Origin of the sequence: Bifidobacterium moraviense (assembly GCF_012932365.1) — a bacterium.
Lineage (GTDB): Bacteria > Actinomycetota > Actinomycetes > Actinomycetales > Bifidobacteriaceae > Bifidobacterium > Bifidobacterium moraviense.
Genome location: NZ_JAAIIH010000019.1, coordinates 1 through 42,278 on the forward strand (window position 1 = coordinate 1; position 42,278 = coordinate 42,278).

Here is a 42,278-nt window from a genome sequence, read left to right on the forward strand (position 1 = left end):
CGGGCTGCTCGGGCGTCTGCTTGGCGGCGGGCGCCGCGGAAGTGGCGGGCGCGGACTTGGAACCGCGCACGGTGACGCCCTCGGGGGCCTGACCGCCGGAGCGAGCCGCCTGAATGGTGGCCAGAAGGGCCGGCTTGCGCATCGTCGACGTACCGCGCAGACCCATCTGCTTGGCAAGCTCCTTGAGCTCGGGCAGCTTCAACTCTTCAAGATTCTGGCTGGTTGCCACTGTGGTATTGCCTTTCCTCGGCCTTGAGCCATGGCACATGCATGGCATGGGGCTTAAGCAAGATTACGGAAATGATTTCCGCCTGTGAATGCCGGCCGCTCTCACCAGCGAACCGAACTAGCCACACTGTACAACCTCATGCCGACCAACGCAAAACGCCTCATCGCATCGCGATGTCGCACCCCCGAAACGCCGCGATCCCCGCACCCAACGGGTACGGGGATCGCGATCGGCGCGGACGCCTCACGGCTCAGCGCAGCAGGCGCTTCACCGCCGACCATCCAGCTGCGAAATAGTCGTCAACGCGTGCGACTTCAAGGCGCACCGAGGGAAGGCGTACAACAGTACGCCGACCGAGAAGCCGTGCTACTGCACGGCCTTCGCGCCTTTGGCGGCCGCTCACCTCGCCTACGGACAGTCCACAGGACTGTCCGCTTCACGGCTCAGCGCCGGGGACGCTCCATCAGCGGCTATTTCGCGTGCCAAGGAGTCGACGATGCGTGCGACTTCAAGGCGCAGGAGACGAAGGCGTACGAAGGTACGTCGAGTCTCCTGCAACGCAGAAGGCGCTCCATCGTCGGCTACTTGGCCTCGTGGTAGGACTTGTCGGTGTTCACATTCCACACGTTCTTCTTCGAGGTCTTGCCCGTCTTGATGTTGGAGACGGCCTCGATGGCGGTGGCCATGGAGTGGTCCATGTTGTTGTAGCGGTGCTGGCCGTTGCGGCCGACGCAGTAGAGGTTGCCGAAGGAGTCGAGGTATTCGATGAGCTCGTCGATCTGGGAGTAGGTGTCGAAGTAGGCGGGGTAGGCCTTCTTGACGCGCTCGCGGTGGGCGTCGAGGACGTCCTGGGGGCCGTTGATGACGCGCATGCGGGTGAGCTCGTCGATGGCGAGCTTGGTGGCCTGCTCGTCGGTGAGGTTCCAGAAGTCGTCGCCTTCGTCGCAGAAGTACTCGAGACCGATCCAGACGGTGTCGTCGACGTCCTTGACGAGGTAGGGGCTCCAGTTGTTGAAGACCTGGATGCGGCCGACCTTGTAGCCGGGATCCTGGACGTAGATCCAGCAGTCGGGGACGATGGGCGGGTTGCCGAGGGTGGGGATGGAGGTGGTGTTCTTGAGCTTGAGGTGCTTGACGAGGAGGCCGACGGTGACGAAGTCGCGGTACGGGAGGCCGTTGGCGATGGTGGTCATGTCCTTGGGGGCCGGGGTAGCGGAGGCGTCGACGGCGTTGACGAGGTCCTTGACGGGCATGGAGGAGATGAACTGGTCGCCGGAGAGGGTGACGCGGTTGCCGTCCTTGTCGAGGTAGACGACGGAGGAGATGTGGCCGTCGGCCTGATCGATTTCGACGACCTTGGCGTTGGTGATGACGTTGACGCCGGCGTCGACGCAGTTGCGTTCGACGGTCTCCCAGAGCTGGCCGGGGCCGTACTTGGGGTACCAGAACTCCTCGATGAGGGAGGTCTCGACCTCCTTGTTGGAGCGCTTCTTGGGCAGGAGCTTGGCGAAGGCGTTCTTGAGGACGCCCATGATGGACAGGCCCTTGACGCGCTGGGAGCCCCAGTCGGCGGAGATCTCGGAGGGGTGACGGCCCCAGAGCTTCTCGGTGTAGCCCTCGAAGAACATGGAGTAGAGCTTGCGGCCGAAGCGGTTGATGTAGAAGTTCTCGAGGTTGGTCTCGGGAAGCTTGTGGATCATGGACTTGAGGTAGCTGAAGCCGGCCACCATGGTGAGCTTGAAGCCCATGGCCTTGAGGGTGTTGGGGCTGAGGCTGATCGGGTAGTCGAAGAAGCGGTGGTTCCAGAAGATGCGGGAGACGCGGTGGCGCTTGAGCATGACCTGGTCGGTCTTCTCCGGGTCGGGGCCGCCGGGCTCGAGGTCGTGGTGGCGGCCGAGCTTCTTGTCGTCGTAGGACGGGGCGCCCTGCAGGGGCAGGGTGTTCTTCCACCAATCCATGATGCGGTCGTCCTTCGAGAAGAACCGGTGGCCGCCGATGTCCATGCGGTTGCCGTTGTACTTCACGGTGCGGGAGATGCCGCCGAAGACCTCGGTCTCCTCGAGCACGGTGACGTCGTACTTTGCGGCGCCGCCGTCCTTGATGAGCTCCCACGCGGCGGTGAGGCCGGCAGGGCCGCCGCCGATGATCACGATGGACTGCTTGTCAGTCATGAATCCTCCTGATAATCACATTCCGGGCCATGGTATACGAACCGGTTCGACCATGGACGAACGTATGCCCCGATGCACACGAATACCTCAAGTATGCACCGGCGGCGGACCTGCCGCGCGCCGCGGGACGCGCGGCATGCGGCGGGATGGAGACTCGGATGCGCCGGATCGTCAGCGCATGGAGTCGGGGATGTCGATGTCGGTGTGCTGGACCTCCTCGACGTTGACGTCCTTGAAGGTGACGATGCGCACGTTCTTGACGAATCGGCTGGAACGGTACACGTCCCACACCCAGGCGTCGGTGAGCTGGACATCGAAGTAGACGTCCTGCCCGGCGGAACGCACGTTGAAGTCGACCTTGTTGGCCAGATAGAAGCGACGCTCGGTCTCCACCACGTAGGTGAAGAGCTTGATCACGTCGCGGTACTCGCGGTACAGGGCGAGTTCGGCGTCGGTTTCGTAGTTGTCGAGATCCTCGGCGCTCACTGTTCCTCCTCGTTGTCGCGCTTGCGGCCACGACCAAGGGTACGCCACCACGCCTGCTTGGACGACTTGGAATGGTTGTCGGAGCCGTAGGCCCACGACTGCGGGCGTCCGTCCGCGTTGCCGTCGGCGAAGCGGGCCTCGTCGTCGCGCTTCGCGCTCTCGGAGCGTGCGTCGCGCCCGTCGCGCGCACGGTCCGCGTCGCCGCGGATCGCCGCGGCGAGTTCGGAGGCCGCCGAGGCGCCGCCGTCCGCCCGCCCGTCCGCGGAATCGGAGCCGAGCGCGCCCTGCTGGATGGCCAGGGAGTGCTCGCGCGCGGCGAGCGCCTCCTTGACGCCGGGATTGTCGGTGATGAGGTGCAGGCCGAACGCGTCGAGCGAGGCGACCGGGTCGTACTCGTCGGCGAGGGTGCCCATGACGATCTGGTCCATGTACTTGTTGTTCTGGTCGTCCCACAGGGCGTCGCGCGAGGTGCCCTCCGGCACGAAGCCGAGGGAGCGGTAGACGGAGCGGGAGCGCGTGTTCTTCTCCGGCACGGCCACCCAGATGCGGTGCAGGCCCAGGCCCGCGGGGTGCGGCGCGAAGCCGTAGGTGAGGACGCGCGGCATGGCGTCGCGCGAGTAGCCGCGGCCGCGGTAGTCGTGGCCGAGCACCACCTGGATGCGGGCGGACTTGCCCCAGCCGTCGATGTCGATGAGGAAGACCATGCCGATCATGTTGCCGGTGGTCTGGGCGTCGCGTTCGCCGTCGCCGTCGTGGTCGGCGTTGGTCAGGACGGCCCACGCCATGGTGCGGCGGGCCTCGGGATCGCCCACGCCGGACTGCGCCGGCGTCTGGCCCTGCTCCCATGCCACGGAACGGTGGACCCACGCGTGCACCACGGCGCGTTCGGCGGCGGCGTCCTTGCCGGTGATGCCGGATGCGTTGTAGTAGGCGTCGAGTTCGTCCATGCGAGGCAGGTCCTCGAGCGTCGCGGGACGCAGCGTGACCATCTCTCCGCGGATTCCGGGTACGACGATGCTCGCCGGCAGCTCCCTTGAGTCGGCGATGTTGGGAATGATTTCACCGGCTTGTGACATTGGTTTCAACCCCCGATGTACTTCTGGCGTATGTGCTCATCATTATCAAGCCGTATGGCATCCTAGCGCAAGGGGCTGAATATCGGCTGGGAACGGGGTGTGCGCCGGCGCGGCCTTGCCGTGCGCGGCGGTCGGGGCTGCTGGGCCGCGGCGGCTCGAACGCTGCCGCAGCGGCTCGAACGCTGCCGCAGCGGCCAAGGCTCCCGATGCACGGCGGCAAGGAGACGTCCTGCGCTTCGGCTTGGGGCCTTGCTTGGAGGGTATCTGCGGAGTCAGGGGCAGATTTTCGGTTCTGTTGACAGATATCTGCAGAGTCAGGGTGCTCCGAAGGAGCATACCCGGATACCGGGCGTTGAAAAACCGCGGAATTCCGGTGCGCGATCCCCAGATACCACGAACGGAGGCACCCTGACTCTGCAGATATCTGCCCGCACGATGCCGAATCTGCCCCTGACTCCGCAGATACCGCATTGCCTTCGCGTATAGCGTGGCATCGTGCGGCGTCCCGCATCGCCGAACGGCATGCGAAGGGCGGCGCCCCGTCGCCGAGAGACGCCGCCCTGTCGTCATGGTCCCGCATCCCGCGCGGGATTGCTCGTCCGAGCCCGCGAACGGTCCACGGGACCGTCCGCGCAACGGCTCAGCGCGTTCAGCCCTTGATCTTGCCCATCACGATCTTGGTGACGGCCTTCGCGTCGGCCTGACCGCGCGTCGCCTTCATCACCGCGCCGATGATGACGCCCATCGGCTTCATGTTGCCGCTCTTGAGCTTCTCGACCACGTCGGGGTTGGCCTCGAACGCCGCGTCCACGGCCACCTCGATGGCGCCGGAGTCCTCGACGATCTTGTAGCCGTGCTTGGCCACGACCTCGTCCGGCGTGCCCTCACCGGCGAGCACGCCGGCGATGGTCTGCTTGGCGAGCTTGTCGTTGAGCTTGCCGTCGGCCACGAGCTTCTCCACCTCAGCCACGTCGGCCGGGGTGACGGGCAGCTCCTCGAGGGAGACGCCCTTGGCGTTGGCCTCGCGGGAGAGCTCGCCGAGCCACCACTTGCGCGCGCCCGCGGCGGTGGCGCCGGCCTTGACGGTCTCCTCGATCAGGTCGAGGGCGTCGGCGTTGAGGATGTCGCGCATCTGCAGGTCGGTGAGGTTCCACTCGGCCTTGAGGCGGTTGCGGCGCTCGCGCGGCATCTCCGGCATCTGGGCCTTGATCTCCTCGACGTGCTCCTTGGTGATGTGGAGCATGACGAGATCCGGGTCCGGGAAGTAGCGGTAGTCGTCGGCGTCGGACTTGACGCGGCCGCCGGCGGTGGTCTGCGAGGCCTCGTCCCAGTGGCGGGTCTCCTGCAGGATCTCGCCGCCGTCCGCCAGGATCGCCGCCTGACGGCGGATCTCGTACTGCAGCGTCTTCTCGATGCCGCGGAACGAGTTCACGTTCTTGGTCTCGGAACGGGTGCCGTACGGGTCGTTCGGGCTGCGGCGCAACGACAGGTTCACGTCGGCGCGCATGTTGCCCTGCTCCATGCGGGCGTGGGAGATGCCCAGCGCGCGCACGATGTCGCGGATGGCGCGCATGTAGGCGCCGGCGATCTCCGGAGCGCGGTCGCCCGCGCCCTCGATCGGCTTGGTGACGATCTCGATCAGCGGCACGCCGGCGCGGTTGTAGTCGACCAGCGAATGGTCGGCGCCTTCGATGCGGCCGTCGGCGCCGCCCACGTGGGTGTTCTTGCCGGCGTCGTCCTCGATGTGCGCGCGCTCGATCGGCACGCGGAACACGGTGCCGTCCTCAAGCTCCACGTCCAGATAGCCGTTGCCGTTGGTGGGCTTGTCGTACTGGGAGATCTGGTAGTCGCGCGGCATGTCCGGGTAGAAGTAGTTCTTGCGGGCGAACTGGCTCCACTCGTTGATCTCGCAGTGCAGGGCGAGGCCCAGCTTGATCGCGTAGTCCACGGCGGTCTTGTTGATCACCGGCAGGGAGCCGGGCAGACCCAGGCTCACCGGGGTGAGCTGGGTGTTCGGTTCGCCGCCGAACTCGATGTGGGCCGGGCAGAACAGCTTGGTGTTCGTGCACAGCTCCACGTGGGTTTCCAGACCGAAGACCGGGTCGAACTGCTTGCAGGCCTCGGCGTACTTCATCAGTTTTTCAGCCATGATGGTTTCGTTTCCTTGACTCTTCTAACGCTTCTTGCGCTTCTTGCCGGTCACTCGCCCAGCCACGGGGTCTTGAGGTCGTTCCAGATCGGACCGCCCCACTGCTCCTCCAGCGCGGCCTCGAGCGCGGCCGCCGGCTTGTACATGACCTCGTCGCGCTGCTGCGGGGCGAAGAACTGGAAGCCCACGGGCAGGCCGTCGTCGGACAGGCCGGCCGGAATGGACATGGCGGGCACGCCGGCCATGTTCGCCGGGATGGTGGCCACGTCGTTGAGGTACATGGTCAGCGGGTCGTTCATCTTCTCGCCGAACTTGAAGGCGGTGGTCGGCGACGTCGGGGAGACGAGCACGTCCACCTGGTCGAACGCGGCCTTGAAGTCGTTGATGATGAGCGTGCGCACCTTCTGCGCGGAGCCGTACCAGGCGTCGTAGTAGCCGGCGGACAGCGCGTAGGTGCCGAGGATGATGCGGCGCTTGACCTCGTCGCCGAATCCGGCCTCGCGCGTGTAGGCCATCATGTTGGCGGCGGTCTGCGGCACGCCCTCCGGCGGCATGACGCGCAGGCCGTAGCGCATGCCATCGTAGCGGGCCAGGTTGGAGCTCACCTCGGACGGCATGATGATGTAGTAGGCGCCCAGCGCGTACGGGAAGTGCGGGCAGGAGACCTCGGTGACCTCGGCGCCCATGGCCTTGAGCAGTTCGACCGCCTCGTTGAAGCGGGCCTGCACGCCGGGCTGGAAGCCTTCGCCGCCGAGCTCCTTGACGAGACCGACCTTGAGGCCCGTAAGATCGCGCCTGAGGCCTTCGCGCGCGGCGGCGGCCATGGGGCGGGGGCCTTCGGGGATGGACGTCGAATCGCGCTCGTCGTGGCCGCCGATGATCTCCTGCAGCAGCGCGGAGTCGAGCACGGTGCGGGAGACCGGGCCGATCTGGTCGAGCGAGGAGGCCATGGCGATGGCGCCGAAGCGGGAGACGCCGCCGTAGGTGGGCTTGACGCCCACGGTGCCGGTGAGCGAGCCGGGCTGGCGGATCGAGCCGCCGGTGTCGGTGCCGAGGGCGAGCGGAGCCTCGAACGCGGCGACCGCGGAGGCCGAACCGCCGCCGGAGCCGCCGGGCACGCGCTCGGTGTCCCACGGGTTGTGCGTGGTCTGGTAGGCGGAATGCTCGGTGGAGGAGCCCTGCGCGAACTCGTCGAGGTTCGTCTTGCCGAGGATCGGCATGCCGGCGGCCTTGAGCTTCTCGATGACGGTGGCGTCGTACGGCGGCACCCAGCCCTCGAGGATCTTCGAGGCGGCGGTGGTCTCGATGCCCTTGGTGACGATCATGTCCTTGATGGCGATCGGCACGCCGGCCAGTTCGGGCAGCGCGGCCTTCTCGTCGGCGGACTTGGCGTCGAACGCGTCGGCCTGCTCGAGCGCGACGTCGCCCGAGACCTTGAGGAACGCCTTGATGGACGGCTCGGCGGCCTCGATGACGGCCAGATGCGCCTCGACCAGCTCGCGGCTGGTGACCTCGCCGGCCTTGACCTTGGCGGCCTGCTCGGCGGCGGACAGCTTGACGAGCGCCGCGGTTTCGGTGGAAATGCTCATTGCCTTCTCACTCCTCGCTTCCCAGGATTCGCGGTGCCACGAACATGCCGGCCTCGGTCTTCGGGGCACCGGACAGCGCCTCCTCCTGCGTGAGCGGCGTGACGGCCACGTCCGGACGCAGATACGCCTCCAGCGGCACGGGGTTGGCGGTGGGCGGCACGTCGTCGGACGCGACTTCCTGCACCTTGTTGATGGAGTCTGCGATGACGTTCAGCTCGCCCTGCAGACGGGTGATTTCCTCATCGGTGAGCGCGATTCGGGCAAGATCGCCCAAATGCACGATTTCTTCGCGTGAAAAAGTAGGCATGGCCTTCACTATAGGTGCCGTATGTGACACGCAGGGGTCCTGCGCGCGAGGGCCGACCGGCATGCGGATGCGCGGGCGCGGGCGGGCGGCGAGACGCATGCGTCGGCACGGCGGCGGGAGCACGCGCATACGATTGGCCGCACATGGTGCCGCACGGCACCGCGTTCCAAGGAGGAGCCATGACCGGTAGCGTCGCAGCCGCATCGTCGCGATTCGTCAGCGCATGGGATCGGACGCTCGACGCATCGCCCGCATACGCGTTCCGTCCGTTCCGTCCCTTCGCCCCCGCCGCCGACCGCGACGCGTGGGCATCGCTCCCCCGCGATCTGGCGGCGCTGTACGCGCGGCGCGCAGCCGAGCATCGGGACCGCCCATGGCCGCGGCCGCTGGCGCACGACTGGGCGCGGTTCTTCCGCGACGGCGACCGCAGGACCTACGAGACGCAGTACGGCGAGATGCGCCGGCGCGTGGCCGACGACCTCATGGCGTTCGGCGTGGCCGGTCCGGACGGCGAGCGCGGCAGGACGCTGCTGGAGGACATCATCGACGGCGTGACGCTGATCTGCGACCAGTCGGCGTGGCAGGTGCCGGCGCACAACGCGTACGTGCGCGATGCGCCGCAGCTGCCGTGGCCGGATCCGGACCGTCCCGTGCTCGACCTGTTCGCCTGCGAAACCGGGCAGCTGCTCGCCTCGGCGCTGTACCTGCTGGGCGGGGCGCTGCCCGAGCCGATCCGCCGGCGCATCGGGCGCGAGCTGGCGCGGCGCATCGTCACGCCGTACCTGACCGACCGGTTCTGGTGGATGGGCGAGGGCGACGGCCCCACGAACAACTGGACCACGTGGTGCACGCAGAACGTGCTCGCCACGGCGTTCCTCGCGCCGTTCGACGACGCGACGCGCCGCCGCGTGGTGACGCGCGCCGCCGCGAGCCTGGACGCGTTCGTGGACGAGTACGGCGACGACGGCTGTTGCACCGAGGGCGCCGGCTACTACCATTCCGCGGCCCTGTGCCTGTTCGGCGCGATGCGCATCCTCGCCGAGGCGGCGCCCGAGACGTTCGCGCCGCTGTGGGGCGACGCGAAGATCGCGAACATCGCCACGTACATCGCGCGCGTGCGCATCGGCGAGAACCTGTACCTCAACTTCTCGGACTGCTCGATCCACGCCGGGCTCATGGGCATCCGCGAATACCTGTTCGCCCGCATGGTGGGCGACGGCGAGATGGCGCGCACGGCGGCGACCGAATGGGCGCACGCGCTGGAGCTCGAGTCCGGCGCCTCCGCCGGCGGAAGCGGCACCGGACTCGACCCGATGGCCCGCATCGGCGCGCTGAACCCGATGCTCGAGGCGGGCGCGGCGCGGGACATGCTGCGTCTCGCCGAGGACGGCGACGGCCAGGACGATCGCGCCGGTTGTGCCGGGCACGGCGAATCCGCCGGGTGTGCCGGATCTGCCGGGCGCGCCGCAGCCGAGCCTCCCGAGACGTACTTCCCCAGCACCGGCATCGCGGTGCTGCGCGGCGGCGGCTTCGCCGTGGGCGTCAAGGCGGGCCGCAACGGGTTCAGCCACAGCCACAACGACACCGGCAGCGTGATCGTGTGGCGCGACGGCGCGCCCGTGCTCATCGACCCCGGCGTGGAGACGTACACGCGGCAGACGTTCTCGCCGCGGCGCTACGATCTGTGGACCATGCAGTCGTCCTGGCACAATCTGCCCGACTTCGACGGCGTGATGCAGGAGGCGACGCCGTCGTGCGAGGCGCGCGACGTGCGCGTGGCGTTCGGGACGGACCGCAGCGTCGTCGAGGCCGATCTGACGCATGCGTGGCCGGCCGCGGCGGGGCTGGGGTCGTATCGACGCGACGTGACGCTGGACAAGGCGGCGCGCACGCTGACGATCCGTGATGATGCGGACGGCACGTTCGGACTCGCGACCATGCATCTGATGACGGCGGTCGAGCCCGTGCGTCTCCGCGGGAAGGACGCCGATGCGCCGTCCGGGGAGCACGGGACGTCCGCGGAGGCCGTTGCATCCGCAGGGGCCGTGACGTTCCGGGTCGGAGAGGCGCTGCTCGCCATCGACCGGTCGGCGGAGACGGATGGGTGCGCGCTCGGCGATGTCGTCGTCGAGCCGAAGCCGCTGGACGACGCCAAGCTGCGCGGCGAGTGGAAGACCGACCGTCTGTGGCGCATCAACGTGCCGTTCCGGGGCGCGCTGCGCGTCACCGTGCGCTGAGCGGCGGCTGGATATCCCCCATTTCGTGTCCATCCGCCGCGTATCTGCAGAGTCAGGGGCAGATTTCGCGTTTTGCGGGCAGATATCTGCAGAGTCAGGGGCATTCCGTCGGATATGCGCGGTCGGGCGACGTCAGACGATCATTGGAATTCCGCCGTTTCCGCTGAACCGAATGCCTCGTCTGATGCCGCGTGTTCGCTCAGAGGCACCCTGACTCCGCAGATATCTGCCGGTGGATTCCCGAATCTACCCCTGACTCTGCAGATAGCGTGCCCTGACGGCCGACGAACGGGAAGCGTCCGCGCGGATTCGGCATCCTTCCCGTCCGAGTCCCGTCTTTTCCGATGCCCATTGCCGCGCATCGGTGCCGCCGCACCGACTTCCACCTGCGATCGTGGTACGCCGACGCGCGGCGACATGCATCGGCACGACGGTACGCGTCACTTCACGTCGGCGCGACGGAGCACCAGCAGGCCGATCGCGTACATCGCCGCGGCCCATGCCGCGAAGATCAAGCCGGCCTGCCACCACGTCGGGTCGAAGTACTTGTCCTCCGTGGAGACGACGCCGAGCACCGCCGCCGTCATCGGCGACTCGCCGCCCGCGTCGGGGCCGGACAGAAACGCGCTCATCACCGAGCTGGGCAGGCAGTTGCCGATGCTGGTGACCGCCGAGCGCAGCTTCTCGTTGAGCGAGGCGACGCCCAGCACGGACGGCAGGATGGACCACAGACCGATCAGCGCGAACACGCCGCCCACGGTGGACCGGCAGATCGCGCCGAGGCCCAGCGCCATGACGGCCATGACCATGCCTGCCGCGGGTGCGCCGAGCAGACAGATCATCGGCAGCGCGCGGTACGCATCGTCCAGCGGCGTGATCTCGATGCCGCCGAGCACGACCCGGGCCGCCACCCACGCGAGCGCGACGCCCACGAGCGTGGTCGCGAACGCCATCAGCGCCGCGACGACGCCCTTCGCCGCCAGATACATGCCGCGGCGCGGATTGGCCACGAATCCCGACTGGATGGTGAGGTTCGTGTACTCGCTCGTGATGGCCATGACGCCGAAGATGCCGATCACCACCGCGGCCGTGGGCACCATGACGGTCGTGGACAGCCACACGCTGGACTCCTCGATGGGCCGCGGCGTGTCCAGCGTGGTCATCGCGCCGGTGGCCGGATCGTAGCTGATGGAGGCCATCGCCTTGTACGAGGCCGCGGAGATGGCGCCGCCGGCCACGATGAGCAGCGCGGCGATGACGAGCAGCCAGTACGTGGACTTGATCGACAGCAGCTTGGTGAGCTCGGAACGCACGCTGCCGAGGAAGCCGAGCCGCAGGCGTCCGGCGGACATGCGGCGTCCGGTCGTGTAGCCGTTGCTGACATTGCTGCCGTTGCCGGGGTTGTTGGGGTTGTTGCCGTTGCTGACGGCGGTGGACGGAGCCGGGGCCGATGCGGGAGCGCTCATCGGGTGACCTCCTTCGGGGATGCTGCGGGTCGGGCGGGAGACGCGGGCGGGACTGGCGGCATTGCGGACACGGGTGCCGGTCCGGGAGCCGGAGTGGGTGCCGGAGTGGAAGCCGGAGCGCCGTATTGGACGGGTTTCTGCCCGGGCACCTCGCGGTTCGCGTATTGGACCTCGCCGTGAGTGAGGGTCATGTACGCCTCCTCGAGCGAGGCACGCTCCTCGACGAATTCGTAGGTGACGAGCCGCGTCTGCGCGAACACGCGGGCAGCGGTCTCAAGGTCGGCGCCGGAGATGCGGAACACTTCGCCGATGGCCGGATCGGACGTCCTGCGCTCGACCGGCTCGACGGTGACGTCGGGCGCGGAGGCGAAGATGGCCCTGAGCCTGTCCGGTTCCGGCGTGGCCACGCGCAGCGCGTGCGCGGAATGCTCGGCCACGAAGTCCGCGACCGTGGTGGTCTCGAGGATCCGGCCCTGTCCGATGATGACGAGGTTGTCCGCGGTGAGGGCGACTTCGCTCATGAGATGGGAGCTGAGCAGCACGGCGCGTCCCTGTCCGGCGTAGAACCGGCACAGTTCGCGCACCCATTTGACGCCTTCGGGGTCGAGGCCGTTGACGGGTTCGTCGAGGATGAGGTTGCGCGGGTCGCCGAGCAGCGCGGCCGCGATGGAGAGACGCTGGCTCATGCCGAGGCTGAATGCGCCGGCGCGGCGTCGTTTGACGGAGGCGATGCCGGTGAGGTCCATGACCTCGTCCACGCGGGAGACCGGGATGCCGTTGGTCTGCGCCAGAGCCTTGAGGTGTGCGTAGGCGGAACGGCCCTTGTGCGCCGACTTGGCGTCGAGCACCGCACCGACCGCGGCCATGGGCGCCTTGGCGGAGCGGAAGGGGCTGCCGTCGATGAGCGCGCGTCCGGAGTCGGGGGCGATGAGTCCGAGCGCCGCCCGCATGGTGGTGGATTTGCCGGCGCCGTTGGGGCCGAGGAAGCCGGTGACCTTGCCGTCCTCTGCCGTGAAGCTGACGTCGTTGAGGACCGGCTTGCCGCCGAATCGTTTGCTGATGTGTTCGATGGTGATCATGCGTGCTCTCCCCTTGTCTGCCCGCATTGCTCGCTGTTCTGGTTCCGGTGGTTGGATTGGTTGGGTCTGGTCGGATTGGTCGGATTCGGTCGGCCGGTCTGGTTTGGACCGGTTCCGGTCGGCCGGCAATCGGTCGGCCGGATACGGCATGTTTGCGCGTATCGTCCCCGTTGCCTGCTCCGCCGGTGTGCGGACGATGCGCTGCGCCGCTCATCGTGGGCAAAGTTGAGTTCAGTCTAGCAGCGCGGGCGACGCGACGATAGGGTCCCGGCGGATTATTGATCTCATGCGGCCGTCGATGCCGATGACGGCTCTCGCGATCCCGATACGCCAGAGGGAGCCTTCGGGCTTCGACCGTTGCCGAGCCTCCTCTGCCGGGGCCGCAGGCTGCGCGTTCCCATCCTCGTCGGGGCATGATGCTGCCGCCGGTGTCGAGTATCCTCGCCCTGCCTGCCGTGTTCTGCTTGCCGCGACGCATGCCGCGACGCATGCTTCGGCGCGCGACCATGTGTGCCGGTGCGCGGCGCATGCCGACGCGTCGTGCACGGCCATTAGTGTCATGCCGGCTCGGTTCGGTCGGGCGCGGGCTGGGCGCAATGTCCGTGCTGGGCTATCCAGCTGTGCATGGCCACGGCCGCGGCGGCGCCGGCGTTGATGGAGCGCACCGATCCGAATTGGGAAATGTACACCACGTCGTCCGCCAGTTCGAGCGCCTTCTCGCTCAGTCCGGGTCCTTCCGCGCCGAAGAGCATGAGGCAGCGTGCGGGGAAGCGGTAGGTTTCGATGGGGACCGCGCCGGGGATGATGTCGAGCGCGATGACGCGTGCGCCCCGCAGTTCCCTGATGCGCGCGTCGGCGGCGTCCACGGCCGCGAGCGCGCGGGCGGCGGATTGGGAGTCCCCGGTCTCCGACGCCCAATGGGCGTGGATGGCGGCGGACTGCGCGTCCGCACGTGCGGCGGCGATCTCGCCGGCGATGCGGTACCGCCACGCCTCCACGAGTTCGGCGATGGACGGATGATGCTCGACGTGCTGGTACAGCTCGGTCATGAGCGCGCCCTTGCGATTCCATTTGTGCGGTCCGACGATGTGGACGCGGCGCGCGGTGAAGGCGTTGGCCGTGCGCACCATGGAACCGATGTTGAAGTCGTGCGTCCAGTTCTCCACCGCGACTTCGAAGTCGTGCCGTCCTCTGGCATCGAGGTCCTCCCTGATGGCCTCGACGGTCCAGTACCGATAGCGGTCGAGCACGTTGCGCCGGTCGCCGCCGTCGAGCAGCGCCGTGTCGTAGCGTCCGTCGTAGCCGGGCGAGTCCGGATCGTCGGGGCGCGGTTCGCCGGGATGGACCTCGCTCCACGGGCCGAGCCCGACCTCGCGGAACGTCGGTTCGCCCGAGGCCTTGGAAGCGACGGTGATGGGATTGGGTTCGCGCATGTTCGATGTCACCTCAATGTCGTCCTGCCGCATATTCCACGGCCGCGTATTCCATGAGCCGTGAGCCATGGCCCGGCCGCCGGCAGTCGGTCAGTCGGTCAGTCGGTCGTGGGCCGTTCGATGATCATCGGGCGTTGCCCGCCGCCTGCCGCCGTCCGGACGTCCGGACCGTCAGTCGTCGTTCGGCGCCCGGAGCTCGGCCTCGTCGTAGGCGCGGATGAACGGCAGTTCGCTTTCCTCCCCCGTGACGGGATGGATGACGTTGAGCGTACGGAACGGGCCGCCGATGAGCGCGGCGACGCCCAGCACCTCGGCTCCCTCCTTCTTGACGATGCCGAAGTCGAGGCTGAGTTCGTTGCCGTTGCGCAGCGTGACCAGCGACGATGTCTGCACGTAGGACTTTTCGCTCAGCCACGAGTCGATGAGAATGACGCGCTTGCCCTTGATGGAGGGCCCCTTGACGGACGGATACACGAAGTCCATGACGAATCCGTCGAGATCCTGTCCGCGGGATCCCGCCGCGGTGATCATGGAGGTGACCAGCGGCACGGCCGCCGCGGTGAGCGCGCCCACGGCGTCGAAGTCATCGAGCGTGTAGCCCTCCTCCTCGACGGTGTCGAGCAGCACATGGCCGACCAGCTCCGCACCACGGTGATGGAACGTCACGTCAGACAGTTCGCTGAACGGCTTGGTCGCGATGGAATCCTCGAGCAGTCGGCGCAGCTGCGCCTTCGGCTCCTGCATCTCGAGGGGCAGTTCGCCGCGCAGCCCCGCGGGACCGGTGGGACGAAAACCAGTGGAAGCGTCTTCTGTCATAGCCATGCCTTTCAGCCTATCCGCAGCCGGGTACGGATCGGTTACGATTCGGTCGACGACCCGGCGTCGTCGAACTGGGTCTCGGGAGCATTGAGCTCACGGATGTTGGCCTTGTCCGGGTCGATGAGTTCCACGTCGCCGATCACGCGGGACCGGTCGAGCTTCTGCAGCTTGCGCGCCGAGACCAGCACGCGGGACTCCAACGATGCGGCGAACTGATTGTATGCGCCCACGGTCTTGGTGATGGCGTTGCCCAGCTTGGTGGCCTTGTCGCCGAGCACCGCGAACCGTTCGTAGAGCTCCCGGGACAGATCGAACAGCGTCTTGGCGTCATCCGTCAGGCTCTGCTGCTGCCACGCGTAGGCCACCGACTTGAGCACCGCCCACAGTGTGACCGGCGACGTCAGCGCCACCTTGCGCGCGAAGGCGTCGTCCATGAGCGTGGGATCGGCCTCGAGCGCGGCCTGCAGCAGCGACTCGTTGGGGATGAACGCCACCACGAAATCCGGCGCCGTGGGGAACGCGTTCCAATATGCCTTGTCCGACAACGTCTTGACGTGCTCGCGCAGATCATGCGCATGGGCCCTCAGCAGATCGGACTTGCGTTCCAGCTCCTCCGGCGACGCCGTGTCCGGGATCTCGCACGCCTTCTGGTAGCTGGCGTACGGCACCTTGGCGTCGATCGGAATCGTCTTGTTGCCCGGCAGATGCACCACCATGTCCGGGCGCTGGATGCGTCCGTCGGCATCGGTGACGACGACCTGGGTGTCGAAATCGACATGGTCGAGCAGCCCCGCGGACTCCACGATGTTCTTCAGCTGCGCCTCGCCCCAGGCGCCGCGCACCTTGTTGTTCCGCAACGCGGCGGACAGCGAGCTGGTCTCCCGGTCAAGACGCGCCTGCTGCTCGCCGAGCCCCTTGAGCTGTTCGCCCAGGGCACCCATCTCGTGCCTGCGGCCCTCCTCGATCTGCGTGACCTTGAGCTGCAGGGCGTCGAGGTTCTTCTGCACCGGCGCCAACGCGCTGAGCACCTTGCTCTGTTCCCTGAGCGCGGCCTCACGCTCCAGCTCACGCTGGGCGGCCTGCTCCTGCGCCCGCTCGCGCTCGCGCTGCAGCCGGTTCTGCTCGGCCTGCTGCAGCTGGGCCAGCTGAGACTGCACGTATCCCAGCTGCCGCTCCAGCCCCTCGCTGCGCGTTCTGGCGGCAACGGACTGCGAGTTCGCCCGCTCCAGCTCGGTGCGCATGGCATCGAGACGGGACCGTCCGTCCTCCACCTCGCGCATCGACTGCGCGCGCACCGATTCGGCGCCTCGGCCCCTGCCGAGCACGTACCCGACGGCGAAGCCGATGGCGCCCCCGATCAGCAACGTCGCGACCAGCGCGACCACATCAACAATATCGAACATGTGTTCTATCTGAACATTCCCTGCGGACCGAACATGGCAAGGGCACCTCCACGAAACCGCGCGACGCTTACAAAATCAAGGCAACACGCCGATGGTCCATGCTCGAACATATGTTCTATGTCAAGACTTCGATCAACGGCGAAGAAGATTTCGTAAGCCCGCGGAAAAACCGGCCGGGAGCGGTGGACAGCACGCGGCCCGACACGTAGAGTTCACGACGTACCCCCGGAAGAGAGGAAAGCAATGGGATTCGATCTGTTCATGCTGGCCGTGTCCGTGGTCACGGCCGGACTGCTCACCTGGGGCATCGTCCGATTCTTCTTCGGCGAGCGCAAGGCGGCGGCAGGAACCGTGTCCGGCGGCGTTCAGCGCGCCACCATCGTCGTCCACGGCGGCTATGCCCCCGATCTCATCGAGCTCAGGGCCGGCATCCCCATCACGCTGACCTTCGATCGCCGCGAAACCGGCGAATGCACCTCCCATGTGGTGTTCGCCGATCTCGGGCTGGACGCCGCCCTGTCCGGCAACGCCACCACCACGGTGGATCTGCCTGCGCTGCCGGCTGGCGACTATCCCTTCGCCTGCGGCATGAACATGGTGCACGGCATGCTGCGCATCGTCGGCGACGGGTCCGCCGCGGATTCCGGCGAGACGTCGGCCGCGGCCCGGAGCGCCGTCGCGGGAACGGCGGCCAACGCCGGAGTCGACGCCGTGGAGAACGAGCGCCGCGACGCCGAGGAGCGGCGCCGGGAGATCCGGGACACCACGCGTCTGACGATCATCGCCGCCGTGCTCACCATTCCGGTCTTCGCCGTGGCCATGCTGTCCATGCACGGCGACTCCATGCTGCCGGGCTGGCTCACCAATCCGTGGCTTCAGGCGATCCTCATCACGCCCGTCATGTTCTACTGCGGCAATCCCATACACCGCGTCGGCTGGGCGGCGCTGCGCCATCACAGTCCGGACATGAACTCATTGGTGGCGCTCGGCACCACGGCCGCATACGTCTACAGCCTGGTGGCGTGCATCGCGTCCAGTCTCATGCCGTCCGGGTCCGAGGAACCGTACTTCGAATCCGTGGGCGTCGTGATCACTCTGGTCCTGGTCGGACGCCTTCTGGAGGCCAAGGCCCGCGAAGGCACCGGCAAGGCGGTGCAGTCACTGATCAAGCTGGCGCCGCGTTCCGCTCGACGCATCGAACAGTCCGATCTGGATGGCGGCGAGCAGCATTGGAAGCTGCTCAGCGTGGGCAGCGACGTCGATACGGCGTCGCTGAAGGTCGGCGATCTGCTCGTCATCCATCCCGGCGAGCGCATTCCCGCGGACGGCGTGATCGTGGCCGGCACGGCCGAAGTCGACGAGTCGATGATCACCGGCGAATCCCGACCTGCCGCGAAGACCGCCGGATCCACGGTCACCGGCGCGACGACGACCCTCCGCGGCGCGTTCGTCATGCGCACCACGCAGATCGGCGGCGACACCGTGCTGTCGCAGATCATCGCACTGGTCTCTCGCGCGCAGGCCACCAAGACGCCCGTTCAGCGGCTTGCCGACCGCATCGCCCGCATCTTCGTGCCCGCGGTCATGATCATCGCCGTGTGGACGTTCGCCATCTGGATCGTCGTGGGGCCGCAGCCTCGTCTGGCGCATGCCCTCATCGCGGCCGTCAGCGTGCTCATCATCGCGTGCCCGTGCGCGCTCGGACTGGCCACGCCGTTGTCCGTGACCGCGGCGACCGGGCTGGGAGCCACCAACGGCATACTCGTCACCTCGGCCCAGGCTCTGGAACAGGCCCGCAAGATCCGCACGATCGTGTTCGACAAGACCGGCACGATCACGCGCGGCATCACCGACGACGGATCGTCGCTCGACAAGGCGACGTACGCGAACGACATCGTCAAGGACGGATCGGCGGAGGCCATGGCCGCGCTGCGCAAGGCCGGCATCCGCACGGTCATGCTCAGCGGAGACAAGGCCGAGACCGCGGAGCGCATCGCCAGGGAGGTCGGCATCGACACCGTCATCGCACAGGTCCGTCCGGACGGCAAGGCCGATTGGATCACCCGTCTGCAGCGGGAACGCGACGAGGCCGGCCGCGGCGACGAACTGATCGCCATGGTGGGCGACGGCATCAACGACGCTCCGGCTCTGGCGAAGGCGGACGTGGGATTCGCCATCGGCACCGGGACCGACGTGGCCATGCAGTCGGCCGACGTGACGCTGATGAGCGGCGATCTGCGCGGCGTGCTGCGCACCATCAACCTGTCGAACGCCACCATGACCAACATCCGGGAGAACCTCGCCTGGGCGTTCGGCTACAACATCATCGGCATCCCCATCGCCGCGGGCATCCTCTACCCGTTCACCGGATGGCTGCTGAGCCCCATGATCGCCGGACTCGCCATGGCCCTCAGCTCCGTATGCCTCGTGATCAACGCCAACCGTCTCCGCCATGCGCGGATCCGCGAGGACGAGGTCGGCAACGGTTCCACGGCCAGCAAGGGTTCCGCGACGTCCGCTTCGTCCGATCGGACGGACAAAGCCGTCGCCACGAACGACCGCCGCGTGCAGGTCATCATCGACGACCACACCGCCATGACCGTCAGGAACGCCGGCACAACGAGTTCCGCCGCATCGGCATCCGCAGACCATCGTCAGGAGGAACCGGCAGCGGACGGACGGCCACACGGACGCGATCACGAACACTACAATCACCACGACAACATCCATCGCAGCAAGGAGAACACCATGGACATGCACCACATGCATATGACGCAGCCCGTCGAAGGCGAGACCGCGACCGATCCGGTCTGCGGCATGACCGTCAGCGTGAACGCCGACGCCATCACGCGCGAGCACGACGGCAAGACCTACTACTTCTGCGGCGAGCACTGCGCCGCCAACTTCGACAAGGCGCCGCAGATCTTCCTTTCCTGAACCGCGGCGACCGATCGGTACGTGCCATACACACAGGCATGTCACGCGTGCCAGCATGCTCGCGCGCGTGACATGCAGGCACGCACGAAATGCACTCCGTACCCAAAACACAAGCGCGCCCCCGCATGCAAGACGCTGCGTTGACCCACGTGCAGACGCATGCAGGTCAACGCAGCACACAGACGCAGACGCACGCGCAGAACAGCACACGCAAACGTATGCACGCGTATGTCATCGCTTGCAGGCAAAACACACGCGCAGACGCGAAAAAGGGGCGCGGCGCTTGGATTTCCCCAAGTGCCGCGCCCCTGTCATACCCGCACGGTCCCGCACGGTCACATCACGCAGTCACCATGCAGCCACGCCGCACTGGCGTCACGCTCAGCGATCGGAACCGTCCGGCTTCTTCGCGTCGCCGTCGCCCGCGGCGGAAGCGTCCGCAGGCTTGTCGCCGTCGGCCTCCACGTGGTCGACCGACACGTCCGCGTCGTCCGGCACGATCTTGTCGGATGCCCAGGCGGACAGCTCCAGATGCTCGCCGCCGGTCTGGTCCACCAGCACCGTATCGCCGTCGTGCACTTTGCCGGCCAGCAGCATGCGGGCCAGCTGGTCACCGACCTCGGTCTGCACCAGACGACGCAGCGGACGAGCGCCATACGCCGGATCGTAACCCGTGTTGGCCAGCCACTCGCGCGCCGAATCCGTCACATCGAGGCTGATGCGACGCTCCGTCAGACGCGCGGCCACGCCCTTGACCTGAATGTCCACGATGCTGCCCAGCTCCTCGCGGGTCAGCGGATGGAACATCACGATGTCATCCAAGCGGTTCAGGAACTCCGGCTTGAAGTTCATGTGCACCGCGTCCATCACGGCCTTCTTCTTGGCATCCGCGTCCATGTCCTCGTTCACGAGGAACTGCGAACCCAGATTGGACGTCATGATCAGAATCGTGTTCTTGAAGTCCACGGTCCTGCCCTGACCATCGGTCAGACGGCCATCATCCAGCACCTGCAGCAGCACGTCGAAGATCTCGGGATTCGCCTTCTCGACCTCATCGAACAGCACCACCGAATACGGACGACGACGCACCGCCTCGGTCAGCTGACCGCCCTGCTCATAGCCCACATAGCCAGGAGCCGCGCCAATCAGACGAGACACCGACGCCTTCTCCATGTACTCCGACATATCAATGCGCACCATGGCACGCTCGTCGTCGAACAGGAAGTCCGCAAGCGCCTTCGCCAGCTCGGTCTTGCCCACGCCCGTCGGGCCAAGGAACAGGAACGAGCCAGTAGGACGATTCGGATCCGAAATGCCGGCACGCGAACGACGCACCGCATCGCTCACCGCAGCCACAGCCTCCTTCTGACCGATCACGCGCTTGCCCAGATACTCCTCCATGTGCAGCAGCTTCTCGTTCTCGCCCTGCATCAGGCGGCCCACGGGGATGCCCGTCCAGTCGGAGACGATCTCCGCCACGGAATCGGCGTCCACGCGATCGGGCACCATCGGCTCCGGCTTGTTCTCGCCAGCATCCTCCGACTCGGCATCGGCCGACTCAGCCGCCGCCAGCTCCTTCTGAATGGACGGAATGTCGCCGTACAGAATCTTCGACGCCTTCGCCAGATCGCCCTCGCGCGTGGCCTTGTCCGCCTGAACACGCAGATCGTCCAGCTTGGCGCGCAGATCGCCGACCTTGTTGTGGCCGGCCTGCTCGGCATCCCACTTCGCCTTCAGACCGCTCAGCTTCTCGCGCGTGTCCGCAAGCTCCGCCTGCAGCTTCTCCAGACGCTCCTTCGACGCAGGATCCTCAGCCTTCTTCAGCTGCATCTCCTCCATCTCAAGACGCGTCACCTTGCGCTGCAACTCATCGATCTCTTCCGGCTGCGAATCCAGCTCCATGCGCAGATGCGCAGCAGCCTCGTCAACCAGATCAATCGCCTTATCCGGCAGCTGACGGCCCGAAATATAGCGGTTCGACAGCGTCGCAGCAGCCACCAGCGCATCGTCGCCGATCGTCACCTTATGGTGCGCCTCGTAACGCTGCTTCAGACCGCGCAGAATCGCAATCGTATCCTCCACGCTCGGCTCGCCCACGAACACCTGCTGGAAACGACGCTCCAGCGCCGGATCCTTCTCGATGTTCTCGCGGTACTCATCCAGCGTGGTCGCGCCGATCAGACGCAGCTCACCGCGCGCCAGCATCGGCTTGAGCATGTTGCCGGCATCCATCGAACCCTCGGCGGCGCCGGCGCCCACGATCGTATGAATCTCGTCGATGAACGTGATGATCTGACCGTTCGCGCTCTTGATCTCGTTGAGCACGGCCTTCAGACGCTCCTCGAACTCGCCACGGTACTTCGAACCGGCCACCATGGAGCCCAGATCAAGCGAAATCAGCTTCTTGCCCTGCAGCGTCGTCGGCACGTCGCCGGCCACGATGCGCTGAGCCAGCCCCTCGACGACGGCGGTCTTGCCGACGCCGGGCTCGCCGATCAGCACCGGGTTGTTCTTCGTACGACGGCTCAGGATCTGAATGACGCGGCGAATCTCCGAATCACGGCCGATCACCGGATCAAGCTTGCCTTCCTTCGCCTGCGCAGTCAGATCAGTCGAATACTTCTCCAGCGCCTTGTAGCTGCCCTCGGCATCCGGGCTCGTCACCTTCGCGCCGCCGCGCACGCCGGGCACCGCCTTGCGCAGCGCATCAGCCGTCACGCCGTTCTGCTTGAAGATATCCGCGCTCTGGTTCGGCGCCGACGCCACGATGCCGATGAGCAGATGCTCGGTGGACACATACTCGTCGCCCATCGCCTGCATTTCCTTCTCAGCCTGAGCCAGCGCAGCCGTCAGCTGACGGCTCGCCTGCGGCTGGGACGTGGTGGAGCCCGACGCGCTCGGCAGCCCGACCAGCGCATTGCGCACCGCGGCGCCGATGCGCTGCGGATCGCCGCCTGCAGCCTGAATCAGACCACGCACCACGCCCTGCTCCTGACGCAGCAGCGCGTCAACAAGATGCAGCGTCTCCACCTGGGCGTTGCCCGCGGCGGACGCGCTCTGAATGGCGTCCCCAATGGCCTCCTGCGCCATCGTCGTGAACTTCTGTTCCATATCGTCCTCCTACGTAACGCGCCGCAGCCTTCGCGCCGGCGGCTCAACCGCAGCCGCCGCGCTCCGGACCATGGCGCAATGTCATTGTCTGATATGGTCAACCGACCTGACGCCCATTCTATTCCCAAAAGTTGAGTCCAATGCACTCAAGTTTCGCGTCATGCGTTGTTCGCGCACAACTCGCCGATCCGATCGCGGATCGACGCCGCGGCGCGAGCCGCATCCACGTTCAGCGCCACGTGCGCGGTCTTGCGCGGATCGCGCAGACGGGTCGGGTCGCCGATCGTGCGCCCGCGGAAGCCATGGCCGTTGCCGGTGGACGTCTCCGTCATCATGTTGACGTCGAAGCAGGTCACGAGGGCCGGGTCGAGCGCCACGGCGGCGGCCAGCGGATCGTGCAGCGGACTACCCGCGAGGAACAGCGGGTCGGACGCCTCGTTGGCGCCGATGTAGAAGCGCGCCATGTCGGCAAGGAACGCGCCGGCGCCCGGCCGGTCACCGTCCTCCCGCGGTCCGTCGGCCGCACGCCACGACTCGGCGTCGGCGCGCGTGAGCAGGCACTGGTGCGTCACGTCAAGGCCGATCATCGTCACGTCCGCGCCAGAGCGGAACACGCGATTCGCGGCCTCCGGATCCTGGAAGATGTTGGTCTCGCAGATCAGGTCGTAGCAGTTGCCCTCCTGCGTGAGCGCGCCGCCCATCATGACGAGCCGCATACGTTCGGCGATGTCTGGCGCGGCGGCGAGCGCCGCATCCACGTCCGTGAGCGGGCCGGTGGCGAGCACGGTGACGTCGCGGCCGTGCGCACGCACCTCGTCGATGATGAGCCGCACGCCGGCGGGCAGGCCGTCCGGGCGCGACGCCTCCGGGCAGTCGGCGCGCCACTGCGAAGGGCGGTTCGCGTATGAGGCGTCCGAAGCGGCGAGATTCATGGTCTCGGCCCGCGTCTGTCCACCGAAAGGCTGCGCGGCATCGTCTCCGTCTCCGTCAGCGAGCCGAACGGGCAGATCGTGCCGTTCGCCGCCCAGCGACAGCACGGCGGGACGCGATGCCGCACGCATGCGGTCGGCGACCGTGATCGTCGGAGCATCGTCCGATCCGGACTCGTCGTTCGGGCCGACCAGACCGGCCGTGCCGCCATCGGACGGCCGGTCTCCGTAGCGCGTCGGATCCACGTTGCCCAGTCCGTTGTCGCCGTGGAAGCGCGCGCATCCCTCGTCCACCGCGAAGCCGTCGGCCCACGAGGGGCACACGCAGCCACGGGGCGTCGGCACGCCGGACGTGCCGCCCGGCACCGCCGCGTCGAACAGCCGCAGGACCGCGCGGTTGTTGGCCATGGCCGTGGAGGCGAGCACGTTGCCGTACGTGCCCACCACGCCGGCGAGCTCGCACTCCCCCGCGCGCACGGCGGCCAGCACGTAGGCCAGTGCCAGCGTGTCGTCGATGCCGGTGTCCACGTCCATCACGATTCGCGTCATCATTCCCGTCCTTCCATGTCACGTGCAGTCATGCCACGTGCCGTCATGCTACGTGCAGTCATGCCGAGTGCCGTCCCGAGTGCCGTCCACCGACGGCCCGAGTCGTACGGTTCCGCGTCGGGCACCCCGCGATTGCGCCCAGCATACCGGGCTGAGGCGATGCGGCGGGCCGCTCGGCGAGGTATCTGCGGAGTCAGGGGTAGATTTTCGCCCGTGCGGGCAGATATCTGCAGAGTCAGGGGCCTCCGCGAAGGCGGCGTCGAATCCGGTCTGCAACGAAACCTTGAAATTCCGCGGTTCCAAGCGGTGAGGAAGACGGCCCGAGGAGGCGTTCCCGCATCGAGGCACCCTGACTCCGCAGATATCTGCCTGCGGAACGGGAAATCCACCCCTGACTCTGCAGATATCCCCGTGATACCCGCGATTTTCCCGGTGCGGCCGGCCACGCACACCGGCGAACGACCACGCACGCGCGCACAAGCACGCACAACCACACGCGCGCGGAACAAGCGACGAAAATGCGGCGCGCGAATCGATCCGCGCGCCGCATCGAGCCTTCCCCTCAGCGCCCCGGCCGCGGCCACCCCGTCCGCAAACCGTCAGCGCCCCGCTTGCCGACTACTTGGCGAGGAACTCGTTGGTCGAGACGTCAGCCACCTTCGGCGCCTGCTTGACCACGTTGTCGTTCGCGTCGGTGAACGCGTCGCCCTCGGCGATGAAGTCGAGGTACTGCTGCACGCCGTCGACGTCGTTGGTGCCCAGCACGAACGAGCCGTCCTTGATCTTGGCCGGGTCGCCCCAGTACTGGCCTTCGGTGATGACCTGCATGCTGCGCTTGACGAAGTCGATCTTCAGCGTGCTGTCGCCGGCGTCGTCGACGAGGATCTGCGCGGCCTCGTCCGGGTTGGAGTACGCGTACTCGTAGCCCTTCTGCGCGGCCTGCGTGAAGGCGCGAACGGTGTCGGGATCCTCCTTGATCATCTTCTCGGAGGTGATGATGCCGATGCCGTCGGCGTTGCCGGGCACGCCGTAGTCAGGCTCGGTGAAGCAGTTGAGAGCCGGGCCGTACATCTCGGCCTGCACGCCTTCCCACGTGGCGTAGAAGCCGCCGAAGTCGGCCTGGCCGGACGTGAGGGTCTGGAACGTGTTGGTGCCGACGGTCACCTTGTCGAACTCGCCCTTGCCGCCGTCGAACTGGATCATGCGGCGGATCACGGCGTCGGATTCGTTGGAGCCGAACGTGGCGAAGGTCTTGCCGTCGAAGTCCTTCGGGGACTTGATGGACGTGTTGGAGGCGAGCGCGCACCACACGGCGGACGGCTTCTGCTGCACCTGCAGGGTCTGGATGATGCCGGCGCCCTTGAGGCTGTAGCTTGCGGCGTTGGTCAGGTTGGACAGCGCGAAGTCGGCCTGGCCGGTGGACACGGCGTGCTCGGCGCCCGCCTGGCCGACGGCGACGATGTCGACGTCGAGGCCGGCGTCCTTGAAGTAGCCCTTGTTCTTGGCCACGTACACGCCGATGTGGTTGGTGTCGGGCACCCACGCGAGCATGAACGTGACCTTCTTGAGCGCCGTGGAGGTAGTGGAGGCGCCGTTGGACGCGGATGCGCCGGCGTCGTTGGTGGCGTTGCCGCAGGCTGCCAGCGACAGCGCCATGGCGGCGGCGCCGGCAGCGGCGACGACGGAACGCACGATATGCGAAATCTTCATTGCGAATTCCCTAGTTCTCTCGATGCGCGGCGGCGTTGGCTGCCGCTTGCCGTTCTCTGGGAGCGTTGGAATGCGTTCGATCCGGCAGAGAACGGCGCGTAGGGACGGATCGCGGCGTCGATGTCCCCTCTCGCCCGCTCGAACCACGACGGGAGGTTTGCCACACATCGACGCGTAGGCAGTCCTGATTATAGCGGCCGGACGCGCCAACAGCCGGGCGCTGCCGGGCGCCGCTGCCAAGCTGCCTAGCGCCGCCGCCGAGCGCTGCCGCCGGCCTCCCCTGCTCCTATACTCGCCATCGGCTCCCGGCATGCCCGCCCCGGGCCGTGCCCGCGCCGGCCGAAGGTCCGGGGACATCGAGGGTCTAGGGATATCGAAGGTCAGGGGATCATGCTGTTTCAATCCGGCTCGCTGCTGCTGGTGATCGTCGCCGCGTATGCGCTCAAGCATCTGCACGTGTTCTCCGACCGCGACTATCGGGTGGCGCAGGGCCTGGTGTTCAATCTGACGCTGCCGTGCGCGATCGTGATGAGCTTCGCGACGAACGAGCACGACATGTCGATGCTGTGGATCGTGCTGTTCGGCTTCCTGTGCGCGCTGATCCCCATGTTCATCGTGTTTCTGGGGTCGCGCGGCGACGAGACGCGCTATCGGGCGTATCAGATCCTCAACGCGTCGGGCCTGAATCTGGGCGCGTTCTGCCTGCCGGTGGCGCAGACGCTCATCGGTCCCGCGGCCGGTCTGCCGGTGGTGATGATGGACATCGGCAACGCGATGGTGGCCACGGCGCTCGCGCTGACGCTCACGAAGGGCCTGCTGCACATGGGCGACGCGGCGCAGTCGCTGCCGCTGGGGCTGAAGGTGCGCAGCGTGGCGCGCGACTTCCTGAGCTCCACGTCGTTCGACACGTACATGCTGATGCTGATCCTCATGGTGGCGCATGTGACGATCCCGCAGTGGATCGTCTCGCTGGTCACACCGTTCGCCAATGCGAACGCGTTCATGACGATGGCGATGATCGGCTTGATGATGGAGATCCCGGCCGAGCGCAAGGATCGCATGGAGCTGCTGAAGGTGATTGCATGGCGTGCGCTGTTCGCGGTGCTGATCGGCGCGGCCGGATGGACGCTGCTGCCGTTCGACGAGCATATTCGCGGCATCATGCTGCTGTGCGCGGCCAGCCCGGTGACGATCTTCTCGACGAAGTTCACGGATTCGCTCACCGGCAACCCCAAGCTGGCGGGCTTCAGCCTGACGGTCACGGGCGTGCTGGGGCTGATCGCGATGACCGTCATCCACGCCGTGGTGAGCATGTGAGGCGCGGCCAGACCGGCCATCCCCGGTCATCCCAAGCGGAGCCCCGACAAATCATCCCCCCGTCATCCTAAGCCAAGCCCGACAGGCCATCCTCGGTCATCCTGAGCCAAGACCAACAGGCCATCCCCCGGTCATCCTGAGCGGAGCCTGGCAGGCCACCCCTCAGTCATCCTGAGCGGAGCCCGAAGGGCGGAGTCGAAGGATCCTTCGACTCGCTGCGCTCGCTCAGGATGACGAAAAAAGAACAACACTCACTCAGGACGACGAAAAAAGGACGGCGCTCGCTCAGGATGACAGGAAAAGAACAGCAATTGCTCAGGATGGCAGGAAGAGCACCAAATACCTCACCGAGTTTTATCCCGCGTCATTCCAAGTACAACTCGTCCCACGGTCATCCTGAGCCAAGCCCGACAGGCCATCCCCCCGTCATCCTGAGCGGAGCCCGACAGACCACCCCTCAGTCATCCTGAGCGGAGCCCGAAGGGCGGAGCCGAAGGATCCTTCGACTCGCTGCGCTCGCTCAGGATGACGAAAACGCACCACCCGCTCAGCCGCGGACGACGACGTTGCGCAGGGAGCCGATGCCCTCCACGTGCACGATCGGCTCGTCGCCCGGGTCGAGATGGCCGGACGCGTTGGGCGTGCCGGTCATGATCACGTCGCCGGGCAGCAGCGTGGAGAAGCTGGAGATCGCGGCGATCTGCTGCGCGATCGAGTGGATGAGGTTCGCGGTGGTGCCGGACGCCTCGGGCACGTCCTTGCCGTTGAGCGTGAACGAGATCTTCGCGTCGGCCGCGTTGAGCTCGGTCTGGATCCACGGGCCGAGCGGGCAGGAGGTGTCGAAGCCCTTGGCGCGCGTCCACATCGGATCCTTGCCCTGCAGGTCGCGCAGCGTCACGTCGTTGACGCAGGTGTAGCCGAGCACGTAGTCCAGCGCCTTCTCCTCCGGCACGTTCTTGGCGATGCGTCCCATGACCACGGCCACCTCGGGCTCGAAGTTCATGTCGTTGGAGTACGGCGGGATGACGATCGGATCGTCGGGGCCGATGACGGACGTGGACGGCTTGGTGAAGATCCACATGTCCTCCGGCGCGTGCGCCACGTCGGAGTGGCCGGCGGCGTGCATGAACTGCGCGTGCGCCTCGTAGTTCTTGGCGAGGCCGAAGATCTTGGACGGGATCACCGGAGCGAGCAGGCGGACGCCGTCGGCGTCGAGCGCGTAGCGGTTGCCGGTGGGCTTGACGGTTCCGACGCCCAGCGGGTAGCCGTCGAGTTCGACGAGGTAGTCCTTGCCGTCGTTGGCGTCCTGCTGGACGAAGGCGTAGCGCGGCGTGTCATTGAGGGAAAAGCGTGCGATTCTCATGGCCCCTAGTGTAGGCCACGCCGATGCGCCCCACCTGCTTGGGCGGCCGCGCGTGGACGCCGCGTCGCGGACGCGCGCACGTCGCGGCGCATCACGTCACGCGAGACACGCGCGACACGTAGGCATCACGCGCGACGGGGACGATGCGGTCCGCGCGGGCGGAGCGGCGCCGCGTGCCGCATGCGCCTCCACGGCCGATGCCGCGCCGCAAGCGTGACCAGTCCGGCGACGAGCGGCACGCCGGTCGCCACGGCCGTCCACAGACGCGAATCCTTGGGCGCGTCCTTGATCTGCGGGATCGGGTTCGGGATGGCCTGGCGCGTGCCGGAGACGAGCAGTCGGTGCGTGTTGACGCCGTACGGCGTGCAGGTCATGAGCGTGACGCGGTCCTCGCCCGGCACGATCTTGAGCTGGCTCACGTCGTCCGGCTCGATCACCGTGATGCGGTCCACGCGGTAGCCGAGCGTCTCGCCCATCACCTTGACATAGAAGAAGTCGCCCACCTCCATCTCGTCGAGGCGCGTGAACATGAGCGCCTCCACCAGGCCGCGGTGTCCGGTGAGCACGGCGTGGGTGTCCGCGCCGCCCACCGGCAGGCTGGAGCCGTACAGGTGCCCGGAGCCGGCGGCGAGGGCCTCCTCGGAGGTGCCGTGGTAGATCGGCAGGTCGATGGACACCTTGGGCACCACGATCGAGCCCATCACGCCGTTGCCCGTGTCGAGCAGGCTCTGGTATTCGGTGTCCTTCGACGCCGCGGAGTCGTCCCCGCCGGACGCCGTGGAATGTCCGGCCACGGACTTGAACGGGTCCACGGCCTCGCCCATCACCGGCTGACCGTCCTGCGCGAGCTTGCGGTTGTACGCCTGCGCCGCCTCGAACGCGAGCTCGGCCTGCGGGTACGGCCAGCCCAGCACGTGGTTCTCCGCCTCCTGCGCGGTCTCGGCGAGGCGGATCTGCGACTGGTACTGCAGCGCCACGGGGAAGCCGCCCACGCCGATCGCGGCGAGCAGCAGCAGCACGGTGAAGGCGCGCAGCGCGATGAGCTGGCGGCGCAGACCGTGCTGGCGCCGGGCCACGTCGGTGACGTCGACGACGTGCGCGAACGGTTTCCGCGGCGGGGACGCGACGCCCGACGGGACCGGGGCGCGAGGCGGCGCGGGCGGGACCGGCGGCACGGCGGACGACGCGGCGGGGCGCCCGACGCCCCACCCGGCCGACGCGACGTGCGCGCCGGCCGCCGCATGCCCGCGCACGTGCGCGCCGTGCGCTGCGGTCCGCCGCCGACGCCCGTTGTTTCCGGCCATGATGCCTGCCTCTCCCGCGCGGTGTTCCGTGCCGATATGCTGATGATTCCTGTAACGTTCGACATGCCGGACGCGATGCCCGTCGCGCCGGGTACGGCGTCCGATGCGCCGGACGCGCCGCGTCAGATGAAGGCGCGCGGTCCGAAGATCGCCGTGCCGACGCGTACGATCGTGGAGCCCTCGTCGATGGCGATCGCCATGTCGCCGGTCATGCCCATCGACAGCTCGCGGCAGTCCGCCGTGCCGGGCTCGCCCGAGGCGAGGACCGCGTCGCGCGTGGCCCTGAGGTGTGCGAAGCCGCGGCGGATCGTCGCCTCGTCGTCCACGTGCGCGCCGATGGTCATGAGACCCTCGAGCCGCACGCCGTCCAGCTGCGCGATCGCGCAGGCGAGGTCGTGGGCCGCCGCCGGATCGCAGCCGGACTTGGACTCCTCGCCGGACTCGTTGACCTCGAGCAGCACGCCCACGCTCACGCCGTGCGTCACGGCCCTGCGGGCGATCTTGGCGGCCAGATCGAGCGAATCCACCGATTCGATGGCGGTGACGGCCGGCAGCACCTTGTTGATCTTGTTGGACTGCAGCTGGCCAATGAGGTGGAACGGCAGCGGCGCGAGCGGGTCCGGCAGGTCCGTCCCGGCGTCGGAGGCATCCGCGACGGCGTCCCGCGCGAGCGCGTCAGCCCCCAGCGCGAATCCGCGTCGCGCGCACAGCCGTGCCAGTCCGGCGGCCTTGACCTCCACCTCCTGCGGACGGTTCTCGCCGATCATGCGCACGCCCGCGTCGATGGCGGCCATGATCTCGCCGACGTCGCGCGTCTTGGTGGCGGCGAGCAGACGCACCTCGCCGACGGCGCGACCCGAGGCCTGTTCGGCGGCGGCGATGCCGTCGAGCACGCGATGCACGCCGTCGGCGATCTGCCGTGCGCGCGTCTCGTCGATGCTCTCGTTGGCCAGGTTCTTGTGGTCCATGTACGCCGTCATGCCGCTCCCATCGCACGCGTGCCCTCTGCAGCCGTCGGCGGACGCCTCGGCTGCGTGAAAATCCGGCTTACAGTGTAGCCGTGAGGGTTCCCGAGAGGTCGTCGGGCACGCGGCGGTCCTCGCGGTGCGCCCGCAGCTCGCTCCAGCCCGCCTGGCGGAACGCGTCGAGCGCCTCGGCGGCCGTCATGGGCTCGGCCTGTGCGGCTGCGGGCTGCAGGCCAAGCAGCCACGCGCAGTAGCCGACCACGCGCTCGGCAGGCACGCCCTGCCGGCGCAGATAGCCGAGATCGAGATCGCGTTCGCGCTTGGCCAGCCGGCGGCCCTGCGCATTGTCGATGAGCGGCAGATGCGTGAACTGCGGCTCGGCGTCGGAGGCCGCGCCGGCACGCCCGGCACGACCGGATTCGGCGGCGAGCAGCTGCCGACGGATGACCAGCTGCACGGCCGTGGAACGCAGCAGGTCGCGTCCGCGCACGATGTCGGTCACACCCATGTCAAGATCATCGACGGCAACGGCAAGCTGATAGGCGAACAGGCTGTCCGATCGGCGCACGACCGTATCGCCCACCTCTCGGGCGGCGTCGAAGCGCTGCGGCCCGAAGATGCGGTCGTCGAACGTCACCGTCTCGCGGGGCATCGCGATGCGCCACGAATGCCGCTCCCCCGCCGCCATGCGCCGCTGGGCGTCCGCGCGCCGGTCGAGCCAGAGCCGGCGGCAGGTGCCCGGATAGACCACGAACCCGTCGCCCTCGTTGGGTGCCGAGGCCGCGCGGATGTCGGCGCGCGAGCAGAAGCACGGGTAGACGACGCCGGCGTCCCCGAGCGCGGCGAACGCCTCCTCGTAGCGGTCCAGGCGCGCGGACTGGTAGATCGGCTCGCCGTCCCAGTCGAGACCGAGCCAGTCGAGATCGTCCATGATCCAGCGGTCGGCGTCCGGCAGCACGCGCGGCGCGTCGATGTCCTCGATGCGCAGGATCATGCGGCCGCGCGGCGCCGAAGCCCCGGCCGCACGTGCGGACAGCCATGCGGCGAGCATCGCGTACGCGTTGCCCAGATGCATGCGGCCGGACGGCGTGGGCGCGAACCGTCCCACCACGGGCCGACCGACCGATCGACTGCCCGGTCGAGCGCCCGGCGCTGTGCCTTCCTCGCGCTCCATGCCCTTCGGAAGATTCGCCTGATTCGCTTCCGCCCCATTCGCTACCGTCATGCCTGCCACCCTACCGTCAGCGCGCGAACGCCCGCGTGGCTCACCGGCGACCGCCGGCAGGCCAATATCAGATGGCCTGAGCCGCAGTGCCGCCACAAACAGAGATGCCGGCCGCATTGCGGCCGGCATCTCGTCAGCGCTTCGCGAGCGCTCAGGCCGCAGCGCGCCTCAAACGCGCCCTGCGGCGGCTCATCAGACGAAGAGCTGGAACATCCACGCGCCGATGATCGCGCCCACGATCGGGGCCACGACCGGGATCCATGCCTCGCCCCAGCGCGACGAGCCCTTGGACGGGATGGGCAGGACGGCGTGCAGCAGGCGCGGCATGAGGTCGCGGGCCGGGTTCAGGCCGGGGCCGGTGGGGCCGCCCATGGAGGTCACGAGGCCCCACACGATGAAGCCGACCACGATGGACGCGGCGGCGTAGTCGGCCTTGCCCCACGAGAGCGACAGGCAGCACAGCGCGCCGAAGACCAGCACCAGCGTGCCGAACATCTCGTTGAGGAAGTAGTTGATCTTGTCGTTGTGGGCATCGGTGGTGCAGAAGGTGCCGAGGATCGCGTCGGCGTCCTCGGTCTCCTTGTAGTGCGGGTAGTAGGTGAGGTACACCACGAACTGGCCGAGCAGCGCGCCGAGCAGCTGCGCGACGATGTACGGCGCGACGTCGCTCCACGGGAACATGCCGTTGACGGCCTGCGCGAGGGTCATGGCCGGGTTGATGTGCGCGCCGGAGACCGAGCCGAACATGAGCACCGGGAACATCACGCCGAAGCCATAGCCCATGGCGATGTTGAGCCAGCCGGCGTGGTGGCCCTTGGTGTTCTTGAGCTCGACGTTGGCGACCGAGCCGTTGCCGAAGATCATGAGGATGGCCGTGCCGAAGAACTCGGCGGCCAGCTTGGTCATGAGGGAGTATTCCATTGCTCTCTTCTCTCTGGTTCCCTGATTCCGTTGGTTCCGTTCCCTGTTCCATCCCTGCCGCCGCGCGGGGACGACCGGAGTCCGGCGGCCGCACGGCAACAAAAAACCCGGCGTGCGATTTCTCGCGACGCCGGGTGATGAAAGTGCCCCCGCAGGGATTCGAACCCTGGACACGCTGATTAAGAGTCAGCTGCTCTAACCAACTGAGCTACAGGGGCGTTGGTCATTGCTTGAGCCGAGAGATAAATATACTCAGATTCGCGCGGAATGCAAATTCCGCGACACGCCGATGGTTTTCAACGGTTTCGGACCATTCGGCAATCCGCCGGAGAGCACGCCCGGCGGCGAAGGGCCTCCGGATCGAACGATCCGGAGGCCCGATTCGACGTCCCGCCGCGGCCAAGCGGCGTGTCGCGCGTCCGCATGACGGACCGCGTATCACGCGCGCCGGCGACGTGCCGGGACCGTCGGGCGGCGGCCGGCGGCCCGACGCCCAACGATCAGACGATCAGACGATCTTCGGCATCGGCGTGGTGAGCGACGTGGTGAGGTTGACGTGCACCAGCCCGGCGCCCGCATGCACCTCGACCTTCTTCAGCGTCACCGTGCGCTCGGCCTCCGGCGCGCGGTCGTTGTCGGTCATCGTGGCCGGCGACTTGACGGCCACCACGGCCAGGTCGTCGAGCGAGATGCCGGCGCCGTCGCACAGCGCGCGGGCCTCGGCCAGCGACTCGGCGAAGCCGTCCTTGAGGATCACGCGCTCGGCCGGCACGCCGTACGCGTTGTTCGCGATCCAGCGCACGTTCTCCACGAGGTCCATGCCCTTGCGGCTGTGGAACTGCGCGGATGCCGGCGCGGCCTCGAGCGCCTCCACGAACCCGTCGAGCTGCGGGGCCAGCGCCTCGCCGCCGTCGCGGAACAGGTTGCCGATGATCGGCGTGCGGAACTCCAGCTCCTTGGCGGTCTCGCGCAGCGACGGCACCTGGTCGTCCTCGCCGTCCCACAGGTTGACGAGCGGGAACGTGGGGATGTCGAAGTTCTCCAGACGCTGCACGTGGAACGGGTAGCGCCACGCCAGCTCGGGGTCGTCGCGCCACGTGGAGGCGCGCGTCACCACCACGGCGGCGGACGGCCATGCGGCGCCGTACTCGCGCGAGGCGATGTCGAGCCACTTCTGCGCGCCGGCGTCGGCGCCGTAGCCGGCCTCGACGATCACCACGTCGTGCAACGCGCACGCCATCTCCACGGCCACGAGCGTGGGGATGCCGATGGACACGTTGGCGAACGGGCCGCCGTGCACGTAGACGGGCGAGCCGTTGACGGTCTCGGTGAGCGCCGGCTTGACCGCGTCGGCGAGGATGCCGGTGATGCGCCACAGGTCCACGAACTCGCCGAACGTGACGGGCTTGCCGTCCTTGGTGCCGGCGATCATCGCGGCCACGCGGCGGGAGATCTCGTCCATGGAGCGCGACAGGCACACGATCTGCATGAGCTCGGACGTGGGCGTGAGCACCACGCGCTCCTTCACGTCGCCCTTGCCGTAGTCCACGGCGATGGAGCGCAGCGAGCGCGACGGCACCTCGGAGACGCGCGGCACGAGGATCGTGTCGATGCGGCCGTCGTCCACGGCCTTCTCCGCGAAGGAGACGAGCAGGTTCTGCGCGGCGGCAATGGCGGCCATCTCGCCGGTCAGGCCCCAGTCGATGAGCTCGGGGTGGGTCAGGGACGCCTTGCCGCCGCCGGACGCGCCGCCCTTGGAGCCGGCCGCGGTGATGCCCATGCTCGGCTGGCGCAGCACGGCGGTCGCGTCGATGCCGCGCGCGTTGAGCGCGTCGATGAGCGCGATGGTGGTGGTGGTCTTGCCCTCGCCGCGGCTCGCCTTGAGCGGGGTGTCGGCGGTGACGAGCACCACCTTGCCGTGCTTGCGGGGCGCGTCCGGGTTGGCCTTGAGCCAGTCGAGGTAGCCGAAGGCGTCGATCTTCTTGACGAGACCGTACTGGGCGGTGAAGTCGTCGATGGTGGTCATGTGGTCTGGCCTTTCTGGATGTTGCGTTTGCTGAAGGGTGGATGCCGACGGGAGGTCCCGATCGGCGGGATCAGAAGTCGGACATGTGGAAGCCGTTCTTCATCTCCATGCTGCGCGTGTACAGCACGGAGTCGAGCAGCTTGTCGGTCTCGGCGCGCAGCTGGTCGGCCATGGTGCGGTTGGCGGCCTCGAGGATCTCGCGCACTTCGCGGTTGCGGACGGCCTCGATGATCTGCTCCGGCTCCATCGGCTCCACGTCGCCCTCGGCGTTGTCCGCGTCGAACTCGTCGGCCACGGCGTGCTCCTCCGCGTCCGTGAGGCCCAGACGGGCGACCTGCTCGTCGGTGGCGGCCAGCAGGCGGTGGCCCATCGCGCCGGTTCGCTCCTGGTAGCGCTCGACGGCGTTGGACGTGGAGCGGAACGCGCCGTCGCACAGGGCGGCGATGACGCGGTTGGCCCAGTAGAAGTTCTCGGTGGTCACGCGCGTGGTGGTGCCTTCGAGGTACTCGGGGGTCTCGTCGACGTTCGGGTAGAACGGCACGAGCGTGTTGAACGGGTTGGAGCCGTAGGCGAGCCACTGCACGGCGCGGTTGGCCTGCGGGCGGTACGGGCGGATCTGCATCACGGCGAGCTGGCTCTGGCGGTTGATGCCGATCGGACGGTACATGTGGCGGGTGCGCTCGTCGCCGAGCTGGCCGTACGGGTCGAACGGCGTGCCCTGGTAGTGCGAGCTGAGCACGTACTTGACGTCCTCGATGGTGATCTTGCGCTCGGGCTGGCGCGCCCACGGGATGTCGTCGCTCGTGGGACGGTGGTCGGCCTCGGGGCCGTCCCACATCTCGTCGTACGGGTTGAGGAAGCGCTGCATGTACCAGGCGCGCGGCGTGTTGTAGACGTGGTCGGAGTCGGAGTGCGAGCCGAAGGCGTCGCGCGGCGCGAACGGGCTGTTCGATTCGACGGCCAGATCGAGGTGATGCTCCTCGATGAACTCGGCCAGGTCGGCGGAGCACATGTGGTCCTGCTGGTCGCCCAGGGCGTCCTCGAGGTCGAATTCGTCGATGCCGAGCTGGTTCGGCATGGTCACGTAGGCCTCGTCGGGCACGCGCTTGGCAATCCAGTGGTGGCCGCCCACGGTCTCCAGCCACCAGATCTCGTCGACGTCGCTGAACGCCACGCCGTTCATCTCGTACGTGCCGTACCGCTCCAGCAGCGCGCCGAGGCGGGCGACGCCTTCGCGCGCGGTCTTCACGTACGGCAGCACGATGGTGAGGAAGTCCTCCTCGCCGATGCCGCCGGGCACGGCGGGCTCATAGCCGTCCTCGCCTTCGCGGCCCTTGGCGGGCGCGTACTCCACGAACGGGTCGGCGCCGAGCACGCGCTCGTTGGTGGTGAGCGTCTCGGTGGCGCTCATCGCCACGTTCGCCTCGTTGACGCCGGCCTCGCCCCAGATGCCTTCCTTGAGGTCGGCGTTGGGCACGGCGGTGTACTGCAGCGGGTCGTCCGGCAGCTCGATGGTCAGGTGGGAGATGACCGACGTGTACGTGCGCGGCTGCTCGTCGGGCTTGACGACGACGAAGCGCTTGGGGTTGAACTCGCCGTTGGCGGAATCCTCGTTGCGCGCGATGATGGTGGAGCCGTCGTAGCTGGCGTCCTTGCCTACCAGAATGGTGGTGCAGGCCATGGTGTGGTTGCGTTCCTTTCCTGTTGTTCCGTTTGTTCCTGAAGTTCCTGTGCGCCCGGGCGCGTCACGCCCTGCCGGTGAGGAAGATGCCGTCCGCGTCGGGCGTCTCGCCGCAGCCGCGCAGCGCGTGCAGCAGCTCGTTGAGCCAGAAGCCCTGGTTGAGGCCGGGCAGCGGCTTGGCGGTGGCCCACACCTGCAGGTAGTACTCATGGTCCTTGTCCGGCGGCTGCGGGCCGTTGTAGCGCATGGTGACGGCCGGGTCCGCGTTGCGGCCCACGAACTTGGATGCCGAGGAGTTGCGGCCCTGCACGGCCTCGGGGATCATGGCCGGCATCTGGCGGGAGAAGTCCGGCGGGATGGCGAGCGCGTGCGAGTCGTTGAAGTCGTACATGAGCGCGTCGATCGGCAGGTTGGCCACGGACCAGTGGATCCATTCGAAGCCGCACACCGGGATCGAGTCGGGGTCGACGAACTCCCAGTGCAGGTAGCGCGCATCGGGGCGGATCTCGTCGAGGTAGAAGGGGAAGGACACCACGGGAACGCCGTCGACGCGGTATTCGGGCGCCGCGGCCTTCGCGAAGTCATCGGGGATGACCGTGAAATCAGCTGAAATCCTCATGGGAACCAGTATATGGCCGGGGCGTGTCACCGCGTCCGGACGCACATCCGTCGTCGGCCGCGGATGTGGCTTCGGACGTTCCGACGTTCCGAAACGTCCGCCATCACATCCGCTCCCCATTGCGGATGTGACTTCGGACGCGATCGGGGCCTCCGGCGTCCGGACGCACATCCCGCATCGGACACGGCTGTGGCTTCGGACGTCCCGACGCGCAGAAACGTCCGCCATCACATCCGCTTCCCGCTGCGGCGGTGACTTCGGACGCGCGGCTCACGGGATGAGCGCGCAGAACAGCGCCTCGAACACCAGCGCGGGGTTGCCGTTGCCGAACAGGCGGCAACGGGCCTCGGCCACGGCCTCCATGCGGCGGATGGCGCCCTGGCGGTCGAGCCGCACGGACAGCTCGGTGACAGCCGTGCGGTTCTCCAGGTTGACGAGCCCCACGGCGTCCTCCGCGCCGTTCTGCAGCACGGCCACGTCGCGGTAGACGCTGGCCACGGAGTTGAGCGCGCGGTCCAGCACGTCGCGGCTGCGGCGCGTGGTGCGGCGGCGGATCTCGTCCTTCTTGCCGATCGCGTTGAACGCGCCCCTGAGGCTCGGCGGGATGCGGTCCTTCTCCCCCAGCCCGTTGATGCGCCGGAAGTCGGCCTCCTCCGAGGCCACCCTGCGCTCCACCTCGGCGGCGGCCTGCCCGTTGGCGTTGGCGATGAGCCGGTCGGCCAGCAGCACCGCGTCGGACGCGCGCGCCAGTCCCAGCACGCCCGTCACGAGCTCGTCGCGGTCGGTCATGACCCGCTCGTCGGTGGCGTAGAGGCGCGCCACGCCGATGTGTCCCTCCGCCAGACGCGCCGCGCGCCGCGCCACCTTGGGGTCGGCGCCGCAGGAGGCGGTCAGGAACGCGGCCACGGCGCCCGCGGACGGCACGGCGAGGTTCACGATGCGGCAGCGCGAGCGGATCGTGGGCAACACGTCCTGCGCGCTGGGGGCGCACAGCAGCCAGATCGTGCGCTCCGCGGGCTCCTCGATCTCCTTGAGCAGCACGTTGGTGGTGCGCTCCAGCATGCGGTCCACGTCCTCGATGACGATGACGCGCCACGGCCCGCTGGCGGGCATCTGCTCGGACGTGGCGATGAGCTCGCGCACCTGATCGATGCCGATGGTGACGCGGTCGGTGGCCAGCACGGTGACGTCCGGGTACGTGCCGGCGAGGATGTGGCGGCACGTGGGGCATTCGCCGCAGCCGTGCCGCGGGCATTCGAGCGCGGCCGCGAAGGCACGCGCCACGTTGGACCGGCCCGATCCGGGAGGACCGCACACCAGCCACGACTGGGCGAGCGCGGACGGATCGCCCTCGGCCAGTCCCCGCAGCATGTCGACGACGGGCTTCTGCCCCACGATGGCGTCCCACACGCTCATGGCCGCGCCTCCCGTTCGGCCGCGCGGGGCGCGGCGGTGCGTGCGGCATCGGCGACGAGCGCGTCGAAGTCGGCGCGGACGTCGGCCCACACCTCGTTCACGGGGCGCGCCGCGTCGATCACGCGGAACCGGCCGGGCTCGGCGGCGGCGAGGTCCAGGAACGCGCGCCGGGTGCGCTCCTGGAAGCCGTTCCCCGCGGATTCCATGCGGTCGGCGGCGTGGGTGAGGCGCGCGTGCGAGCGGGCGGGGTCCATGTCGAGCAGATACGTGCGGTCGGGCAGCAGCCCGCCGGTGGCCCACATGCTCAGATCGCGGATCTCCCCGGCCGTGAGCTCGCGGCCGCCGGCCTGATAGGCCAGCGAGGAGTCGAGATAGCGGTCGGTGATCACCACGTCGCCACGCTCCAGCGCGGGGCGGATCACCTCGGCCACGTGCTGCGCGCGGTCGGCGGCGAACAGCAGCGCCTCGGCGCGCGGGGCGATGTCCGCGGTGGCCTCGGTGCGCGGGGCGTCATGCGATGCGGCGTCGGCCCTGCCCGCGTCGTCCGCCACGCCGTGCAGCAGCAGCCGTCGGATCGAGCGTCCGAGCACGGTGCCGCCCGGCTCGCGCGTCACCACCGCGGTGCGGCCCAGGGATCTGACGTGGGCGCGCAGATGCTTGACCTGCGTGGTCTTGCCCACGCCGTCCACGCCTTCGAAGGAGATGAATACACCGGTCATGCCGTCCACCATGGCTACTCCGCGGTGGTCGTCTTCGCGGTCGACTTCCTGACCGTGGTCTTGCGCGCGGCGGTCTTCTTCGCGGTCGACTTGGACGTGCCCGACTTGGCGGCGGACTTGGACGCCGACGCGCGGCGCGTGCGGCGCTTGGCGGGGCCGGCGGCGCGCTTCTCCGCCAGCAGGCGGAACGCCTCGGCCGGCTCGATCGACTCGGGCGTGTACTGCTTGGGCAGCGTGCGGTTCGTCTCGCCGTCCGTGATGTACGCGCCGTAGAAGCCGTCCTTGATGGTGACGGCTTTGCCGGTCTCCGGATCCGGTCCGAGCTCGCGCAGCGGCGGCTTCGCGGCGCCGCGTCCGCGCCCGCGGCCGTACTTGGGCTGGTCGAACAGCGCCTTGGCCGCGGCCAGGTCCACGGTGAAGATCTCGTCCTCGCTGCCCAGCGAACGGGTCTCGGACTTGCCGTCCGGGCCGGTCTTGGTGAGGTACGGGCCATAGCGGCCGTTGTTGGCCTCCACCCTGTACTGCGTGATCTCCCCGGTGGCGGCGTCGGTCTGTTCGAGCACGCCCACCTCGCGCGGCAGGGAGAGCAGGCGCAGCGCGTCCTCCAGCGTGAGCGACTCGGGGCTCATGGTCTTGAACAGCGACGCCATCTTGGGCTTCGGCGCCGCGGCCTTGCGCCCCTTGGCCTTGGGCGCCTCGGCCTCGGCGTCCGCGGCGGGCGCGGGCGGCACGAGCGCCACGTACGGGCCGAACCGGCCGTTGCGCACCTCCACGGTGCCGCCGGTGGCCGGGTCCTTGCCCAGCTCGCGCGGACCGCCGGAATGATGCTCGATGAGGTCGTGCCCCACCTCCACGGTCAGCTCGTCCGGGGCGAGCGTGTCCGGCAGGGACGCGCGCTTCGGGTTGCCCTCGGCGTCCAGATGCTCCATGTCCTCGAGATACGGGCCGTAGCGGCCCACGCGCACGTGCAGGCCGTCGCCGATCTCGATGGTGTTGATCGCGCGCGCATCGATCTCGCCGAGCTGCGCCACCTGCTGCTGCAGGCCCTCGTGCGCCTCATCGGAGCTCGTCGCGGCGCCGTCGCCGGAGCCGAAGTAGAAGCGGGTGAGCCAATCGCGGCCGGTCTGCCTGCCGTGCGCGATCTGGTCGAGCCCGTTCTCCATGTCCGCGGTGAACTCGTAGTCGACGTACTTGGGGAACTTGGTCTCCAGCAGCTTGATCACGGCGAACGCCAGCCAGCTGGGGATCAGCGCGCGGCCGCGCTCGTACACGTAGCCGCGGTCGATGATCGTGGAGATGATCGACGCGTACGTGGACGGGCGGCCGATCTCCTTGGCCTCCAGCGTCTTGACCAGCGAGGCCTCGGTGTAGCGCGCCGGCGGCTGCGTCTCGTGGCCCTCGGCCTCCACGGCGTCAGCGGACAGCCCGTCGCCCACCTGCATCGGCGGCAGGCTCGCGTTCGCGTCGGCCTTGCCCTCGCCCTTCGCGTCGCCCTTCGCCGCGGCCGCATGGCCCTCGCCGGTGGCGCGCATGAAGCCGGGGAACTCGATCACCGTGCCGGACGCCTGGAACACGGCTTCGCCCCAGTCGGCGCCGGCGGGCGCGGACAGGCGCACCGTGGCGGTGGAGCCGGTGGCGTCGGCCATCTGCGAGGCGAGCGTGCGCTGCCAGATGAGCGTGTAGAGCTTGAGCTGGTCGGCCGGCACCTTGGCGGCCAGCTCGTCCGGATCGCGGAACTGTGCGCCGGCCGGACGGATGCACTCGTGGGCCTCCTGCGCGCCGGCGGTCTTGGTGGCGTACTGCTTGGGCGCCTCGGACAGGAACCGGCTGCCGAAGTGGAACTCCACGCTGGCGCGCGCGGCGGCGATGGCCTCCTGCGAGAGCGTCACCGAATCGGTACGCATGTACGTGATGTAGCCGTTCTCGTACAGGCCCTGCGCGGCGCGCATCGTCTGGCGCGAGCTGAAGCCCAGGCGGTTGCCGGCGGTCTGCTGCAGCGTGGACGTGGTGAACGGCGGCTGCGGACGGCGACGGTACGGCTTGGTGTCCATGGACATGACGGTGAAGCGCGCCGATTCGAGCGCCCTGGCCACGCCCGTGGCGTCGGCCTCGCCGAGCAGACGGACGTTGTCGGCGAAACCGGAGGGCGTGAGCCTGCCGTCCGGCCCGAAGTCCCTGGAGACCGCCAGACGCTTGCCGCCCAGCGAGACCATGCGCGCGTCGAATGCGTCGGCGACGGCGTCGGGCGCGGCCGCGTCGGTGCGCAGCGTGGCGGTCACGTCCCAGTACGGCGCCCTGACGAACGCCATGCGCTCGCGCTCGCGCTCCACGATCAGGCGCGTCGCCACGGACTGCACGCGTCCCGCGGACAGCCCCGGGCCCACCTTGCGCCACAGCACCGGGGACAGCTCGTAGCCGTAGAGACGGTCGAGGATGCGGCGCGTCTCCTGCGCGTCCACCATGTCGTCGTCCACGTCGCGCGTCTTGGTGAGCGACGCCTTGATCGCCTCCGGCGTGATCTCGTGGAACACCATGCGCTTGACCGGCACCTTGGGCTTGAGCGTCTGCACGAGATGCCACGCGATGGCCTCGCCCTCGCGATCCTCATCGGTGGCGAGGTAGAGCTCGTCGGCGTCCTTGAGCGCGGACCTGAGCTCGGAGACCGTCTTCTTCTTGTCCGCGTCGACGATGTAGTACGGCTTGAACCCGTCCTCGACGTCCACGCCGAAGCGGCCGTACCTGGCCTTGTCGTCCGCGGGGATCTGGCTGGGCTGCGCAAGGTCGCGGATATGGCCCACCGATGCCATCACGGTATAGCCGCTGCCAAGGTAGCCGCCGATCTTGCGGGCCTTGGTGGGCGACTCCACGATGACGAGCTTGGTGCCCTTGGTGCCGGTTGCCATTCCTTGACTCCTTACCGCTCCCTACTGGTTGTGCCGTTCGTGACGCCCATCATACCCACCCGGTGTGGGCAAACGTGAAACGCGGGGCCCGCGGACCCCTACGCGCGGCCCGCGGACGCTCCCCTGGGCGGGGCGGGCG

28 protein-coding genes, 1 tRNA gene and 2 pseudogenes are annotated in these 42,278 nt (G+C 68.1%); 4 read left to right on the plus strand and 27 right to left on the minus strand.

Annotation, left to right across the window (positions count from 1 at the left end; translation table 11 throughout):
- The 7 genes from G1C96_RS10320 to gatC all read right to left on the minus strand — a co-directional run.
- A partial coding sequence (locus tag G1C96_RS10320; protein WP_335341947.1) for a Rho termination factor N-terminal domain-containing protein occupies nt 1–229 on the minus strand: 229 nt, incomplete at its 3' end.
- 581 nt (nt 230–810) lie between these two features.
- On the minus strand, nt 811–2,400 hold the full coding sequence (locus tag G1C96_RS09135) for an NAD(P)/FAD-dependent oxidoreductase (protein WP_169276288.1): 1,590 nt from the start codon (nt 2,398–2,400) through the stop codon (nt 811–813).
- Nucleotides 2,401–2,571: 171 nt separating this feature from the next.
- The gene (locus G1C96_RS09140; protein ID WP_169276289.1) at nt 2,572–2,886 is read right to left on the minus strand and encodes a DUF2469 domain-containing protein; all 315 of its coding nucleotides are present in this window, start codon (nt 2,884–2,886) and stop codon (nt 2,572–2,574) included.
- The gene (locus G1C96_RS09145) at nt 2,883–3,962 is read right to left on the minus strand and encodes a GNAT family N-acetyltransferase (RefSeq protein ID WP_169276290.1); all 1,080 of its coding nucleotides are present in this window, start codon (nt 3,960–3,962) and stop codon (nt 2,883–2,885) included. Before G1C96_RS09145 ends, G1C96_RS09140 begins: the two co-directional genes overlap by 4 nt.
- Nucleotides 3,963–4,611: 649 nt before the next feature.
- Nucleotides 4,612–6,111, minus strand: a complete 1,500-nt coding sequence (gene gatB / locus G1C96_RS09150; protein WP_169276291.1) for an Asp-tRNA(Asn)/Glu-tRNA(Gln) amidotransferase subunit GatB — start codon at nt 6,109–6,111, stop codon at nt 4,612–4,614.
- Between the two features lie 50 nt (nt 6,112–6,161).
- Nucleotides 6,162–7,694 carry an Asp-tRNA(Asn)/Glu-tRNA(Gln) amidotransferase subunit GatA gene (gene gatA / locus G1C96_RS09155; RefSeq protein WP_335341948.1) on the minus strand — a complete coding sequence of 511 codons (1,533 nt, stop codon included), beginning with the start codon at nt 7,692–7,694 and terminating at the stop codon, nt 6,162–6,164.
- Between the two features lie 13 nt (nt 7,695–7,707).
- Entirely contained in the window at nt 7,708–8,007 is a 300-nt protein-coding gene (gene gatC, locus G1C96_RS09160) for an Asp-tRNA(Asn)/Glu-tRNA(Gln) amidotransferase subunit GatC (RefSeq protein WP_169276293.1), read from the minus strand.
- Between the two features lie 179 nt (nt 8,008–8,186).
- Between gatC and G1C96_RS09165 the strand changes: the two genes are divergently transcribed.
- Nucleotides 8,187–10,244 (plus strand): heparinase II/III domain-containing protein, encoded by a 2,058-nt coding sequence (locus G1C96_RS09165; RefSeq protein WP_169276294.1) that lies wholly within the window; start codon nt 8,187–8,189, stop codon nt 10,242–10,244.
- Between the two features lie 440 nt (nt 10,245–10,684).
- Here the strand turns inward: G1C96_RS09165 and G1C96_RS09170 are convergent, their stop codons facing one another.
- The 5 genes from G1C96_RS09170 to G1C96_RS09190 all read right to left on the minus strand — a co-directional run bounded on the left by G1C96_RS09170 (nt 10,685) and on the right by G1C96_RS09190 (nt 16,444).
- Nucleotides 10,685–11,710, minus strand: a complete 1,026-nt coding sequence (locus tag G1C96_RS09170) for a permease of ABC transporter system (protein ID WP_169276295.1) — start codon at nt 11,708–11,710, stop codon at nt 10,685–10,687.
- Complete coding sequence (locus tag G1C96_RS09175) at nt 11,707–12,789, minus strand: ATP-binding cassette domain-containing protein (protein ID WP_169276296.1); 1,083 nt, start codon at nt 12,787–12,789, stop codon at nt 11,707–11,709. The genes G1C96_RS09170 and G1C96_RS09175 overlap by 4 nt, the downstream gene beginning before the upstream one ends.
- A 557-nt stretch (nt 12,790–13,346) precedes the next feature.
- Nucleotides 13,347–14,222, minus strand: a complete 876-nt coding sequence (locus tag G1C96_RS09180; protein ID WP_169276297.1) for a TrmH family RNA methyltransferase — start codon at nt 14,220–14,222, stop codon at nt 13,347–13,349.
- A 171-nt stretch (nt 14,223–14,393) separates the two neighbouring features.
- Nucleotides 14,394–15,038 carry a type I phosphoribosyltransferase gene (locus G1C96_RS09185; RefSeq protein WP_169276298.1) on the minus strand — a complete coding sequence of 215 codons (645 nt, stop codon included), beginning with the start codon at nt 15,036–15,038 and terminating at the stop codon, nt 14,394–14,396.
- A 41-nt stretch (nt 15,039–15,079) separates the two neighbouring features.
- Nucleotides 15,080–16,444: a DNA recombination protein RmuC gene (locus tag G1C96_RS09190; protein WP_169276299.1), complete on the minus strand. Its 1,365-nt coding sequence runs from the start codon at nt 16,442–16,444 to the stop codon at nt 15,080–15,082.
- 261 nt (nt 16,445–16,705) lie between these two features.
- On the opposite strand from G1C96_RS09190, the pseudogene G1C96_RS10475 reads away from it, so the two are divergent.
- Both G1C96_RS10475 and G1C96_RS09195 read left to right on the plus strand, forming a co-directional pair.
- Nucleotides 16,706–16,996, plus strand: a pseudogene (locus G1C96_RS10475) (cupredoxin domain-containing protein); the annotation flags it as partial.
- A 234-nt stretch (nt 16,997–17,230) separates the two neighbouring features.
- Nucleotides 17,231–19,381 (plus strand): annotated as a pseudogene (locus tag G1C96_RS09195) (HAD-IC family P-type ATPase); the annotation flags it as partial.
- Between the two features lie 381 nt (nt 19,382–19,762).
- On the opposite strand, the gene clpB reads toward G1C96_RS09195, so the two are convergent.
- The 3 genes from clpB to G1C96_RS09210 all read right to left on the minus strand — a co-directional run bounded on the left by clpB (nt 19,763) and on the right by G1C96_RS09210 (nt 25,680).
- The gene (clpB, locus tag G1C96_RS09200) at nt 19,763–22,492 is read right to left on the minus strand and encodes an ATP-dependent chaperone ClpB (RefSeq protein ID WP_169276301.1); all 2,730 of its coding nucleotides are present in this window, start codon (nt 22,490–22,492) and stop codon (nt 19,763–19,765) included.
- Nucleotides 22,493–22,650: 158 nt separating this feature from the next.
- Entirely contained in the window at nt 22,651–23,973 is a 1,323-nt protein-coding gene (locus G1C96_RS09205) for a nucleoside hydrolase (RefSeq protein ID WP_169276302.1), read from the minus strand.
- 615 nt (nt 23,974–24,588) lie between these two features.
- Nucleotides 24,589–25,680: an ABC transporter substrate-binding protein gene (locus G1C96_RS09210; protein WP_169276303.1), complete on the minus strand. Its 1,092-nt coding sequence runs from the start codon at nt 25,678–25,680 to the stop codon at nt 24,589–24,591.
- Between the two features lie 390 nt (nt 25,681–26,070).
- On the opposite strand from G1C96_RS09210, the gene G1C96_RS09215 reads away from it, so the two are divergent.
- Nucleotides 26,071–26,997, plus strand: coding sequence for an AEC family transporter (locus tag G1C96_RS09215; RefSeq protein ID WP_169276304.1), 927 nt, complete (start codon nt 26,071–26,073; stop codon nt 26,995–26,997).
- Nucleotides 26,998–27,544: 547 nt separating this feature from the next.
- On the opposite strand, the gene G1C96_RS09220 is transcribed toward G1C96_RS09215, so the two are convergent.
- The 12 genes from G1C96_RS09220 to topA all read right to left on the minus strand — a co-directional run bounded on the left by G1C96_RS09220 (nt 27,545) and on the right by topA (nt 42,139).
- The gene (locus G1C96_RS09220; protein ID WP_169276305.1) at nt 27,545–28,360 is read right to left on the minus strand and encodes a fumarylacetoacetate hydrolase family protein; all 816 of its coding nucleotides are present in this window, start codon (nt 28,358–28,360) and stop codon (nt 27,545–27,547) included.
- Between the two features lie 125 nt (nt 28,361–28,485).
- On the minus strand, nt 28,486–29,664 hold the full coding sequence (locus tag G1C96_RS09225) for a class C sortase (protein WP_205832119.1): 1,179 nt from the start codon (nt 29,662–29,664) through the stop codon (nt 28,486–28,488).
- Nucleotides 29,665–29,786: 122 nt separating this feature from the next.
- Nucleotides 29,787–30,644 (minus strand): YggS family pyridoxal phosphate-dependent enzyme, encoded by an 858-nt coding sequence (locus G1C96_RS09230; RefSeq protein WP_169276306.1) that lies wholly within the window; start codon nt 30,642–30,644, stop codon nt 29,787–29,789.
- A gap of 67 nt (nt 30,645–30,711) precedes the next feature.
- On the minus strand, nt 30,712–31,740 hold the full coding sequence (gluQRS, locus tag G1C96_RS09235) for a tRNA glutamyl-Q(34) synthetase GluQRS (RefSeq protein ID WP_169276315.1): 1,029 nt from the start codon (nt 31,738–31,740) through the stop codon (nt 30,712–30,714).
- 306 nt (nt 31,741–32,046) lie between these two features.
- Nucleotides 32,047–32,775: an MIP/aquaporin family protein gene (locus G1C96_RS09240; RefSeq protein ID WP_169276307.1), complete on the minus strand. Its 729-nt coding sequence runs from the start codon at nt 32,773–32,775 to the stop codon at nt 32,047–32,049.
- Between the two features lie 144 nt (nt 32,776–32,919).
- A tRNA-Lys gene (locus G1C96_RS09245) sits at nt 32,920–32,993 on the minus strand.
- 290 nt (nt 32,994–33,283) lie between these two features.
- The gene (locus tag G1C96_RS09250; RefSeq protein ID WP_169276308.1) at nt 33,284–34,801 is read right to left on the minus strand and encodes a formate--tetrahydrofolate ligase; all 1,518 of its coding nucleotides are present in this window, start codon (nt 34,799–34,801) and stop codon (nt 33,284–33,286) included.
- 70 nt (nt 34,802–34,871) lie between these two features.
- Nucleotides 34,872–36,482: a C69 family dipeptidase gene (locus tag G1C96_RS09255; protein ID WP_169276309.1), complete on the minus strand. Its 1,611-nt coding sequence runs from the start codon at nt 36,480–36,482 to the stop codon at nt 34,872–34,874.
- A 64-nt stretch (nt 36,483–36,546) separates the two neighbouring features.
- Nucleotides 36,547–37,101 carry a YbhB/YbcL family Raf kinase inhibitor-like protein gene (locus G1C96_RS09260; protein WP_169276310.1) on the minus strand — a complete coding sequence of 185 codons (555 nt, stop codon included), beginning with the start codon at nt 37,099–37,101 and terminating at the stop codon, nt 36,547–36,549.
- Between the two features lie 270 nt (nt 37,102–37,371).
- Nucleotides 37,372–38,517: a DNA polymerase III subunit delta' gene (locus tag G1C96_RS09265; protein WP_169276311.1), complete on the minus strand. Its 1,146-nt coding sequence runs from the start codon at nt 38,515–38,517 to the stop codon at nt 37,372–37,374.
- Nucleotides 38,514–39,236 carry a dTMP kinase gene (gene tmk / locus G1C96_RS09270; RefSeq protein ID WP_169276312.1) on the minus strand — a complete coding sequence of 241 codons (723 nt, stop codon included), beginning with the start codon at nt 39,234–39,236 and terminating at the stop codon, nt 38,514–38,516. The genes G1C96_RS09265 and tmk overlap by 4 nt, the downstream gene beginning before the upstream one ends.
- Nucleotides 39,237–39,250: 14 nt before the next feature.
- Nucleotides 39,251–42,139 carry a type I DNA topoisomerase gene (topA, locus tag G1C96_RS09275; RefSeq protein WP_169276313.1) on the minus strand — a complete coding sequence of 963 codons (2,889 nt, stop codon included), beginning with the start codon at nt 42,137–42,139 and terminating at the stop codon, nt 39,251–39,253.
- Nucleotides 42,140–42,278: the final 139 nt, after the last annotated feature.

Coding starts and splice junctions, on each gene's coding strand:
- G1C96_RS09240 (WP_169276307.1), bottom strand. CDS start 32,775: ATGGAATACTCCCTCATGACCAAGCTGGCCGCCGAGTTCTTCGGCACG.
- G1C96_RS09260 (WP_169276310.1), bottom strand. CDS start 37,101: ATGAGGATTTCAGCTGATTTCACGGTCATCCCCGATGACTTCGCGAAG.
- G1C96_RS09220 (WP_169276305.1), bottom strand. CDS start 28,360: ATGAGAATCGCACGCTTTTCCCTCAATGACACGCCGCGCTACGCCTTC.
- G1C96_RS09135 (WP_169276288.1), bottom strand. CDS start 2,400: ATGACTGACAAGCAGTCCATCGTGATCATCGGCGGCGGCCCTGCCGGC.
- G1C96_RS09180 (WP_169276297.1), bottom strand. CDS start 14,222: ATGCGCGAACCCAATCCCATCACCGTCGCTTCCAAGGCCTCGGGCGAA.
- G1C96_RS09185 (WP_169276298.1), bottom strand. CDS start 15,038: ATGACAGAAGACGCTTCCACTGGTTTTCGTCCCACCGGTCCCGCGGGG.
- G1C96_RS09255 (WP_169276309.1), bottom strand. CDS start 36,482: ATGGCCTGCACCACCATTCTGGTAGGCAAGGACGCCAGCTACGACGGC.
- gatC (WP_169276293.1), bottom strand. CDS start 8,007: ATGCCTACTTTTTCACGCGAAGAAATCGTGCATTTGGGCGATCTTGCC.
- G1C96_RS09225 (WP_205832119.1), bottom strand. CDS start 29,664: ATGGCCGGAAACAACGGGCGTCGGCGGCGGACCGCAGCGCACGGCGCG.
- G1C96_RS09205 (WP_169276302.1), bottom strand. CDS start 23,973: ATGATGACGCGAATCGTGATGGACGTGGACACCGGCATCGACGACACG.
- G1C96_RS09215 (WP_169276304.1), top strand. CDS start 26,071: ATGCTGTTTCAATCCGGCTCGCTGCTGCTGGTGATCGTCGCCGCGTAT.
- G1C96_RS09190 (WP_169276299.1), bottom strand. CDS start 16,444: ATGTTCGATATTGTTGATGTGGTCGCGCTGGTCGCGACGTTGCTGATC.
- clpB (WP_169276301.1), bottom strand. CDS start 22,492: ATGGAACAGAAGTTCACGACGATGGCGCAGGAGGCCATTGGGGACGCC.
- G1C96_RS09170 (WP_169276295.1), bottom strand. CDS start 11,710: ATGAGCGCTCCCGCATCGGCCCCGGCTCCGTCCACCGCCGTCAGCAAC.
- gatB (WP_169276291.1), bottom strand. CDS start 6,111: ATGGCTGAAAAACTGATGAAGTACGCCGAGGCCTGCAAGCAGTTCGAC.
- G1C96_RS09145 (WP_169276290.1), bottom strand. CDS start 3,962: ATGTCACAAGCCGGTGAAATCATTCCCAACATCGCCGACTCAAGGGAG.
- G1C96_RS09210 (WP_169276303.1), bottom strand. CDS start 25,680: ATGAAGATTTCGCATATCGTGCGTTCCGTCGTCGCCGCTGCCGGCGCC.
- tmk (WP_169276312.1), bottom strand. CDS start 39,236: ATGACCGGTGTATTCATCTCCTTCGAAGGCGTGGACGGCGTGGGCAAG.
- G1C96_RS09250 (WP_169276308.1), bottom strand. CDS start 34,801: ATGACCACCATCGACGACTTCACCGCCCAGTACGGTCTCGTCAAGAAG.
- G1C96_RS09175 (WP_169276296.1), bottom strand. CDS start 12,789: ATGATCACCATCGAACACATCAGCAAACGATTCGGCGGCAAGCCGGTC.
- G1C96_RS09165 (WP_169276294.1), top strand. CDS start 8,187: ATGACCGGTAGCGTCGCAGCCGCATCGTCGCGATTCGTCAGCGCATGG.
- G1C96_RS09230 (WP_169276306.1), bottom strand. CDS start 30,644: ATGACGGCGTACATGGACCACAAGAACCTGGCCAACGAGAGCATCGAC.
- G1C96_RS09265 (WP_169276311.1), bottom strand. CDS start 38,517: ATGAGCGTGTGGGACGCCATCGTGGGGCAGAAGCCCGTCGTCGACATG.
- topA (WP_169276313.1), bottom strand. CDS start 42,139: ATGGCAACCGGCACCAAGGGCACCAAGCTCGTCATCGTGGAGTCGCCC.